This window comes from Pseudomonas aylmerensis (genome assembly GCF_001702265.1).
Taxonomy (GTDB): domain Bacteria; phylum Pseudomonadota; class Gammaproteobacteria; order Pseudomonadales; family Pseudomonadaceae; genus Aquipseudomonas; species Aquipseudomonas aylmerensis.
In genome coordinates, this window is sequence record NZ_MAUE01000012.1 from 167807 (window position 1) to 223647 (window position 55841).

At 62.0% G+C, this 55841-nt stretch carries 54 protein-coding genes and 1 pseudogene (2 of these 55 running past the window's edge); 24 read left to right on the top strand and 31 right to left on the bottom strand.

Annotation, left to right across the window (positions count from 1 at the left end; all coding sequences use genetic code 11):
* Positions 1-695, top strand: partial view of an exopolyphosphatase gene (gene ppx / locus BBG20_RS09030; RefSeq protein WP_065902379.1) — the 3' end only. The gene continues 808 nt to the left of window position 1, outside the view; 695 of the gene's 1503 nt are visible here — the last part of the coding sequence; the start codon falls outside the window, past its left edge; the stop codon is at positions 693-695.
* Positions 696-1111: 416 nt separating this feature from the next.
* Here the strand turns inward: ppx and ppk1 are convergent, their stop codons facing one another.
* Positions 1112-3334, bottom strand: coding sequence for a polyphosphate kinase 1 (gene ppk1, locus BBG20_RS09035; RefSeq protein ID WP_065902381.1), 2223 nt, complete (start codon positions 3332-3334; stop codon positions 1112-1114).
* An 18-nt stretch (positions 3335-3352) separates the two neighbouring features.
* The gene (hemB, locus tag BBG20_RS09040) at positions 3353-4366 is read right to left on the bottom strand and encodes a porphobilinogen synthase (RefSeq protein WP_065902384.1); all 1014 of its coding nucleotides are present in this window, start codon (positions 4364-4366) and stop codon (positions 3353-3355) included.
* 207 nt (positions 4367-4573) lie between these two features.
* Between hemB and BBG20_RS09045 the strand changes: the two genes are divergently transcribed.
* Positions 4574-5209 carry a DedA family protein gene (locus BBG20_RS09045; RefSeq protein ID WP_065902385.1) on the top strand — a complete coding sequence of 212 codons (636 nt, stop codon included), beginning with the start codon at positions 4574-4576 and terminating at the stop codon, positions 5207-5209.
* Here BBG20_RS09045 and BBG20_RS09050 read toward each other — a convergent pair.
* The gene (locus BBG20_RS09050) at positions 5190-6425 is read right to left on the bottom strand and encodes a sterol desaturase family protein (RefSeq protein ID WP_065902386.1); all 1236 of its coding nucleotides are present in this window, start codon (positions 6423-6425) and stop codon (positions 5190-5192) included. The two genes, BBG20_RS09045 and BBG20_RS09050, sit on opposite strands and share 20 nt — an antisense overlap.
* A 116-nt stretch (positions 6426-6541) precedes the next feature.
* Here BBG20_RS09050 and elbB point away from each other — a divergent pair, with 116 nt between their 5' ends.
* Positions 6542-7207, top strand: a complete 666-nt coding sequence (gene elbB / locus BBG20_RS09055; RefSeq protein ID WP_065902388.1) for an isoprenoid biosynthesis glyoxalase ElbB — start codon at positions 6542-6544, stop codon at positions 7205-7207.
* 188 nt (positions 7208-7395) lie between these two features.
* On the opposite strand, the gene BBG20_RS09060 is transcribed toward elbB, so the two are convergent.
* A complete protein-coding gene (locus BBG20_RS09060) occupies positions 7396-7851 on the bottom strand; it encodes a YaiI/YqxD family protein (protein WP_065902390.1) in 456 nt (151 codons plus the stop codon).
* Between the two features lie 2 nt (positions 7852-7853).
* Positions 7854-9749: an FTR1 family protein gene (locus tag BBG20_RS09065; RefSeq protein ID WP_065902392.1), complete on the bottom strand. Its 1896-nt coding sequence runs from the start codon at positions 9747-9749 to the stop codon at positions 7854-7856.
* A gap of 268 nt (positions 9750-10017) precedes the next feature.
* Between BBG20_RS09065 and BBG20_RS09070 the strand changes: the two genes are divergently transcribed.
* From BBG20_RS09070 to BBG20_RS09085, 4 genes are read left to right on the top strand one after another with little or no spacing between them, the layout of a single operon-like run.
* Positions 10018-11415: a COG3014 family protein gene (locus tag BBG20_RS09070; RefSeq protein WP_065902394.1), complete on the top strand. Its 1398-nt coding sequence runs from the start codon at positions 10018-10020 to the stop codon at positions 11413-11415.
* A 10-nt stretch (positions 11416-11425) separates the two neighbouring features.
* Complete coding sequence (locus BBG20_RS09075; protein WP_008439304.1) at positions 11426-11797, top strand: YcfL family protein; 372 nt, start codon at positions 11426-11428, stop codon at positions 11795-11797.
* A 29-nt stretch (positions 11798-11826) separates the two neighbouring features.
* The gene (gene lpoB, locus BBG20_RS09080) at positions 11827-12414 is read left to right on the top strand and encodes a penicillin-binding protein activator LpoB (protein ID WP_015886479.1); all 588 of its coding nucleotides are present in this window, start codon (positions 11827-11829) and stop codon (positions 12412-12414) included.
* A gap of 3 nt (positions 12415-12417) precedes the next feature.
* Positions 12418-13161 (top strand): penicillin-binding protein activator LpoB, encoded by a 744-nt coding sequence (locus BBG20_RS09085; protein ID WP_065902396.1) that lies wholly within the window; start codon positions 12418-12420, stop codon positions 13159-13161.
* A 141-nt stretch (positions 13162-13302) separates the two neighbouring features.
* On the opposite strand, the gene BBG20_RS09090 is transcribed toward BBG20_RS09085, so the two are convergent.
* The 3 genes from BBG20_RS09090 to BBG20_RS09100 form a co-directional block, all read right to left on the bottom strand.
* Positions 13303-13935 carry a LysE family transporter gene (locus BBG20_RS09090; RefSeq protein WP_065902398.1) on the bottom strand — a complete coding sequence of 211 codons (633 nt, stop codon included), beginning with the start codon at positions 13933-13935 and terminating at the stop codon, positions 13303-13305.
* Between the two features lie 89 nt (positions 13936-14024).
* Positions 14025-14597, bottom strand: coding sequence for a mechanosensitive ion channel family protein (locus BBG20_RS09095; protein WP_065902400.1), 573 nt, complete (start codon positions 14595-14597; stop codon positions 14025-14027).
* Complete coding sequence (locus tag BBG20_RS09100) at positions 14597-16507, bottom strand: ATP-binding cassette domain-containing protein (RefSeq protein ID WP_065902402.1); 1911 nt, start codon at positions 16505-16507, stop codon at positions 14597-14599. Before BBG20_RS09100 ends, BBG20_RS09095 begins: the two co-directional genes overlap by 1 nt.
* Before the next feature lie 50 nt (positions 16508-16557).
* On the opposite strand from BBG20_RS09100, the gene BBG20_RS09105 reads away from it, so the two are divergent.
* Positions 16558-17025: a TIGR02444 family protein gene (locus tag BBG20_RS09105; protein ID WP_065902404.1), complete on the top strand. Its 468-nt coding sequence runs from the start codon at positions 16558-16560 to the stop codon at positions 17023-17025.
* On the opposite strand, the gene BBG20_RS31670 is transcribed toward BBG20_RS09105, so the two are convergent.
* Entirely contained in the window at positions 17022-18263 is a 1242-nt protein-coding gene (locus BBG20_RS31670) for an AlgP family protein (RefSeq protein ID WP_083221351.1), read from the bottom strand. The two genes, BBG20_RS09105 and BBG20_RS31670, sit on opposite strands and share 4 nt — an antisense overlap.
* A 193-nt stretch (positions 18264-18456) precedes the next feature.
* Here BBG20_RS31670 and BBG20_RS09120 point away from each other — a divergent pair, with 193 nt between their 5' ends.
* Positions 18457-19134, top strand: coding sequence for an FKBP-type peptidyl-prolyl cis-trans isomerase (locus BBG20_RS09120; RefSeq protein ID WP_065902408.1), 678 nt, complete (start codon positions 18457-18459; stop codon positions 19132-19134).
* A 54-nt stretch (positions 19135-19188) separates the two neighbouring features.
* On the opposite strand, the gene BBG20_RS09125 is transcribed toward BBG20_RS09120, so the two are convergent.
* The 8 genes and pseudogenes from BBG20_RS09125 to BBG20_RS33485 form a co-directional block, all read right to left on the bottom strand.
* Complete coding sequence (locus BBG20_RS09125; protein ID WP_065902409.1) at positions 19189-19647, bottom strand: Rsd/AlgQ family anti-sigma factor; 459 nt, start codon at positions 19645-19647, stop codon at positions 19189-19191.
* A 210-nt stretch (positions 19648-19857) separates the two neighbouring features.
* The gene (locus BBG20_RS09130; protein WP_065902411.1) at positions 19858-20379 is read right to left on the bottom strand and encodes a disulfide bond formation protein B; all 522 of its coding nucleotides are present in this window, start codon (positions 20377-20379) and stop codon (positions 19858-19860) included.
* Between the two features lie 237 nt (positions 20380-20616).
* Entirely contained in the window at positions 20617-21858 is a 1242-nt protein-coding gene (locus BBG20_RS09135; protein WP_065902414.1) for a heme biosynthesis protein HemY, read from the bottom strand.
* 5 nt (positions 21859-21863) lie between these two features.
* Positions 21864-22979, bottom strand: a complete 1116-nt coding sequence (locus BBG20_RS09140) for a uroporphyrinogen-III C-methyltransferase (RefSeq protein ID WP_065902417.1) — start codon at positions 22977-22979, stop codon at positions 21864-21866.
* Positions 22980-23017: 38 nt separating this feature from the next.
* Positions 23018-23767, bottom strand: coding sequence for a uroporphyrinogen-III synthase (locus BBG20_RS09145; protein ID WP_065902419.1), 750 nt, complete (start codon positions 23765-23767; stop codon positions 23018-23020).
* Complete coding sequence (gene hemC, locus BBG20_RS09150) at positions 23764-24705, bottom strand: hydroxymethylbilane synthase (protein ID WP_065902421.1); 942 nt, start codon at positions 24703-24705, stop codon at positions 23764-23766. The genes BBG20_RS09145 and hemC overlap by 4 nt, the downstream gene beginning before the upstream one ends.
* A gap of 138 nt (positions 24706-24843) precedes the next feature.
* Positions 24844-25590 carry a LytR/AlgR family response regulator transcription factor gene (locus BBG20_RS09155; protein ID WP_065902423.1) on the bottom strand — a complete coding sequence of 249 codons (747 nt, stop codon included), beginning with the start codon at positions 25588-25590 and terminating at the stop codon, positions 24844-24846.
* A pseudogene (locus BBG20_RS33485) lies at positions 25587-25703 on the bottom strand (sensor histidine kinase); the annotation flags it as partial. The gene BBG20_RS09155 and the pseudogene BBG20_RS33485, both read right to left, overlap by 4 nt.
* Positions 25704-26092: 389 nt before the next feature.
* Here BBG20_RS33485 and argH point away from each other — a divergent pair.
* Entirely contained in the window at positions 26093-27487 is a 1395-nt protein-coding gene (gene argH / locus BBG20_RS09160) for an argininosuccinate lyase (RefSeq protein ID WP_065902425.1), read from the top strand.
* A 92-nt stretch (positions 27488-27579) separates the two neighbouring features.
* Here argH and BBG20_RS09165 read toward each other — a convergent pair whose 3' ends face one another.
* A complete protein-coding gene (locus BBG20_RS09165) occupies positions 27580-28239 on the bottom strand; it encodes a glutathione S-transferase family protein (RefSeq protein WP_065902427.1) in 660 nt (219 codons plus the stop codon).
* A 126-nt stretch (positions 28240-28365) separates the two neighbouring features.
* Here BBG20_RS09165 and BBG20_RS09170 point away from each other — a divergent pair, with 126 nt between their 5' ends.
* From BBG20_RS09170 to BBG20_RS09180, 3 genes are all read left to right on the top strand, one after another.
* Positions 28366-28650 carry a hypothetical protein gene (locus tag BBG20_RS09170; protein WP_065902429.1) on the top strand — a complete coding sequence of 95 codons (285 nt, stop codon included), beginning with the start codon at positions 28366-28368 and terminating at the stop codon, positions 28648-28650.
* Positions 28651-28835: 185 nt separating this feature from the next.
* Positions 28836-29090 (top strand): TIGR02647 family protein, encoded by a 255-nt coding sequence (locus BBG20_RS09175; RefSeq protein ID WP_010207442.1) that lies wholly within the window; start codon positions 28836-28838, stop codon positions 29088-29090.
* 168 nt (positions 29091-29258) lie between these two features.
* Positions 29259-32099, top strand: a complete 2841-nt coding sequence (locus tag BBG20_RS09180; protein ID WP_065902431.1) for a class I adenylate cyclase — start codon at positions 29259-29261, stop codon at positions 32097-32099.
* On the opposite strand, the gene rnk is transcribed toward BBG20_RS09180, so the two are convergent.
* The 3 genes from rnk to cyaY form a co-directional block, all read right to left on the bottom strand.
* Positions 32096-32509 carry a nucleoside diphosphate kinase regulator gene (gene rnk / locus BBG20_RS09185; RefSeq protein WP_010207444.1) on the bottom strand — a complete coding sequence of 138 codons (414 nt, stop codon included), beginning with the start codon at positions 32507-32509 and terminating at the stop codon, positions 32096-32098. The genes BBG20_RS09180 and rnk overlap by 4 nt on opposite strands.
* A 131-nt stretch (positions 32510-32640) precedes the next feature.
* Positions 32641-32859: a DUF1289 domain-containing protein gene (locus tag BBG20_RS31675; RefSeq protein WP_083221352.1), complete on the bottom strand. Its 219-nt coding sequence runs from the start codon at positions 32857-32859 to the stop codon at positions 32641-32643.
* Positions 32860-32861: 2 nt separating this feature from the next.
* Entirely contained in the window at positions 32862-33194 is a 333-nt protein-coding gene (gene cyaY / locus BBG20_RS09190) for an iron donor protein CyaY (protein WP_065902433.1), read from the bottom strand.
* 238 nt (positions 33195-33432) lie between these two features.
* Here cyaY and lptM point away from each other — a divergent pair, with 238 nt between their 5' ends.
* The 6 genes from lptM to BBG20_RS09215 are packed head-to-tail and all read left to right on the top strand — an operon-like array spanning position 33433 to position 38021.
* On the top strand, positions 33433-33600 hold the full coding sequence (gene lptM, locus BBG20_RS31685; RefSeq protein WP_017845169.1) for an LPS translocon maturation chaperone LptM: 168 nt from the start codon (positions 33433-33435) through the stop codon (positions 33598-33600).
* A gap of 9 nt (positions 33601-33609) precedes the next feature.
* Positions 33610-34857, top strand: a complete 1248-nt coding sequence (lysA, locus tag BBG20_RS09195; RefSeq protein WP_065902434.1) for a diaminopimelate decarboxylase — start codon at positions 33610-33612, stop codon at positions 34855-34857.
* A gap of 3 nt (positions 34858-34860) precedes the next feature.
* Positions 34861-35691, top strand: coding sequence for a diaminopimelate epimerase (gene dapF, locus BBG20_RS09200; RefSeq protein WP_065902435.1), 831 nt, complete (start codon positions 34861-34863; stop codon positions 35689-35691).
* 13 nt (positions 35692-35704) lie between these two features.
* Positions 35705-36421, top strand: a complete 717-nt coding sequence (locus tag BBG20_RS09205) for a DUF484 family protein (RefSeq protein WP_065902436.1) — start codon at positions 35705-35707, stop codon at positions 36419-36421.
* A 2-nt stretch (positions 36422-36423) separates the two neighbouring features.
* Positions 36424-37323 (top strand): tyrosine recombinase XerC, encoded by a 900-nt coding sequence (xerC, locus tag BBG20_RS09210; RefSeq protein WP_065902437.1) that lies wholly within the window; start codon positions 36424-36426, stop codon positions 37321-37323.
* Positions 37320-38021 carry an HAD family hydrolase gene (locus BBG20_RS09215; RefSeq protein ID WP_065902439.1) on the top strand — a complete coding sequence of 234 codons (702 nt, stop codon included), beginning with the start codon at positions 37320-37322 and terminating at the stop codon, positions 38019-38021. Before xerC ends, BBG20_RS09215 begins: the two co-directional genes overlap by 4 nt.
* A gap of 101 nt (positions 38022-38122) precedes the next feature.
* On the opposite strand, the gene sutA is transcribed toward BBG20_RS09215, so the two are convergent.
* From sutA to glnK, 4 genes are all read right to left on the bottom strand, one after another.
* Entirely contained in the window at positions 38123-38449 is a 327-nt protein-coding gene (sutA, locus tag BBG20_RS09220; protein ID WP_015886504.1) for a transcriptional regulator SutA, read from the bottom strand.
* A 102-nt stretch (positions 38450-38551) separates the two neighbouring features.
* A complete protein-coding gene (locus BBG20_RS09225; protein WP_065902441.1) occupies positions 38552-38977 on the bottom strand; it encodes a secondary thiamine-phosphate synthase enzyme YjbQ in 426 nt (141 codons plus the stop codon).
* Between the two features lie 211 nt (positions 38978-39188).
* A complete protein-coding gene (locus BBG20_RS09230) occupies positions 39189-40529 on the bottom strand; it encodes an ammonium transporter (RefSeq protein ID WP_065902443.1) in 1341 nt (446 codons plus the stop codon).
* A gap of 34 nt (positions 40530-40563) precedes the next feature.
* Positions 40564-40902 carry a P-II family nitrogen regulator gene (gene glnK, locus BBG20_RS09235; protein ID WP_002555808.1) on the bottom strand — a complete coding sequence of 113 codons (339 nt, stop codon included), beginning with the start codon at positions 40900-40902 and terminating at the stop codon, positions 40564-40566.
* Between the two features lie 422 nt (positions 40903-41324).
* Here glnK and BBG20_RS09240 point away from each other — a divergent pair, with 422 nt between their 5' ends.
* Entirely contained in the window at positions 41325-41585 is a 261-nt protein-coding gene (locus BBG20_RS09240; RefSeq protein ID WP_065902445.1) for an accessory factor UbiK family protein, read from the top strand.
* Positions 41586-41809: 224 nt separating this feature from the next.
* A complete protein-coding gene (locus BBG20_RS09245) occupies positions 41810-43306 on the top strand; it encodes a YifB family Mg chelatase-like AAA ATPase (RefSeq protein ID WP_065902447.1) in 1497 nt (498 codons plus the stop codon).
* Positions 43307-43357: 51 nt separating this feature from the next.
* Here the strand turns inward: BBG20_RS09245 and BBG20_RS09250 are convergent, their stop codons facing one another.
* A complete protein-coding gene (locus BBG20_RS09250) occupies positions 43358-45334 on the bottom strand; it encodes a methyl-accepting chemotaxis protein (protein ID WP_065902449.1) in 1977 nt (658 codons plus the stop codon).
* 178 nt (positions 45335-45512) lie between these two features.
* Positions 45513-46433 (bottom strand): LysR substrate-binding domain-containing protein, encoded by a 921-nt coding sequence (locus BBG20_RS09255; protein WP_065902450.1) that lies wholly within the window; start codon positions 46431-46433, stop codon positions 45513-45515.
* A gap of 152 nt (positions 46434-46585) precedes the next feature.
* Between BBG20_RS09255 and BBG20_RS09260 the strand changes: the two genes are divergently transcribed.
* A complete protein-coding gene (locus tag BBG20_RS09260) occupies positions 46586-47989 on the top strand; it encodes a NorM family multidrug efflux MATE transporter (RefSeq protein ID WP_065902452.1) in 1404 nt (467 codons plus the stop codon).
* Positions 47990-48056: 67 nt separating this feature from the next.
* On the opposite strand, the gene BBG20_RS09265 is transcribed toward BBG20_RS09260, so the two are convergent.
* Positions 48057-49721: a putative bifunctional diguanylate cyclase/phosphodiesterase gene (locus BBG20_RS09265; RefSeq protein WP_065902454.1), complete on the bottom strand. Its 1665-nt coding sequence runs from the start codon at positions 49719-49721 to the stop codon at positions 48057-48059.
* Between the two features lie 267 nt (positions 49722-49988).
* Between BBG20_RS09265 and rep the strand changes: the two genes are divergently transcribed.
* Complete coding sequence (gene rep / locus BBG20_RS09270) at positions 49989-51998, top strand: DNA helicase Rep (protein WP_065902456.1); 2010 nt, start codon at positions 49989-49991, stop codon at positions 51996-51998.
* Positions 51999-52056: 58 nt separating this feature from the next.
* A complete protein-coding gene (locus BBG20_RS09275; RefSeq protein WP_003195447.1) occupies positions 52057-52629 on the top strand; it encodes a xanthine phosphoribosyltransferase in 573 nt (190 codons plus the stop codon).
* A gap of 57 nt (positions 52630-52686) precedes the next feature.
* Here BBG20_RS09275 and BBG20_RS09280 read toward each other — a convergent pair whose 3' ends face one another.
* From BBG20_RS09280 to BBG20_RS09290, 3 genes are all read right to left on the bottom strand, one after another.
* On the bottom strand, positions 52687-54609 hold the full coding sequence (locus tag BBG20_RS09280) for an acetyl-CoA hydrolase/transferase C-terminal domain-containing protein (RefSeq protein WP_065902458.1): 1923 nt from the start codon (positions 54607-54609) through the stop codon (positions 52687-52689).
* 136 nt (positions 54610-54745) lie between these two features.
* Entirely contained in the window at positions 54746-55156 is a 411-nt protein-coding gene (locus tag BBG20_RS09285) for a c-type cytochrome (protein WP_065902460.1), read from the bottom strand.
* 182 nt (positions 55157-55338) lie between these two features.
* On the bottom strand, positions 55339-55841 hold the 3' portion of the coding sequence (locus BBG20_RS09290; protein ID WP_003176893.1) for a cupin domain-containing protein. 46 nt of this gene lie beyond the right edge of the window; 503 of the gene's 549 nt are visible here — the last part of the coding sequence; its start codon lies beyond the right edge, outside the window — the gene reads right to left on this strand; it ends in the stop codon at positions 55339-55341.

The window sequence follows — 55841 nt, forward strand, 5'->3', positions numbered from 1 at the left end:
TCTTCCCGGCCGGCCTGGCGATCCTCGAAGCGATCTTCGACGCCCTCGAGCTGCAACGCATGGACCACTGCGACGGCGCCTTGCGCGAAGGCGTGCTCTACGACCTGCTGGGCCGTCACCACCATGAGGACGTGCGTGAGCGTACCCTCAGCTCGCTGATGGAGCGTTATCACGTCGACCTGGAGCAGGCCGCCCGTGTCGAGCGCAAAGCCTTGCACGCATTCGACCAGGTGGCCGAAGACTGGGACCTCGAAGACGGCGTATGGCGTGAGCTGCTGGGTTGGGCGGCCAAGGTGCATGAAGTGGGCCTGGATATCGCCCACTACCATTACCATAAGCATGGCGCCTACCTCATCGAGCACTCGGACCTCGCCGGGTTCTCCCGCGAGGACCAGCAAATGCTCGCGCTGCTGGTGCGCGGCCATCGCCGCAACATCCCCAAGGACAAGTTCGCCGAATTCGGCGACGAAGGCATCAAGCTGATCCGCCTGTGCGTGCTGCTGCGCTTTGCGATCCTGTTCCACCACATCCGCGGCACCCAGGAAATGCCCCAGGTGACCCTGCGCGCCAACGGCGAGAGCCTCGACGTGGTGTTCCCGAAAGGCTGGCTGGACGAGAACCAACTGACCCAGGCGGACTTCGCCCAGGAAGCGGAGTGGCTGACGCGGGTGGGGTTCAGCCTGAACCTGCGCTGACCTCGAAGCAGGCAGCTAGCGTGGCATGAGGGCTTGTTGTCTGTGCCAAGCGGGCCTTGTTGGAGTAGGCAAGCGTGTTGTCTGTGGCAAGTAGGCCTTGTGTGGGTGGCAAGCGAACTTCTTGTGGCGAGCGGGCTTGCCCCGCGTTGGGGCGCGAAGCGGCCCCATCAAGCCACCGAGGAGCGTCAGTCAGAGCGCGTTTGCAGGTTTTGGGGCGGCTGCGCCACCCAACGCGGGGCAAGCCCGCTCACCACAAACAGCCCACTCCCCACAAAAGGCCCGCTCACCACAAAGAGCCCGCTCCCCACAAAAGGCCCGGTCACCACAAAAAAGCCCGCTCGCCACAATAATTGGGCTACACCCAGCACAAAAAAACGGCCCTTAAAGGGCCGTTTTTCATGCTGCCAGGTAAAGCCTCAATTCACCGAGAGGATCGGGCTGCCCAACTTCTCCAGCAACGTCGCCTGCGCGCTGCGCGGGTTCTGGTTGCCGGTTGGCGTGTTGCGCACGTAGCGGCCGTCCGATTGCAGGCTCCAGCTGTGGGTGTTGTCGGTGAGGTAGCTTTCCAGCTCCTTCTTGACCCGCATGATCAGCTTCTTGCCTTCTACCGGGAAACACGTCTCCACACGCTTGTCGAGGTTGCGCTCCATCCAGTCGGCGCTGGAGAGGAACATCTGCTCCTCGCCGCCGTTGAGGAAGTAGAACACGCGGGTGTGCTCCAGGAAGCGGCCGATGATCGAGCGCACATGGATGTTGTGCGAGACGCCGGCGATGCCCGGGCGCAGGCAGCACATGCCACGCACCACCAGGTCAATGCGCACGCCGGACTGGCTGGCCTTGTACAGCGCGCGGATGATCTTCGGATCGGTCAGCGAGTTGAACTTGGCAATGATGTGCGCCGGCTTGCCGTCGAGGGCGAACTGGGTCTCGCGGGCAATCATGTCGAGCATGCCCTTCTTGAGGGTGAACGGCGCGTGCAGCAGCTTCTTCATGCGCAACGTCTTGCCCATGCCGATCAACTGGCTGAACAACTTGCCGACGTCTTCGCACAAGGCGTCGTCGGAGGTCAGCAGGCTGTAGTCGGTGTAGAGCTTGGCGTTGCCGGCGTGATAGTTGCCGGTACCCAAGTGGGCGTAGCGCACGATCTCACCGGCTTCACGGCGCAGGATCAGCATCATCTTGGCGTGGGTCTTGAAGCCCACCACGCCGTAGATCACCACCGCGCCGGCGGCCTGCAGGCGGCTGGCCAGTTGCAGGTTGGATTCTTCGTCGAACCGCGCACGCAGCTCGATCACCGCGGTGACTTCCTTGCCGTTACGCGCCGCGTCGACCAACGCATCGACAATCTCCGAGTTGGCGCCGGAGCGGTACAGGGTCTGGCGTACGGCCAATACATGCGGGTCCTTGGCGGCCTGGCGCAGCAGGTCGACCACCGGGGTGAAGGACTCGAAGGGGTGCAGCAGCAGGATGTCCTGTTTGCTGATCACGCTGAAAATGTTTTCGCTGTTTTGCAGCAGTTTCGGGATCTGCGGGGTGAACGGCGTGTATTGCAGCTCCGGATGGCTGTCCAGGCCGGTGATGCTGAACAGGCGCGTCAGGTTTACCGGACCGTTGACTTGATACAGCTCGGTCTCGCCCAGGTTGAACTGCTTGAGCAGGTAGTCCGACAGGTGCTTGGGGCAGGTATCGGCCACTTCCAGGCGCACCGCGTCGCCGTAGCGCCGCGAGAACAGCTCGCCACGCAGGGCACGCGCCAAGTCTTCGACGTCTTCGGAGTCCAGCGCCAGGTCGGCGTTACGGGTCAGGCGGAACTGGTAGCAGCCCTTGACCTTCATGCCCTGGAACAGGTCATCGGCGTGAGCGTGGATCATCGACGAAAGGAATACATAGTTATCGCCAGGCCCACCCACCTCTTCCGGTACCTTGATGATCCGTGGCAGCAAGCGCGGCGCCGGGATAATCGCCAGGCCCGAATCGCGACCGAAGGCGTCGATACCTTCGAGCTCGACGATGAAGTTCAGGCTCTTGTTCACCAGCAACGGGAACGGGTGCGTCGGGTCGAGGCCGATCGGGGTGATGATCGGCGCGATTTCGTCGCGGAAGTAACGGCGCACCCAGGTCTTGATCTTGGTGGTCCAGTGACGACGACGAATGAAGCGGACCTGATGTTTTTCCAGTTCCGGCAGCAGGATGTCGTTGAGGATCGCGTACTGGCGGTCCACATGGCCGTGCACCAGCTCGCTGATGCGCGCCAGCGCCTGGTGCGGCTGCAGGCCGTCGGCGCCGGCTTGTTCACGGGCGAAGGTGATCTGCTTCTTGAGGCCGGCGACGCGAATTTCGAAGAACTCGTCCAGGTTGCTGGAGAAGATCAGCAGGAATTTCAGCCGTTCCAGCAACGGGTAGGACTCATCCAGCGCCTGCTCCAGCACGCGGATATTGAATTGCAGTTGTGACAGCTCGCGGTGGATGTACAGGCTGCTGTCATCCAGGTTGGTCACCGCGACCACCGGCGCCGGCACAGGCGGCTCGGCCACCACGGCAGGCGCGGCCGGCTCCAGCTCCGGCGGGGTCTCGGTGACTTGTTCCACCACCGGGTGAGCGTCTTTTACGGCAACTTCGGAGAGTCCTTCGGTATTCATCGAGTGTTCCTGTGAGGGCTATTGTTGCTCTCTAAGCAATTGGGCAGCGCGGGCGGCGAAGTAGGTCAGGATGCCATCGGCGCCAGCACGTTTAAAGGCAGTCAGGGATTCAAGGATCACCCCTTCACTCAACCAGCCATTCTGGATCGCGGCCATGTGCATGGCGTATTCACCGCTGACCTGATAGACAAAGGTCGGCACTTTGAATTCCTCTTTGACCCGGTAAAGGATGTCCAGGTAAGGCATCCCGGGCTTGACCATCACCATATCGGCACCTTCGGCCAGGTCAGCGGCCACCTCGTGCAGGGCTTCGTGGCTGTTGGCCGGGTCCATCTGGTACGAGGCCTTGTCGGCCTTGCCCAGGTTCAGCGCCGAGCCCACCGCATCGCGGAACGGGCCGTAATAGGCACTGGCATACTTGGCCGAGTAGGCCATGATCCGCACATTGACGTGGCCCGCCAGTTCCAGGGCTTCGCGAATCGCCTGGATGCGGCCGTCCATCATGTCTGACGGCGCCACCACCTGGGCGCCCGCTGCGGCGTGGGACAAGGCCTGCTTGACCAGCGCGTCGACGGTAATGTCGTTTTGAACATAGCCGTCTTCGTCGAGAATGCCATCCTGGCCGTGGGTGGTGAACGGGTCCAACGCCACGTCGGTGATCACCCCCAACTCAGGGAAACGCTCGCGCAGGGCGCGGGTGGCGCGCTGGGCGATGCCTTGCGGGTTCCAGGCTTCGGCAGCATCCAGCGACTTGAGCCCAGGCGGCGTGACCGGAAACAGCGCCAGCGCCGGAATCCCCAGCTCAACCCAGTTCTGCGCCTCGATCAGCAACTGATCAATGGTCAAGCGCTCTACACCCGGCATCGACGCCACCGCTTCCCGACGATTGTCACCGTCCAGCACAAACACCGGCAGGATCAGATCGTTCGTGGTCAGTACGTTTTCACGAACCAGACGACGAGAAAAATCATCACGGCGATTGCGGCGCAGGCGGGTGGCAGGGAACAGGCGATTGGCAGGGGTAAAGCTCACGACAGACTCCTGAGCCCGTGTTTACGGGCGAGCGTTGCAGTTATAAGCGGCCATTATGACGAAGGAATGACAGTTGTGCTTATCGATGCGACCTGTAGTCGCATTCGTCGTTTATGTAGGAATTGTTCACTTCGTGACACATCTCGATACTTTCATGAATGTTCGCGAAGGCGTAGGCTGCGCGTTCATTTCGCCAGCACCCAGACCATGCTTCAACAATTTCTGCATGACTTCGGCTACTTTGCCCTCTTCCTAGGCACGTTCTTCGAAGGCGAGACCATCCTGGTTCTCGCAGGCTTCCTGGCGTTCCGTGGATACATGGATATCAACCTGGTGGTCGTGGTTGCCTTCTGCGGCAGCTACGCCGGCGACCAGTTGTGGTATTTCCTTGGGCGCAAGCACGGCCGCAAACTGTTGGCGCGCAAGCCGCGCTGGCAATTGATGGGCGACAAGGCCCTGGAGCATATCCGCAAGCATCCGGATATCTGGGTGCTGAGCTTCCGTTTTGTCTACGGGTTGCGCACGGTGATGCCGGTGGCGATCGGTCTTTCGGGCTATCCGCCGGCGCGCTACTTGATCCTCAACGGCATCGGCGCCGCGATCTGGGCTGCCGCCCTGGGGGCTGCGGCCTACCACTTCGGCGCAGTGCTGGAAGGCATGCTCGGCAGCGTCAAGAAGTACGAGCTGTGGGTGCTGGGCGCCTTGCTGCTGCTGGGCTTCGGCCTGTGGCTACGCCGCCGCTTCAAGAACGCACGGATTGCGCGCCAGGCGTGTGAGGATGCCAAGGCCCGGCTCGCCGCCGAGCCGGTCCCCGTCGAGACGCCTAAGACACCAGCCGAGTAAGCCGGCTTCTGCAGCAGTAGAGGCCGATCACGCTGAGCAGGCTGTAACTCGCCAGCCCCAGCCAGCCCAAGCTGCTGGCCGGCCATAGCCCGACCAGCGGCGCCAGCCACACCAGTGGCACATTCAGCGCCAGGCGCACCAGTTCAGCCTTCAGCGCCCACGGGCGATTCTCCAGGGCGACGCCCAGGGTAAACAGTCCCAACGCCATCGCGCCCCAGCCCAGCACCAGCGCCTGCGTGGGCAGCCCCTCGCCGAAATTCATCAGATAGCTGCCAAACCCCACATACGCCGCAAACTGCAGGGCGACGTACACCTGCTGGCGCGCGTCCAGCGGCACCTCGAATTTGCGGAACTGGGCGAGGTCCGGCTTGGCCAACGGATACTTCGCTTTCACATCCGCCGGCCGCCAGCCGGTGCGCATGAACCAGATACGCATCTTGTCCCACACACTCTCGGTGCGCCGCGCATCACTCCACAACTGTGCATAAAACTGCAGGTTGGCCCACAGCGGATTCCAGCTGGCCAGGGGTGTGGTGACGCCAAAGATCACCGGCTCGTTGTCGTCCTCTTCCTGAAAGCTGCCGAACAGCCGGTCCCAAATAATGAACACCCCGCCGTAGTTGCGATCCATGTAGAGAGCGTTCTGTGCATGGTGGGCCCGATGATTGGACGGCGTGACGAAGAACCATTCGAACCAGCCAAGCTTGGGCACATGGCGGGTGTGCACCCAGAATTGGTACAGCAGGTTGAGCGACGCCACGCTGATAAACACCACCAGCGGCACGCCGAGCACGGCCAGGGGGAGATAGAAGATCCAGCTCAGCAGAAAGCCGGTGCTGGTCTGGCGCAAGGCCGTGGTGAGGTTGTAGTCCTCGCTCTGGTGATGCACCGAATGCGCGGCCCAGAGGATGTTGCGCTCATGGCCGCAGCGGTGCAGCCAGTAATAGCAGAAGTCGTAGAAGACGAAGGCGAATACCCAGGTCCAGACGCTGTGGGCCGACAGCTCGATCACGGCCAGGTGCTTGAGTGCAAACGCGTAGGTCAACAGCCCTACGCCCTTGGTGAGCAGGCCCGTGGTGGTGGACAGCACGCCGGTGCTGAGGCTGTTGATGGCATCTGCCACACGGTAGTTGCGCTGCCCGCGCCAACGATCGGCGAGCAGCTCCACCACGATCAAGGCAATGAAAAACGGTACCGCGTAAGGCACGAAGTCCATGGTCTGGTCCGGTCTATTTTTGTTACATCAAGATTAGGTGCAGCGGCGCGAGATCCCATTGGCAACAGATGACAAATTAGTAGACATTTAACGCCAAGACCCTAGGAGAAATGCCCATGAGCAAAAAGATTGCAGTGATCCTTTCCGGCTGCGGCGTGTATGACGGCGCAGAGATCCACGAAAGCGTGATCACCCTGCTGCGCCTGGACCAGCGCGGCGCTCAGGTCCAATGTTTTGCCCCGGATATTGCGCAACTGCATGTGATCAACCACATCACCGGTGAAGAGATGCCCGAATCACGCAATGTACTGGTGGAATCTGCCCGTATCGCCCGGGGCGAGGTGAAGGACATTCGCGACGCCAACGCCGACGAGTTCGACGCGTTGATCGTGCCCGGCGGATTTGGCGCGGCGAAAAACCTGTCGAACTTTGCCGTCGAAGGCGCCGGTTGCAGCGTCAACCCACAGGTGTTGGAGCTGGCCGAAGCCTTTGCCGAAGCGGGCAAGCCGGTGGGGCTGATCTGCATCTCCCCTGCCCTGGCCGCGAAGATCTACGGCCCTGGCGTGACCTGCACCATCGGCAACGATGCCGACACCGCCGCCGCCCTCGACAAGATGGGCGCCACCCATCACGAATGCACGGTGGAAGACATCGTCGAGGACAAGGCGCGCAAGCTGGTGAGCACACCGGCGTACATGCTGGGCAAGAACATCAGCGAGGTGGCGTCAGGCATCAACAAACTGGTGGATCGCGTGCTGGAGCTGACGCACGAGAACGACTGACCCGTTAATTGTGGCAAGCAGCTCGTTGTCCGTGGCGAGTGGGCTTGCCCCACGTTGGGGTGCGCAGCAGCCCCAGTGGGGCACCGCGGTCATTCAGACACAACGGGGTGACTGGTTTCAGGGCGGCTGCGCCACCCAACGCGGGGCAAGCCCGCTCGCCACAATAAGCCCGTTTGCCACAAGGGGCGTCAGGCCTGGCGCATCAGCCGCGTCAGGAGGCGATCCAGCGCATTGGCAAACGCCTGCTTGTCCTTCTCCCCGTGGGGCGGTGGACCGCCGCCCATCTGGCCTTGCTCGCGCAGATCAGTGAACAGGTTCCGCACCGCCAAGCGTTCACTCATGTTCGCCGGGCTGAACTCCTTGCCGCGCGGGTCCAGAGCCGTGACGCCCTTTTTCACCAACCGGTCGGCCAGCGGCACATCGCTGCAGATCACCAGTTCACCGGGCACCGCGTGCTCCACCAGGTAGTCATCGGCCGCGTCCGGGCCGCTGGGCACCACGATCAATTTCACGCAAGCAAAGCTCGGCTTGATCTGGCTCTGCCCGGCCACCAGCACCACCTCGAACTGACGTTTTAAAGCGAACTTCACCACCTGGTCCTTGGCCGCCCGCGGGCAGGCATCTGCATCGATCCAGACGCGCATGCCTATGCCACCACTCGGCGCTTTTCGGCCAGGCGGCTGCGGCCGTACAGCACCGCAATCGCCAGGATTGCCACGGCCTGCGCACCCAGCGAGTACGCATCGGCGTGGATGCCCAGCCAGTCAAAGTCAAAGAACGCCACCGGCCGCGTGCCGAAGATGCCCGCTTCCTGCAACGCCTTCACGCCGTGCCCGGCAAACACCACCGACAGCGCGCACAGCAGCGCCGCGTTGATACCGAAGAACAGCGCCAGCGGCAACTTGGCCGAGCCGCGCAGGATCACCCAGGCCAGGCCCACCAACAGCACCAGCGCCGTGGCGCCACCCGCCAGCACGGCGTTGTGCCCAGCCGGGCCGGCCTGCAGCCACAGGGTTTCGTAGAACAGGATCACTTCGAACAGCTCGCGGTACACCGAGAAGAACGCCAGCATCGCGAAGCCGAAACGCCCGCCACCGCCGACCAGGCTGCTTTTGATGTAGTCCTGCCAGGCCGCTGCGTGGCGCCGGTCGTGCATCCACACGCCAAGCCACAGCACCATCACGCTGGCAAACAGCGCCGTGCAGCCTTCAAGCAATTCACGCTGGGCGCCGCTCACGTCAATCACATACGCGGCCAGCGCCCAGGTGGCCAAGCCAGCCAACAGCGCCAGGCCCCAACCGACGTTGACGCTGCGCACCGCCGATTGCTGGCCGGTGTTACGCAGGAACGCGAGGATCGCGGCCAGCACCAGAATCGCTTCCAGCCCTTCACGCAGCAGGATCAGCAAACCGGAGATGTAGCTCAACGACCAACTCAGGCCATCGCTGCCGAGCAGACCGGCAGACTCCGTGAGCTTGCCCTTGGCCACGTCCAGGCGCTGTTGCACCTGCTCGATCGGCAAACCGTCCTGCAGCGACTGCCGATAGGCCATCAGGGCCTTCTCGGTGTCCTTGCGCACGTTGGCGTCGACGTTATCCAGCGAACTCTCAACCAGCTCGAAGCCTTCCAGGTAAGCGGCTACCGACAGGTCGTAGGCCTGGTCATGGTCGCCGTTGCGGAAGGCAGCGAGGCTCTTGTCCAGGGTCGCGGCGGTGTAGTCGAGCAACTGCGCCGGGCCCCGCTTGACCTGCGGCGGCTGTGCACGCTGGGCGCGGAAGGTCGCGGCAGCAGATGGGCCGTTGGCGGCCAGCACTTCATTGGGGGTCTGGCGGGCCAGGTCGGCGAGGTTGAACGGTTGCTCGGTTTTCGCCGCAGCCGGGTCGGCAGTGAAGCCGGCGATGTAGGTGGCCAAGTCCCAGCGCTGGCGATCATCCAATTGGTCGGCGAAAGACGGCATATCCGTACCTTCGACGCCCAGGCCGAGGGTGTTGTAGATCGCGTAGAGGCTCAGGCGATCCAGGCGCGCGGCATCGCGCAGGTTGGCCGGCGGTGGCGTCATGCCCACGCTGGCCGGGCCATCACCGGCGCCGGCCGTGCCATGGCACACCGAGCAATGCTGCGCGTACAGCGGTGCGCCGCGCGTGGGGTCGGGCGTGATCGCCGGCGCCTGGCTGACTTCATACGCCACCGCCAACTGGGCACCGAGCTGGCGCGCCTGGCGTGCAACTGCGCCGCCATCCTGGCGGGCGGTTACCGCGGCCAGGAGTTCATCGACACCCTTTACCAGCGCCGCGCGTTCGGGGCGCTGCGGCAACTCGGCGACCAGGCCCTGCAACACGCCGAGAAATTCCAGCTGCTCACTGTATTCGGACTCATCGATGACCTTGCCCGCCTCCACCGTCGGTGGGTAGTCGGCGCCAATGTAGTCCAGCAAATGCAGGGCCTGGGGGGCGCCCTCGGCAGTCGCGGCCAACAGGTTGAAGCTGCACGACATCAACGCCGGCAACAGCAGCCAGGCGAGAAAACGGAAGGGGGCAGTCATGAATGAATCTCAAAGGGAAATACGAAGTAACACATTGTTAAGCCTTAAAGGATTTGACTCAAGGCGTTAGTGATTTGTCGTTTGCGAGGGCGGGAAATTTCAGCGGCGCAGTAGTGGCATCCGCGTCGACTCATTCAAAGCAAAAAGCCATTGTTTTGCCAGTAATGGCGCTTATAATGCCGCGCCCTGTTAGTGCGAAAGGGAATTTCGTTCCTCGTTTTTATGAGGAATCCTCACATCAGCTGAAGACTTTCAGGGAAGAAGTTGCATGGCATTTCGCGCCTTACCTCCGCTCGCGCTCGTGGCGGTTACCTTGCTGTCCGGTTGTTCGATGTTCCGCAGCTACGACACCGAGCTGCAAGCCACCAACCAGCAATTGGCCACTGGCAACGTCGACGGCGCCCTGACGCTGCTGGAAAAGAACAACAGCGGCGACGACAAGGACCTGCTGTATTTCTTCGAGAAAGGCGAGTTGCTGCGGGCCAAGGGCGACATCACCGGCAGCCAGACCGCCTGGCGCAGCGCCGACCTGCAAGTCTACAAGTGGGAAGAGTCGGTCAAGTTCGACAGCGAAAAGTACCTCTCCCAGTTCGGCAGCTTCCTGGTCAACGACAAGGTGCGTCGCTACGAAGGCTATGACTACGAAAAGGTCATGCTGACCACGCAGATGGCTCTGAACCTGCTGGCCCTGAACGACTTCGACGGCGCACGCACCGAAATCAAGAAGACCCACGAGCGCGAAGCCGTGATCGCCGACCTGCGCGACAAGGAATACCTCAAGCGTGAGGACGAAGCCCAGCGCGAAGGCGTGACCACCCAGATGAAAGACCTGCGCGGCTACCCGGTGGAGTCCCTCGACGCGCCGGAAGTGGTCGGCCTGAAAAACAGCTACCAGAGTGCGTTCAGCCATTACCTGGCCGGCTTCGTCTACGAAGCACTGGGTGAAAAAGACCTGGCCGCGCCCGGCTATCGCAAGGCCGCCGAGCTGCGCCCCAACACCAAGCTGCTGGAACAAGCCCTGCTGGACCTGGACAAATCCAAGGTCGGCGCCGACGAAACCGACGTGCTGATCGTGGTCCAGAGCGGCCTGGCCCCCGCGCGCGACTCGATTCGCCTGCCGCTGCCGATCCCGATCAATGGCAACCTGGTGATCACCCCGCTGTCGTTCCCGGTAATCAAGGCCGACACCTCCACGGCCACCTTCGCCCAGATCGGCATCGACGGCCAGCAGCAGAACCTCACCGCGCTCAACAGCACCACGGCCATGTCCCGCCGTGCGCTGCGCGATGACATGCCCGGCATTATCCTGCGCACTACCGTGCGGGCAGTCACCCGTGGCGTGGCGCAAAACAACCTGAACAAGACCAACCCGATGGCGGGCCTGGTGCTGGGTATTGCCTCGGCCGTGACCGAAGGCGCCGACACCCGCACCTGGCGCACCCTGCCGGACATGACCCAAGTCACTCGCCTGCGCCTCAAGCATGGCGAACACCAGGTCAGCCTGCCCAACGCCCTGGGCGGCACGCTAGTGACGGTCAAGGCCGACCAGCGTTACCAGGTAATCACACTGCGCGTGGTCGGCAACCAGGTGTTCGCCGGCGGGCTTGCGGCCCATGTGGTGCCGAGCACGCCGCCCCAGGCCATTGCCACCCTCAAACAACCTTAAGGAGCACGCTATGCGTCATTTCATCCTCGGCGCCCTGGCGCTGGTCCTCCTCGCCGGCTGCGCCACCCCGCCGCCGCCGGAGCCTGGCAGCGCCGCGAGCAAAATCGTGGTGATGGGCAAGTTCAAGGGCATCGCCGTCGGCGCCATTCGCGTCGCGCGCGAGAATGGCTTCCTCACCGCCAAGGTGCAGTTGAGCAACATCACCAGCAGCAACCAGATGATGTATTACCGCTTCGCCTGGCTGGGCGCCGACGGCTTCCCGGTGGGCGACGAAGAAACCTGGAAAGTGCTGAACCTGTACGCCAACCAGGCAACCTTCCTGCCGGCCATCGCCAATCTGCCGCAAGCGGCGGACTTCCGTCTCGAAGTCAAAACCCCTTGAGCCGTCCACCCTTTTTGAGAGATTTCCCCATGTTTGCACGCTTCTCGATCCTCGCCGTGGTGGCCGTCCTGGCCAGCGGTTGCGCCAACACCTCGCCGGTACTGGGCGGCAAGAACATCAGCTACGGCGACACCAAGGCCGTGGAACTGGTGACCAACGAGTTCGGCTCCACCGACCTGCAGATGATCGCCGAAAGCATGACTCGCTCCCTGGCCCAGTCCGGCATCCTGCAGGGCCGCCCGGTGGTGCAGGTGTATGACGTGAAGAACAAGACCAGCGAATACATCGACACCCGCGAGATCACCACGTCGATCAAGACCCAGCTGATGAAAACCGGCACCGCGCGCTTCGCGAGCGACAACACCGACATGCAAAGCCAGGTCGACCAGCTCAAGCTGCAGAACCAGAGCGGCCTGTACAAGAAGTCCACCGTGAGCAAGACCGGCAACATGGTCGCCGCCAAGTACCGCCTGGAAGGCTCGATCAGCTCCATCGTCAAGCGCAGCTCGGACTACAAGGACGTGTTCTACAAGTTCAGCCTGCAGCTGATCGACGTCGAGAGCGGCCTGGCCGAATGGATGGACGAAAAAGAAATCCGCAAGACTACGGAGCGCTAAGCAATGCGTGCATGGATCGGCATGATTGGCCTGCTGTGCGCCTTTGGCGCCTCGGCCGCCCCGAAGATCGCGGTGACCGACCTGGCCTATGAGGCGCGGGTCGAGGAATACATTCACCAGGTGTCGGCCAATAACAACTTCCAGGCCAGCGCTTACCACGCCAGCGGGTCCTCGAACTACAGCGAGTACGAAAGCCGTACCAGCTACATCGAGCAGACCGAGCTGCGCAAGTTCAGCGGTGATATCAAGGGCGAGATCCTCAAGTCCCGGCAGTTCCAGTTGGTGCAGGGCACGCCCTACACTGCCGACGCCAAGGGTGACGTCTACGACGTGATCAAGCGCATCAAGGCCGGTCACTTCAAGGGCGCGGACTATGTGCTGTTCGGCACGCTGTCGGACATCGACTTTACCCAGGACATCAACGCCCTGGACCACACCAACAGTTACTCGGCGGTGCTGGGCCTGACGCTGGTGGCGGATTTCAGCCTGATCAACACGCGCACCTACGAGATCACCTCGGCGTTCACCGCCATGGGCGAAGGCCAGGACACCAAGCTGGTCAACAACCGTGACGTACGCGTCAGCCTGAACCGACCACGCGTGGTTAAAGAGGTGTCGAAAGCCTTGGGTGAGGATGTTGCGCGGCAGCTGGCCGAACAACTGGGTGGTGGTTATCAGGAACAACCTGGGCAGCCGGCATTGCGCAATAACCTGCCACGGGATGAAGCGCCGAAGATCCTGCGCTGAATGAAAATCCCGCTACCGACATAAAACCAATGTGGGAGCGGGCTTGCTCGCGAATGCGGTGGATCAGTCAATACATCTGGTGACTGACACTGCGCATTCGCGAGCAAGCCCGCTCCCACATTTTTTAACCGGTTTCGTCAGTTACGCCGTCGCGCGATGCAAGCTGGCGAGGAAACCCGCCGCTCCCACGAACAACCCGGCAAACGTGCGGTTCATGCGTTTCTGCTGCTTCGGTGTACGCAACAGACGCAACACTTTCGAGGCCAACCCGGTGTAGCCCGCCATCACGATCATGTCGACGCTGATCATCGTCGCGCCGAGGATCAGGTACTGGATCAGCAGCGGCGCCTGCGGGTTCACGAACTGCGGCAGCACCGCCAGCATGAACACCAAGGCCTTGGGGTTGCTGGCGTTGACCAGGAAACCACGGAACATCATCGCCATCGGCTTGCCGATCGGGCGTATCGTCGCGTCCTCGCTCATGTCCATGGGCAAGGCACGCCATTGCTTGATGGCCAGGTACACCAGGTAGGCCACGCCGAACCATTTGATCGCATAAAACGCGGTAGACGATGCCGCCAGAATCGCTCCCAGGCCACCCGCTACCACGGCAATCTGCATCGCCAGGCCCAGTTGCAGGCCGATGGCGTTCCAATAGCCGCGCAGGAAACCGTATTGCAGGCCGCTGGACATCGACGCGATGGCACCGGCGCCGGGGGAAAGGGAGATGATCCAACTGGCCACGAAAAAGGCCAGCCATGTGTCGAGTGCCATTACACACCTCAGGGAAGAGTTAGCGGTTATGCCTAAAGCTAACTCCGCCGACCAAAGGCTGGCTATAGATTTTTTACAAGATGTGAATACTAGCGATCGCCGGGGAACACGTGAGTCCCTGGCCAACGCCGCACCGAGCGCTGGAAGAACAGGCTGTTGGGGACCTGCACCATCGCGCTGTCAGTGCCGGCTTCTGCCACTTCGACCAGCGTGGTGTAGAGCAGGTTGATCGCCACCACCCGCCCCTTCACGCCGGGTTTGTCGACGGTATCCACCAGCTCGACGATATCACCGAGGCGAAACGGCCCGACGGTGAAGATCAGAATCGCGCACAGCAGGTTGGAGAGCACCGACCACATGGCGAAGAACGCCACCGCCGCCACCGCCACGAACCCCGACAGCGCGGTCCACAAAACCGTGGCCGACACTCCCAGGCGGCCCAGCACGAAGATCAGCGCACTGCCCATTATCAGCCAGCGCAAGCCGCCGCGCAGCGGCATCAGCAATTGCGGCGGCAGCGGGTAGCGTTCGCCCAGGCGCGTCAGCCCCTTGGCGACAAAGCGCTGGGCGAGGTAGCCGGCCAGCAGGATCAACAGGATTTGCACACCGATCCACACGGGCTCGACCCATTGCGTCGGTATCGGCAGCTGCAACGCTTCCATCAGGACAGCGCCTCCAGCTCCGCCTGCAGGGTTTCCAGCAACTCGAGGGCTTCCATCCAGGTTTCCTCCAGTTGCCCTTCACGCACCTTGAGCTTGGCCTGTTCGGCAAGCAGGTCGCGCAGCTCATCCTTGCGCGCAGCCTCGTACACGGCGCTGTCGCCCAGGCTGGTCTCGATCTTGGCCAGGCGCTCGTGCACCTTGCCCAACTCGGCTTCCAGCTTGTCGGCTTCACGCTTGTGCGGCGCCAACTGTTGGCGCAACGCAGCAGCGGCCTGGCGTTGGGCTTTCTTGTCGGTCTTGTCCGGGTTGACCGGGGTGTTGCTCACCGGCGCGTTGCGCAGGCGGTAATCCGTCAGCCAGCGCGCGTAGTCGTCCAGGTCGCCGTCGAACTCTTCGACTTTGCCATCCGCCACCAGCAGGAAGTTGTCGGTGGTGCTCTTGAGCAAGTGGCGATCGTGAGACACCACCAATACCGCACCGCTGAACTCCTGCAAGGCCATGGTCAGCGCCAGGCGCATTTCCAGGTCCAGGTGGTTGGTCGGTTCGTCGAGCAGCAGCAGGTTCGGGCGATCCCAGGCGATCAAGGCCAGGGCCAGGCGGGCTTTTTCGCCGCCGGAGAAATTCAGCACCGGCTCATCGATGCGCGCGCCACGGAAGTCGAAACCGCCGAGGAAGTCGCGCAGGGTCTGCTCGCGCTCGGTCGGCGCCAGGCGCTGCAGGTGCAGCAACGGGCTGGCCTTGGAGTCGAGGGAGTCCAACTGATGCTGGGCGAAATAGCCCACTACCAGGTTCTCGCCACGGGTCAGGCGGCCGGCCAGGGGCTGCAACTCGCCGGACAGGTTCTTGATCAGCGTCGACTTGCCCGCACCGTTAGGCCCGAGCAAACCGATGCGTGCACCCGGCGTGAGCTGCAGCTTGACCTTCTCCAGGATGGTTTTGTCGCCATAACCCAGGCGTGCATCCGAAAGGTCGAGCAGCGGGCTGGAGATTTTCACCGACTCACGGAACACGAAATCGAACGGCGAATCGACGTGGGCCGCCGACAGCTCTTCCATGCGCTCCAGGGCCTTGATCCGGCTCTGGGCCTGGCGGGCCTTGGTGGCCTGGGCCTTGAACCGGGCGATGTAGCTTTCCATGTGCGCACGTTGCGCCTGTTGCTTCTCGTAGGCCTGTTGCTGCTGGGCCAGGCGCTCGGCACGCGCGCGTTCAAACGCAGTGTAGCCGCCCCGGTAGAGAGTGATTTTCTTCTGTTCGACGTGGGCTATATTGTCGACCACGGCATCGAGGAAATCCCGGTCGTGGGAAATCAGCAGCAAGGTGCCTGGGTAGCTCTTGAGGAAGTCTTCCAGCCACAGGATCGCATCGAGGTCCAAGTGGTTGGTCGGTTCATCGAGCAGCAACAGGTCCGAGGGGCACATCAGCGCCTGGGCCAGGTTCAGGCGCATGCGCCAGCCGCCGGAGAAGTCGGCGACCGGGCGGTCCATCTGTTCGTTGGTGAAACCCAGCCCGGCGAGCATCTTGCGGGCGCGGGCGTCGGCCGTGTAGCCGTCGGCGCTGTCGAGTTCCGAGTGCAGGCGGGCCTGGGCCGCGCCGTCCTGGGCTTTCTCGGCCTCGGCCAGGTCGTGTTGCACCTGGCGCAGGCGCAGATCGCCATCGAGCACGTAGTCGATCGCGATGCGGTCCAGGGTGTCGATCTCCTGGCGCATGTGGGCGATGCGCCAGTCAGCCGGTAGCAGGCAGTCCCCGGAATCCGGGGTCAGCTCACCCAGCAACAAGGCGAACAACGTGGATTTGCCGGCGCCGTTGGCACCGATCAGGCCGGCTTTGTGACCGGCGTGCAGGGTCAGCTCGGCGTCTTCAAGAAGACGTTGCGGGCCACGCTGTAATGTTAGGCTTTGAAGTCGGATCATAATGGCGGCGGAGTCTACCAGCTTCGTTGGCCGCTGGCTTGGGTGTGAATATGTGCGCTGACCTGTGGAGCTTTGCCCTCTCGACTTACGCCCGCCCAGGGTGCGAAGCCGCTTGCCTGCGTATGCAGGCGCAAGGTGCAGATGTGTGCCTGTTGCTCTGCGGCGCGTGGCTGGAACGGCGCGCTGTAGCGCCGACACCCGAACGTATCCAGGCGCTGAAACAGATTGCCGGGCCCTGGCAGGCACAGGTGGTCGGACCGTTACGGCACGTGCGCACACAATGGCGGGCCATGGCGCAGCAGGATGAGGCAGTGGCGGCGTTACGCGAACGGGTCAAGGCCCTGGAACTGGATGCCGAACGCACACTGCTCAAGCGCCTGGAAGCGCTGGCGCAAGCATGGCCGGGGGATGACGTGGCGGGGCAACCGCGATGGCTTGAAGGACTGGCGGCTGAGGATGCCGCCAACCTTGACCACAACGCGCTGCAGCAGCTGCGCGTCGCGGCCACCGGCGCTTAGGAAGCGCTGGTTGGGGTGGTGCTTGGCGCTACCGGTGCAGGAGTGCTGCTGGTCGGTGCGGTTGGAGCGCTGGACGCTGCGGTAGTCGCAGGTGCTGCCGGGGTCGCTGGCTTTGCCGGAGCTGGCTTGGCTGCAGCGGGTTTCGCAGCTGGCTTAGCGGCTGGCTTTGCAGCAGCAGGTTTCGCAGCTGGCTTAGCGGCTGGTTTTGCAGCAGCAGGTTTAGCGGCTGGCTTGGCGGCTGGTTTTGCAGCAGCAGGTTTAGCGGCTGGCTTGGCGGCCGGTTTTGCAACAGCAGGTTTAGCAGTTGGCTTGGCGGCCGGTTTTGCAACAGCAGGTTTGGCAGCTGGCTTGGCGGCTGGTTTTGCAGCAGCGGTTTTAGCAGCTGGCTTAGCGGCTGGCTTTGCAGCAGGTTTAGCGGCTGGCTTGGCCGCTGGTTTCGCAGCAGCAGTTTTAGCAGCTGGCTTGGCGGCTGGTTTCGCAGCAGCGGTTTTAGCAGCTGGCTTGGCGGCTGGTTTTGCAGCAGCAGGTTTGGCAGCTGGCTTGGCGACTGGTTTTGCAGCAGCGGTTTTAGCAGCTGGTTTGGCGGCTGGTTTTGCAGCAGCGGTTTTAGCAGCTGGCTTGGCGGCTGGTTTTGCAGCAGCGGTTTTAGCAGCTGGCTTGGCGGCTGGTTTCGCAGCAGCGGTTTTAGCAGCTGGTTTTGCAGCAGCAGTTTTGGCAGCTGGCTTGGCGGCTGATTTTGCAGCAGCGGTTTTAGCAGTTGGCTTGGCGGCTGGTTTCGCAGCAACGGCCTTGCTTGCCGGCTTTTTCGCCGAGCTGGCGGCAACGGCTTTTGCAGGGGTACGAGCGCCCAGCACTTTAGCCACGGCTTCCTTCACACGACCAACGCCCTGGGCCAGTTTCAGGCTTTCCTGAGCATCTTTTTTGAGTTGGGAAATGTAAGTGCGGGTTTCAGCTTGGCGATCCTTGAGGGCGTCCAGCAAGTCCTCAAGTTCTTTGACAGCGTCTTTGGCTTTGGCTTGTGCCTTGGCCTTGCCGGCAGTCGCGGCGTCTTGCAGTTTGGTGCGGGATTTGTGCAGCTTTTCTTGCGCTTTACCGCGTTGTTTTTCCAGCTTGGCGAGCAGCTTTTCTGCATCGGCCAACGCTTGGGAACAGGCGCTTTCCAGGTGTTCGAGCAAGCTGCCCGAAAGTTGTTGGAGTAAATGCAACGGGGTATTAACAGGCTTCTGTTTGGCCGACATGGTTTACCTCCTGGCTGACGTGGGTGCGGCTCATACTAGCCCTCTGCTCTTACCGCCGCTAGGGCATGTTGACAGTATCGTTTGCCTTGCGTTGCAACGTACGAAAATTCTTATCGATATAACGAAAATGCGCGGCACTTTTTACGCTCCCACACTGGCATAATCCGTCGCACTTTCGGCGGGAGAAATGCTCATGTCGCGTTACCTTTTTCTTGTGCTTGGCCTGGCAATCTCGATGGCCAATGCGGGCGAGCAATCACCGGCGAAAACCACCGCGCAGGATCAACACGACCTCGCCTACAGCCTGGGTGCCAGCCTCGGCGAACGCCTGCGCCAGGAGGTTCCGGACTTGCAGATCCAGGCCTTGATCGACGGCCTCAAGCAGGCCTATCAAGGCAAACCGCTGGCGCTGGATAACGCGCGTATCGAGCAGCTTCTGGCCCAGCACGAAGCGCAAACCGAAGCCGACGCGCAGGCACCCCAAAGTGAAAAAGCACTGGCCGCCGAACAGCAATTTCTAGCCAAGGAAAAATCCGCAAAAGGTGTGCGCGAACTGGCGGATGGCATCCTGCTCACCGAACTCACTGCCGGCACGGGCAACAAGCCGTTGGCCAGTGATCAGGTCCAAGTGAAATACGTGGGACGCCTTCCCGATGGCACGGTGTTCGATCAGAGCACGCAGCCCCAATGGTTTCGCCTCGACAGCGTGATCAGTGGCTGGAGCAGCGCGCTGCAACAGATGCCAGTGGGCGCGAAATGGCGCCTGGTGATTCCCTCAGCCCAGGCTTATGGCGCCGACGGCGCCGGCGAGTTGATCCCGCCGTATACGCCGCTGGTGTTCGAGATCGAATTGCTCGGTACTCGTCACTGACCCAATAAAAAACGGTGCGCAATGCGCACCGTTTTTTTATCCCGCCAGCAAAGGTCAGGCCTGGGTGGCCGCCTCTTCCTTGTGGGCGTTGTGCAGCACTTCGATCAGGCAATCTTCCAATTCGAAACGCTCATGGAGCAGGCCACCCAGCTCCTTGAATTTTTCGGCGACACAGTTACCGGCATCACACAGGTCGGTGAACGCGAGCAACTTTTCGGTGATCACATCGATACGTGGGTAAAGGGTCTCGGCCAATTCCAGACCACGCTGATCATCAAAAGCTTCCGCTTCTTTGGTCAGTTGCTCGTAGACACCAAAATGTCCAGCCGATACGTAGTCCACCAACACAGCGCAGAAATCCTGCAACGGTTCGCGGTTCTCAGCCAGTGCCTCGGGCTTGGCGCCGAGAGCATCAAAGGCCCGAACCAGTTCGTGACGTGCCTTCAACCAGCTGTCGATCAGCTTGTGCACCCCACCCCAGCGTTCCTGAGCATTCTGACAACTTTCCAGCATGATGATCTCTCTTCCCTATAGGGGCGCTGCTGCCTGGTGCCCGCGCAACACTTCAAGGATTAAAGCGGCAGCCGGACAAGGCCACATCTGACAAACGGTTTCATTAACGCGTGCGGGCCAGATTATGCCCGCATGACTGTGGCTTCAAGGTACGCAGGAGAGAAAGTTCATACAAGTGTTTAATCCCCTTCTGCAAAGTGTGACGGCCTTTCAGTGCCGAGCAGGACGCAAACGCTGGCTCGAAATCAGCCGCGAAAACTGCGTAGCGCCCAGGATCAGCATGCCCAGGAAGAACAGCAGGCTCCACTCGGGGAGGCTCAGGTCGAACAACGTCCAGTTGATATCAACGCAATCAACCGTGCCTTTGACGGCCGATTGCAATGCCTGCCACAGCGACAGGTTTTCGATCATGTATTGCAGGCTCGGCCAGCAGTCGCCAGCCTGGTCGGGTGCGGCATTTTGCAACAGTACCTGGCGCACGGCAGTGATGGCGCCGAGTAATGCGCAGCCCATGCTCGCCAAACCGTACAGGTAGATGGCAGAACGCTTGGGGCTGTAGAGCGCGGCGGCCAGGTTGATCAGCGTGAAGGCCGCCAGGAAGACCCTTTGCAACTGGCACAGGAAACAAGGCCGCAACGACGCGCCAAATTCCAGGTAGAAGGACGCACCCAACGTCAGCCCACCTGCCAGGAATGCAAGGAAAAACAAGGAACGTGAAGGGGCCAAAGACATGCTTTATCCGCACCGCGAAATATAGGTCAATACGGTAGAGGAAAGGCCCGACCCCTTTCAATACATGCTAGAGCAGACGATTCCGCAAGAGGATAAGGACAACCCGTCAGAGGATGGAAGACTTCAAACTATTGAACGTAGGAGCATGCCTATAAAGGCTCTAGCCAACGCGTTTGCGAGACATTGAAGGGTTGGCTATCAGATTTGTCTGAGCCAACCCTTGGATAACATCCTACTTCAAACTCGCGCAGGTACCGGCAGCGGTGACGCCAGCAAGCGGCTATCCAGCAGGCCCAGCCCCTCCTGGAACAGCTGGTTGCTGCGCTCGGTGTCGCCCAGTTGGGCCAGCAGCCGCGCCAGTTCGGCACAGGCTTCCGGATTGCGCTGTACCTGCAGGCTGCTCTCCAGGTAGTCACGCGCCTTGCCCCACAGGCTGTTTTGCAGGCACAAGCGGCCCAGTGTCAACAGCAGGCTGGCATCGCCGGGATGGTCCTTGAGCCAACCTTCGGCAAACTTCAACTGGCGGGCGGGATCACTGCCACGCAACAGGCCGTAGAGACGGATCAGGTGGCTGTCGTAGCCGCGCTTGATCGCGCCACGCAGCGCTTCTTCGGCCTTCTCGTCGGCACCCAACTGACGCAACTGCTCGGCATAGGCCAGGACCAATTGCGGCTCCTGCCGCTGCGCAGAGGTGAGTTGTTGCCAGGCCCGCTCAAGTGACTGCAAGCCCGCTTCACCCTGGTCTTCGCGCTGTGCAGCCAGGCTCAGGTTTTCACCCCAGGCGCGGCGCTCGAGTTCGGCCAACTCGCTGGCAGGCAGCACCTTGTCCTTGCGCAGTTCCGGCAGCAGGCGGATCACTGATGACCAGTCGCCCCGCTGCTGATGCAGGCGCTGCAATTGACGCAACACCTGCGCATTGTGCGGGTGACGTTCGTGCATCGCTTGCAAGGTGGTCAACGCGCCTTCCGTATCGCCTCGGTCCAGCTGCAGCTGCGCGTGGCTCAAGGCAATCGCCAGCTCGGCCTGGGGCTGACGCTCCAGGGCACGTTCGAGCAAGCCGTCAGCCTCTTCGTAGCGGCCTTGCTCATTGGCGGCACGAGCGGCGCCGAGGTAATACAGCAATGGCTGGCGCTCGGCTTCGGCGGCACGGTGCAAATGGCGCTCGGCGCTTGCCCAGCGGCCCTCGGCGAGGTCCATCTGGCCTTGCTCGATGGCAATCTGCACGCGGCGGCTGCGGTTACGCCGCGACCACGGGTTGACCACCCCACCGGAGGTGGTCACCAGGCTCAACAACACGCGGATCAGGTAGATCGCCAGGCCGATGGCAAACACGGCCACCAAGGTGGCCCACAGGCTCGACTCGTAATGCAGCACATGCGGGTAGGTAATCAGCACGTAGCCGGTGTGCTTGGAAATGCCCACGGCCAGTGCCAGGGCGATCGCAATCGCCAGCACCAGGATCACATAGAAACGCTTCATCGGCTCTACTCCTGGGTTGCCGGCGTGCCCGCGGCCGCCTTGGCTTCGTCGGCAGACAGATGACGACGGTCAAGGTACGCCTGCACGGCGGCCAGGCTCGCGGCCAGGTCCGGGGTCACCACCGAGACGGCCTTGGGCTCAAGCTCGGCGATACGTGCCAGCATCGCCTTGCTTTGCGGGTTGTCCTGGTTAAAGTTGTCCTGCAGCACGCTGCGCGCCTCGCCCAGCGAGCGGCTGTAGACCGCCGACTCGCCATTGAGCGCGGCCCACTGTGCTTGCTCCAGGGCCAGGCTCAGGGCCAGGCGTACCTGATTCAGGCCTTGGCCGGCCAGCAACGGACGGATGTTGTCGTCAGGGTTGAAGTCGATGCGGAAGTACCGCGAAATCTGCTCCCACCACTGGCTCCAACGACTCTCGGTATCGGTGGTCGGGCGCCCTTGGGAAGCGGGATCGGTCAGTTGATATTCAGGGGCGATGGCCGCCAATTGCACAACCTGGTCACGCAAGGCCGCCAATTGCAGGTACAGCCCGGTGCGGTCTGGCTGCTCAGTGCTGCGCAGCGCGGCCAGGCTCTTGGCCAATTGCTCGCGAGCGGCATAAGAGCCCGGATCGCTTTGCTCGCGAAGGATCTCGTCGGCGCCCTGCACCAGCGACTGCGCACTGTTGATGTCCTGCAAGGCCGACAGGCGCAGGCTCGCCAGGCGAATCAAATGCTCGGCCTCAGCCAAACGCCAATCCTGGCGGCTGGCGCCCAGCACGGTTTCCAGCCGCTGACTCAAGCGTTGCTGGTCACCCTGCAGTTGCGCGACCAGACGGCGACGCTCCTCCAGCTCATCGGCACCCGGCAACTGGGCCAGGCGCGCCGCCAGTTGCTGCTGGCTTTGCTTGAGGGTCTGGGACTGGTCGTCGAGGGTCTGCACCTGCCCCAGCTGTTGCTGGCTGCTGGCTTGCAAGGCGCGGACCTGCACGATCCCCCAACCGCCTGCGGCAACGCCGGCAGCACCCAGCAGCAGGGCGACGATTGCCAGGCCATTGCCACGGCGCGGCGCGGTGACCGGTGACTCAGCCGGCGCATCGAGTGCGGGCTGGGTTTCATCTTTAGGCAAGGCTGTTTCGCTCACGTATCCGTCCTTTGCGTATCAGAGAGTGGGGGCGGCCGTCACAAGACACAGCTGCCCAACGCCACTAACAAAGCCGCGGCACTCGCGCCGCGACAATCCACCACTTTTTCTGCGCCTGCGGCCCGCGCCATCTCCTGGACTCGCGGACTGGGCACGAACAACGGAAGCCGGGCCACTTGAGACCAATCGGCGCCAGCCAGGGCCTGCAAGTGCAAGAAACCCTGCCCACTGCTGACCACCAGGCCGTTCAGGCGTTCCAACTGGATGCGTTGCATCAGTACTCCCGCCTGATAGTCCGGCAAGAAACGACGATACAACTCCAGATAGTCGACACTAGCACCTTGCTCACGCAAACGCTCAGCCAGCAACTCCCGGCCCCCCTCGCCGCGCAGGATCAACACCCGTGCATCCGGGCGCGCGATAGCCTCGCGCAACGCAGGCAATTGAAGCAAGGCCTCGCTGTCATCACCAGACTGGGGGTAGTCAACGTTTAGGCCGTGCTCGGCCAACACCTGCGCGGTGGCGCCGCCGACGCTGAACCATGGCAGCTGCGGCCAGGCTTGGGTCAGCTGTTGCACGGCAAGGCGCGCGGCCGGTTTGCTTACCACGATCACTGCGCAGTAACGGTCGAGGTGGCGGAACACGGCCTGCTGCTCGGGGGTAACAGCAAAGGGCTCGATGTCCAGCAAGGGTAAGCTGCTGCTGAAGATTCCGGCGTCTGATAATGCCGAAGCCAGGGCTGCTGATTCCTCGGCAGGCCGCGTCAGCAGCAGTCGCCATCCGGTCACTGCGGGCCGGCCTCGCCATAGACTTTTTGCAGGATGGCGCCAGCGCCCTTGTCCAGCAGCTCCTCCGCCACCTGGATCCCCAGGGCCGTGGCATCACGCTGCGGACCACGCACCTCGGCAGTCAGCAGAGTGCCGCCGTCCGGATCGCCTACCAGGCCACGCAGCCACAGATTGTCGCCTTCGAGCACGGCGTAGCAGGCAATCGGCACCTGGCAGCCGCCGTTGAGGTGCTTGTTCAGGGCGCGTTCGGCCGTGACGCGCACTTCGGTGTCGCGGTGGTCCAGGGGTTTGAGCAAGGCGTGAATTTCAGCATCGGCGGTGCGGCATTCGATGCCCACTGCGCCTTGCCCACCGGCCGGCAGGCTGTCCTCGACACTGATGGCCGAGGTGATGCGGTCTTCGAAACCCAAGCGGATCAAGCCGGCCGCGGCAAGGATGATCGCGTCATATTCGCCGGCATCCAGCTTGGCCAGGCGGGTGTTGACGTTGCCGCGCAGGAAACGAATCTGCAGGTCCGGGCGGCGAGTGAGCAACTGTGCCTGGCGACGCAGGCTGGACGTGCCGACGATGCTGCCCAGCGGCAGCTCATCCAACGACGCGTAGGTGTTGGAAACAAAGGCGTCGCGCGGGTCTTCACGCTCGCAGATGCAAAACAGGCCCAGGCCTTCAGGGAAATCCATGGGCACGTCTTTCATAGAATGCACGGCGATGTCGGCTTCGTTTTCCAGCAGCGCGGTTTCCAGTTCCTTGACGAACAGGCCCTTGCCGCCGATCTTCGACAGCGGCGAGTCCAGCAGCTTGTCGCCGCGACTGACCATGGGCACCAGGGTCACCTTGAGGCCGGCATGGGCCTGCTCAAGGCGTGCTTTGACGTATTCGGCCTGCCACAAGGCCAAGGCGCTTTTACGGGTGGCGATGCGGATTTCGCGAGAGGACATGGATCAATCCGTACTGAATAGATACGGCAGATAATAACAGCTCAGGCAAATACGCTTTGATTTGAATCAGCAAGTGCGGGGCCTCCCTGGCCGCGTCGCACCGGGATAAGAGGTACAGGCATCGCCGCAGGCCCCAGGCTAAAGCTGTTGCATCATCTTGCGCACACCGGCGACATGGCGTCGGCTGACGATCAATGCATCGCCATTCAGCCCTTTGAGGAACAGCTGGAAATGCCCCAGGGGTGTGCGCTGCAAGCGTTCGATTCGCTCGCGGGCCACCAGCGCGTTGCGGTGGATCCGCACGAAGCGGTCGCCGAATTCATCCTCGAGCGCCTTGAGCGGCTCATCGAGCAGCACTTCGCCGCCCTGGTGGCGCAGGGTCACGTACTTGTGATCGGCAATAAAATAGACCACCTCGCCCAGCGGAATCAGCTCGATGCCTTTGCGTGTACGGGCGCTGATGTGGCTGCGTGGCCCGTTACCACTTTGGGCGGCGGGCTGGGTCAGTGCGGCGAGCTGGACGCGATTGGGCCGCTCGGCCTTTTTCAGCGCCTTGAGCAACGCCTCGCCAGCCACGGGTTTGGTGAGGAAGCTGACACCGCTGGCTTCGAGCGTGTCGGCGGAAAACTCTTCCTGGGCCGCGCACAGCACCACGGCAGGTGGCGATTCTCGCTCACTCAGGCGGGCGGCAACTTGCAGGCCATCAAGGCCCGGCAGGCGGATATCGAGCAGCACCACATCGGGCTTGAGGCTGTCGATCAACGCCAACGCCTCCTCCCCGTTGGTGGCGCTCGGCTCAAGGACTGTATAACCCTCGAGTTCACTGACCAAACGGCTCAGTCGCTCGCGGGCTTGGGGTTCGTCATCAACGATCAGGACATTCATATTGCGCTGGATTCCTGCGTGAGTCTCGCACAAGGATAGCGTAGACAGGTGCGGTGACTTGCGTCACAGCGATCCACGCTAAGACTAGCGCGAGCGGCAAAAAGTGCCCCGACAGCGGCACCCATATTTACCCGGACCTGTTCAATAGCGCCCAAGACCTGCTGCCTGCGGGCACTGTCGTAGGGTTTGCTGATACACAATCCGAATACCCCCCTTTTTAATGGTTAGTCTGGGCTATGACCGCATCACCCGACTTTGGTGCATTCACACACTATCAGTCCAACTGTAGACGCTCACTGAGACGACATTGCTCAATCGTCAAATATCGTTTCAATAAACCCTTGTCCCAGTCTCTTCCCGGACGCGTTCGACGGCAAGGCACTTAGCCAGCTTTGCACAAATAAAAATGCCGACGACCCGCAGCACCGCCTCAACGGGCAACCCTGTTATTATCGCCGGCACACTTCCATGCCTCTTTATTAAGCAGATCACGAGCGAATCCATGAGCACCGACAAGACCAACCAGTCCTGGGGCGGCCGCTTCAGTGAACCCGTCGACGCCTTCGTCGCCCGCTTCACCGCCTCCGTCACCTTCGACCAGCGCCTGTACCGCCACGACATCATGGGCTCCATCGCCCACGCGACGATGCTGGCCAAGGTCGGCGTGCTGACCGACGCCGAGCGCGACAGCATCATCGACGGCCTGACCACGATTCGCGGCGAGATCGAAGCCGGTACGTTCGACTGGCGCGTCGACCTGGAAGACGTGCACATGAACATCGAGGCCCGCCTCACCGACCGCATCGGTGTGACCGGCAAGAAGCTGCACACCGGCCGCAGCCGCAACGATCAGGTGGCTACCGATATTCGCCTGTGGCTGCGTGACGAAATCGACCTGATCCTGTCCGAAATCACCCGCTTGCAAAAAGGTCTGCTGGAGCAGGCCGAGCGTGAATCGGACACCATCATGCCCGGCTTCACCCACCTGCAGACCGCACAGCCCGTGACCTTCGGCCATCACCTGCTGGCCTGGTTCGAGATGCTCAGCCGCGACTACGAGCGCCTGGTGGATTGCCGCAAGCGCGCCAACCGCATGCCGTTGGGCAGCGCCGCACTGGCCGGCACCACCTACCCGATCGACCGCGAATACACCGCGCAACTGCTGGGTTTTGACGCCGTGGGCGGCAACTCCCTGGACGGCGTGTCGGACCGTGACTTCGCCATCGAATTCTGCGCCGCCGCGAGCATCGCGATGATGCACCTGTCGCGCTTCTCCGAAGAGCTGGTGCTGTGGACCAGTGCGCAATTCCAGTTCATCGACCTGCCGGACCGCTTCTGCACCGGCAGCTCGATCATGCCGCAAAAGAAAAACCCCGACGTGCCCGAGCTGGTACGCGGCAAAAGCGGCCGCGTGTTCGGCGCGCTGATGGGCCTGCTGACCCTGATGAAAGGCCAGCCGCTGGCCTACAACAAGGACAACCAGGAAGACAAGGAACCGCTGTTCGACGCCGCCGATACACTGCGCGACTCGTTGCGCGCGTTTGCCGACATGATCCCGGCGATCAAGCCCAAGCACGCGATCATGCGTGAAGCGGCGTTGCGCGGGTTCTCCACCGCGACTGACCTCGCGGACTACCTGGTACGCCGTGGCCTGCCGTTCCGTGACTGCCACGAAATCGTCGGCCACGCCGTGAAATACGGCGTGGACACCGGCAAGGACCTGGCGGAAATGAGCCTGGAAGAGCTGCGTCAATTCAGCGACCAGATCGAGCAGGACGTGTTCGCGGTACTGACCCTGGAAGGGTCGGTGAATGCCCGTAACCACATGGGCGGCACTGCACCGGCGCAGGTGAAGGCTGCCGTCGCGCGCGGCCAGGCCCTGCTCGCCAGCCGCTAAGCACTCGCTTGCCGGCGATGAGGTCCTTGAGATCGCTGTTGATCTTGAGGCCGCCATCGCCGGCAAGCCGGCTCCTACAAGTGTGAGCGTCGCTATTTCTTCGCCGCCACCATGGCCATGAACGCCGGCATCGCCGCTTCCCTGTCCGCCGCCACTTTCTGCGCGTTGGGCATCCCGTGCAAACGTTCCAGCAACACTTTAGCCTTCGGCATCTCAGCCAGCAGATCCAGGCCAAACAGCTTCTCGCCCACCGCGCAGGCGAGGTTCACGCTGTACATGAAATACAGATCCGCAATCGTGAAGCTCTCCCCCGCCACAAACGGCGCGAATTTACCGTGCCGGCCTAATGAGCCAACCCCGAGCAACAACTCCGCCTTGGATTTTTCCTTGATCGCCTCCGGCACCGGCATGCCGAAAAAGGCTTCGGCGAAACAGGCGCGAGCCGGCAATTCGATATACAGCTCGATTTCTCGGCACAGCGCCAGCACTTGGGCGCGCTGGAACGGTTCGGCCGGGAGCAGCGAAGGCCCTTCCTGGGTTTGCTCGATGTATTCGAGGATCACGCTGGTTTCGTTGATAAAGCCCTGCTTGACGCCCAGCACCGGGACCTTGCCGCGCGGGCTGACCGCCAGGGCTTCGGGGGTTTGCCCAGCGTAAAAAGGCACCTCTTCGAAAGGCAGCCCCTTCTCCAGCAACGCCAGCTTGACCATGTTGTAGTAGTTGCTGACCGAGAATCCGTAGAGCTTGAGCATTGCGATTGCCTCCAGGCCGGGAATGGGGTTGGCTGCAAGCGTTATAGCTCCCCGGGCCTGGCCTTGCCAGCAGCATCAACCGCTTGAATGGGGGTAGACTGGCGCCCTTTCCTACAGGAGCCTGCCATGAGCGAGCCGACCGATATCGACAGCGACGAAGAAGAGTTCACCGAAAGTACGCTGACCCAGGCCATCGAAAACCAGATCGAAAGCGACAACCCGCCTGCCGCCAAAGCCACCTTCAACAAGCTGACGCTGGTGGGCTATGAGCGCGACGACGTTCTGAATCTCATGGCCCATGTACTGGCCGTGGAAATCGACAAGATGCTCGAAGAAGACCGCGCATTCGATACCGAATGGTACGAAACAGCGCTGCGGGCACTGCCAGAGCTGCCTCCGGAAAACAACTAAGTCACCAGACCTGGCAGGAGCCAGCCTGCGCGCGAAAACCGCCAACGCCAACATGAGCAGCCTGAATACACGCGGCGCTCTCAGGTTTTTCGCGAGCGCGCTTGCTCCTACTGGACAGCCCGGCAAAGTGCGTTCACCTTATGCCCTGCTAGCCTCTAATAAATTTTAGAAAGTCTGGAGTCCTTATGTCGTATACCCCTGAGTTGGTTGCCGAACTGGAAATCCTTGTACTCTTCCCCTTGGACAGCACCAAGGAAGGTCTGAAAGTCCACCAGACCGCCGCTCCCACTGCCATCGCCGCTGCCAAACGCCTTCATGCGAAAGGACTTATCGACCAGCCAGACGGGGGCTACCTGACCAGCCTTGGCCGGGACGCTGCAGAGCAGGCTCAAACGCTGCTGACCATCCTCACCACTGCCACCACCAAAGAAGCTGCCTGACCCCTGAGACCGCCCATGGAGTCCGCGCTCTGCGGATTCCGGGGGCGTCGCCGTGGACGCCACAAAATTCTGGCGCCAAAAACAATTTCCCTCTAAACCTCCTACGCTACTGGCTGTAAACTCCGACACGGCCGCCCACGTTGGGCCCTGCGAGCCAACGAATTCGACATGACCCGCACCCACGAAATCCGCCCCGACCTGGACGAAGGCATTGACCGCAAGGTACTGGCCCAACTGCGCGCGCGTTTCATGGCCCTCAATGAAGGCCGCATGGCTCGGGCCGTCGAGGGGCTGACGCCACGCCAGCAAAGCGTGCTGACCCTGTTGCCGCTGTTCTTTCACGTCAATCACCCGCTGCTGCCAGGCTATGTCTCGGGCAGCACGCCTGCGGGGCTCTCAAATTTCGAACCCGACGCCCAAGCCCTGACCGAAGCCCAGCGTCTGACTCGCTCGTTCTCCTACAAGCCACGCCATGGCAACCCGCCACGGCCGATTCATGGATTGTTCCTGATGGGCAGCCTCGGCACCCTGGCCCAGGCGGATCAGAGCGATATGGACGTGTGGGTGTGCCATGCGCCGGACCTCGGCGAAGCCGAGCTGGCCGAACTGCGCAAAAAATGCCAGCTGCTGGAGGCCTGGGCCCTGAGCATGGGCGCCGAAGCACACTTCTTCCTGATCGAGCCGACGCGCTTTGTGCTCGGCGAGCGCGACACGCAACTGAGCTCCGACGACTGCGGCACCACCCAGCATTACCTGTTGCTGGACGAGTTCTACCGCACCGCCATCTGGCTGGCCGGGCGCACGCCGATCTGGTGGCTGGTGCCGGTGTACGAAGAAACCCGCTATGCCGAGTTCACCCATACGCTGATATCCAAGCGCTTTATCCGCGCCGATGAAACCCTCGACCTCGGCCACCTGGCGCACATTCCCCCGGGCGAATTCATCGGCGCCGGGCTGTGGCAGCTGTTCAAGGGCATCGAGTCACCCTACAAGTCGGTGCTCAAGCTGCTGCTGACCGAGGTCTACGCCAGCGAGCACCCGAACGTGCAGTGCCTGAGCCTGCGCTTCAAGCGCGCGGTGTTCGCCAACCAGATGGACCTGGATGAGCTCGACCCGTACATCGTGGTCTACCGTCGCATCGAGGAATACCTCAAGGCCCGTCACGAGCCGGAACGCCTGGAACTGGTACGGCGGGCGCTGTACCTGAAGGTCAACCGCAAGCTGACCGTCGGCCAGCGCGCGACCAGTTGGCAGCGGCTGTTGCTGGAGCGCCTGGCGCATGAGTGGGGCTGGGACCACCGCCAGCTGGCGCTGCTGGACAGCCGCAGCCAGTGGAAAGTACGTCAGGTGGCGTCCGAGCGCCGCGCCCTGGTCAACGAGCTGAACTACAGCTATCGCTTCCTGACCCAATTCGCCCGCACCGAACAGACCGTCAGCCTGATCAACAAGCGCGACCTCAATGTGCTGGGCCGGCGCCTGTATGCCGCCTTCGAACGCAAGGCCGGCAAGGTCGAATTCATCAACCCCGGCATCGCCCCGGACCTGGCCGAAGATACCCTCACCCTGGTGCAATCGCCCAATCGCAAGGAGCCGGGCCAGCACCATTGGGGCTTGTACAACGGCAACCTCACGGCCTTGGAATGGGAACACTTCGCGCCGATCAAGCGCAGCCGTGACCTGCTGGAAATGCTCACCTGGTGCCACCGCAACGGCGTGATCGACAGCAGCACCCGGCTGGCGCTGCATCCAGGCGTCAGCGACATGACCGAGTTCGAGCTGTTCAACCTGCTCGGCAGCCTGCAACAGACCATCGCCCTGCCGCTGGCCAGCGTCGATGAGGAGCGCCTGCTGCGCTCGGCGGTGCCCGAGGAGGTGTTGTTGCTGATCAACGTCGGCGTCGACCCGCTCAAGCATCACCGCGACCTGAATATCCTGATGACCACCGAGCGTACCGACTCGCTGAGTTATGCCGGGGTGCGCGACAACCTGGTGCTGACCCTGGACCAGGTCACGCTCAATAGCTGGAACGAGGTGATGGTCAGTCGTTACGACGGCCCCCATGCGCTGCTCGACTGCCTGCGCGACTACCTCAACCAACTGCCGGCCGACCATCTGCCGCGGTTGCGGGTGCGCTGTTTCTGTCACAACCGTGCGCAGTTCATTGCCCAGCGCGTCGAAGAAATCTTCGACACCGCGCAGAACCTGCTGCTCGGCCAGGGCAATCACCGCTACCTGCTCCAGGTACAGCAGCACTATCACGTGATGGAGTTGACGCCGGGCCAGGCCACCCATGTGTCGCTGGCGACCCAGGATGCACTGATTGCCTACCTCAGCGAAGAATTGGCCAGCTACAGCCCGCTGCACCTGGACGCCATGGCCCTGGAAGACCACGACCTGGCCTTGTTGCTGCCGATGGGCATGGCCGATTGCGTGCAGGTGTTCTACCGGGTCAACGAGGGTTTCGCCGAGCTGTATGTGCTGGATGAGTTCAACGCGCTCTGGCAGCAACGCTTGCCGTTCCACGATGAGCAGAGCTTGTTGGCGCCGTTGCAGCGCTTCCTGCAATCGATCATTTATCGCCGGGATGCGCTGTCACCGCTGGACCCGCAACAACCGCTGGGCGAAGTGCAGATCTTTTATTACCAGCTGTTGCCGTCGGGCAGCAGTCGCGCACGCGGCATCGAGCCGCGGCCGGCTCCGCAAAACCCGACAAACAAACCGTTTTATGACGTGCAGGCGATTATTGGCAAGGCGGCGCCCGGCCAAGTGGGCATTACCCTGTACTGCAATCAGCGGGAGTTTTGCGAACTGGAGTTTGGCGACCAGCTGTTTGCAGTGGTCGCCCAGGAGATTGTCGGGCAACGTCGGGAAGCCGAACGTTACCGCTGCTACATCACCGACCTGGACCTGTCGGGCCTGCTCGGTGATGTACAGAGCCCGAGCAATTTGTACCTGCGCTACAAGGCCGAGCTGGAACTGTCGCTCAATACGGCGCTGAGCCAGATTTAGAGAGGAAAGGCGCCGCCATCCTTGGGCTGGCCTTCAACGCTGAGCAATTCGAGCTTGAGCGTCTTGCCGCCTGGTGCTGGCCAGTCGATATGCTGGCCCACCTGCAGGCCGAGCAACGCGCTGCCGACCGGCGCCAGGATCGAGATCTTGCCTTCGTCGGCGTTGGCGTCCTTGGGGTAGACCAGGGTCAGGTGGTAGTCCTTGCCGCTGCCTTGCTCACGGCAATGCACGCTGGAGTTCATGGTCACGACACCCGCAGGCACTTCATCGTGACCGACCACGTCTTCGGCGCGGTCGAGTTCGGCTTGCAACGCTTCGACGCCGGGAGACTCGTCGCCCAAGCGGTCGATCAGTTGCTCCAGACGCTGCACGTCAAGACGGGTAAGAATGATGGACGGTGCGGTGGTCATGATTCAGGCAGACTCCTTTTTTCTGCACAAAAAAGCAAAACCCCGCCAGGAAAAGGCGGGGTTCTCACGGGCCTCGATGAGTTGAGGCGTACCCGGACACTACCACAGCGTCACAAATAAACAAGACGACCTCAGGTGCGCGCCCTGCGCTGCTCGGCATCCAGGCAGATCACCCGGCGCCGGGCATCATCGGCGGAGCGCCATTCACGGATGTCTTCCACGTGGCGGAAGCAACCAAGGCAGACTTTATGCTCGTCCAGACGACACAAACTGATACAAGGTGACGGCACCGCCGGGCTGACATTACTGAACAGCGGCTTCGGCGGGCGGACAGGTACAGGCTGGGTCACGGTCAGATCTCGTCGAAATCCAGCTCGGCGCCGGTATATTCGTGGACCAGGCGCGCGACCATCTCGCCCAACAGCTCTTCACTCTTGTCACACTGCCACTTGCCGCTTTCTTCTTCGTAGTCGAAGTGCACGCCACCGGAGCGCGCCGCCAGCCACAGCTGACGCAGCGGCTCCTGGCGGCTGAAGATCAACTGCTGGCCGCTCTCGAACTTGACGGTCAGCACGCCGGCCGAGTTTTCCAGGTCCACGTCCAGGCCGCTGTCGTCGAAAATATCTTCCAGTGCCTGCTGGGTCGAATCCACCAGGTCGTGAAAACGGGCTTCGGTCAAACTCATTGTGGCAACCTCAAAAGTGTCTGGTTTTGCTCAAGCGCCGCACGATACGGGCGAGCCTCGCCGATTGCAAAGGATACCGATTTCATCACGATCGACGGAATGAAATATCCCCATCGAGCGTAGGACGTTTCCCGACTATCTCGGCAAACCCCCGCTGGACGGGTATTCCAGCGCATAGGCAAGCTGGCGGGTGGTCGGTATACTCGGGCGCAATTAATGCATATTCAAGGATTTCGCCATGAAGCGCCTGATCTCTTCCCTTGCTGCGCTCGTCGCGGTCGCCTGCCTCGTTAGTGCCTGTGGTCAAAAAGGCCCGCTGTACCTGCCCGATGACAGCAAAGATCCGAATGAACAGGCGCAATCGTCGCAAAAACCCGCTAAAGCGCATAAGCACGACACCTACTAAGGGAAGATCATGGACGCTTTTAACTACCGGGACGGCGAGCTGTTCGCGGAAGGCGTGGCGTTGTCCGCGATTGCCGAGCGCTTTGGTACCCCGACCTACGTGTACTCGCGCGCGCACATCGAAGCGCAGTACCGCTCGTTCACCGACCCGCTGAACGGCGTGCCGCACCTGGTGTGCTACGCGGTGAAAGCCAACTCCAACCTCGGCGTACTGAATGTCCTGGCGCGCCTGGGCGCTGGTTTCGACATCGTGTCGCGTGGCGAGCTGGAACGAGTACTGGCCGCTGGCGGCCAGGCTGACAAGATCGTGTTCTCCGGCGTCGGCAAGAGCCGCGAAGACATGCGCCGCGCCCTGGAAGTGGGCGTGCACTGCTTCAACGTCGAATCCACCGATGAGCTGGAGCGCCTGCAGACCGTGGCCGCCGAGATGGGCGTTCGCGCGCCGATTTCCCTGCGCGTCAACCCGGACGTCGACGCCGGCACCCACCCGTACATTTCCACCGGTCTCAAAGAGAACAAGTTCGGCATCGCCATTGCCGACGCCGAGGACGTGTACATCCGCGCCGCCCAGCTGCCGAACCTGGAAGTATTGGGTGTCGATTGCCACATCGGCTCGCAACTGACCACCCTGCCACCGTTCCTGGATGCCCTCGACCGCCTGCTGGCGTTGATCGATCGCCTGGGCGAGTGCGGCATCTACCTGCACCACATCGATCTGGGTGGTGGTGTCGGCGTACGTTATCGCGACGAAGAACCGCCGCTGATTGCCGACTACATCCAGGCCGTGCGCGAGCGCACCGAAGGCCGCGATCTGACGCTGATGTTCGAGCCGGGCCGCTACATCGTCGCCAACGCCAGCGTGCTGCTGACCCAGGTCGAGTACCTCAAGCACACCGAGCACAAGGATTTCGCCATCGTCGATGCGGCGATGAACGACCTGATCCGCCCGGCGCTGTACCAGGCCTGGATGGACGTCACTGCCGTGAAACCTCGCGACAGCGCACCGCGCACCTACGACATCGTCGGCCCGATCTGCGAGACCGGCGACTTCCTGGCCAAGGACCGCCATCTCGCACTGGAGGAAGGCGACTTGCTGGCCGTGCATTCGGCCGGTGCCTACGGGTTTGTCATGAGTTCCAACTACAACACCCGCGGCCGTGCCGCCGAGGTGCTGGTGGACGGTGATCAAGCGTTCGAAGTGCGTCGCCGCGAGACGGTAGCCGAGTTGTATGCTGGCGAAAGCCTGCTGCCGGAGTAAGCCATGCTGCTGCGTTTTACCAAGATGCACGGGCTGGGCAATGATTTCATGGTCCTCGACCTGGTCAGCCAGCACGCGCACATCCTGCCCAAGCACGCTAAACAGTGGGGCGACCGGCATACCGGGATTGGCTTCGACCAATTGCTGATCGTCGAGGCACCGAGCAACCCGGAGGTGGACTTCCGTTACCGGATCTTCAACTCCGACGGTTCCGAAGTGGAACAGTGCGGCAACGGTGCGCGCTGCTTCGCCCGCTTTGTGCTGGACAAGCGCCTGACCGCCAAGCGGCAGATTCGCGTCGAGACCAAGAGCGGCGTGATCGAGCTGGATATCCGCAGCGACGGCCAGATCAGCGTCAACATGGGCGCCCCTCGCCTGGTGCCCGCGGACATTCCGTTCCAGGCCACCGAGCAGGCCACCAGCTACGCGCTGGACGTGGACGGCAAGACTGTCGATATCGCCGCGGTGTCCATGGGCAACCCGCATGCCGTACTGCGGGTCAACGACATCAACAACGCGCCCGTGCATGAATTGGGGCCGAAGATCGAACACCACCCGCGCTTTCCGGCACGGGTCAACGTGGGCTTCCTGCAGGTGATCGACCGTACCCGCGCGCAATTGCGTGTGTGGGAACGCGGCGCCGGCGAAACCCAGGCCTGCGGTACCGGTGCTTGCGCCGCTGCCGTGGCCGCGATCAGCCAGGGGTGGATGGATTCGCCGCTGCTGATCGACCTGCCCGGTGGACGCCTGTCCATCGAATGGGCAGGCCCTGGCCACCCGGTGATGATGACCGGGCCGGCCTCGCGTGTATACGAAGGACAGGTCCGTCTATGAGTGAGCAAAGCTAATGACCGATAAGCCTCAAGTACCCGCACAAGCTACCCCGAGCGAAAGTCTGGAGGCCGCTGCCGTCGCGGCGTACCTTGAGGCGAATCCGCATTTCTTCGTCGAGCACGAAGAGCTGCTGCCGGCCCTGCGCATCCCTCACCAGCGCGGCGATACCGTGTCGCTGGTGGAGCGGCAGATGAAGATCCTGCGCGAGCGTAATATCGAAATGCGTCATCGGCTCTCGCAGTTGATGGACGTGGCCCGCGACAACGACCGCCTTTTCGACAAGACCCGCCGCCTGATTCTGACCCTGATGGACGCCACCAGCCTGGAAGAAGCGGTGATCGCCGTCGAAGACAGCCTGCGCCAGGACTTCCAGGTGCCCTTTGTCAGCCTGATCCTGTTCAGCGACAACCCGATGCCGGTGGGTCGCTGGGTCAGCGGTGGCGATGCACAAACCGCGATCGGCGGCCTGTTGTCCGAAGGCAAGACCATCAGCGGTACCTTACGCGAGCACGAACTGGACTTCCTGTTTGGCGCCGAACAGCGCAAGCAGATCGGCTCCACCGCCGTGGTCGCGCTCAGTCATCAAGGCCTGCACGGCGTACTGGCCATCGCCAGCCGTGACCCGCAACACTACAAAAGCTCGGTAGGCACGCTGTTCCTGACCTATATCGCCGAAGTGCTGGGCCGGGTATTACCGCGCTTTACCACCGCCCTGCGCGCGGTGCGCTAGCCATGGAACGGCAACTGGACGCTTATTGCGCTCACCTGCGCAACGAGCGCCAGGTGTCGCCCCATACCCTGGAAGCTTATCGACGGGACTTGAACAAGGTCCTGGCGTACTGCGAAAAACACCAGATCAGCAGCTGGAAAGCCCTGGATATCCAGGGCCTGCGCAGCCTGATCGCGCGCCTGCACCAGCAGGGCCAGTCCTCGCGCAGCCTGTCGCGCCTGCTGTCGGCGGTGCGCGGCCTCTATCACTACCTCAATCGCGAAGGCCTGTGCGACCACGACCCGGCCAACGGCCTGTCCCCGCCCAAGGGCGAGCGGCGCCTGCCCAAGACCCTCGACACCGATCGCGCCCTGCAACTGCTGGAGGGTGCGGTAGAGGATGACTTCCTCGCCCACCGCGACCAGGCGATCCTCGAGCTGTTTTATTCCTCTGGCCTGCGCCTGTCGGAGCTGACCGGCCTCAACCTGGATCAACTGGACCTGGCGGACGGCCTGGTGCAAGTGCTTGGCAAAGGCAGCAAGACCCGTGTGCTGCCGGTCGGCAGGAAGGCCCGCGAGGCGCTGCAACTCTGGTTGCCGCTACGCGCCCTGGCCAACCCGGTGGACGACGCCGTGTTTATCAGCCAGCAAGGCCGGCGCCTGGGGCCTCGGGCCATTCAGGTGCGGGTCAAGGCTGCCGGCGAGCGCGAGCTGGGCCAGAACCTGCATCCGCATATGCTGCGGCACTCCTTTGCCAGCCATCTGCTGGAATCGTCCCAGGACCTGCGCGCGGTACAAGAGCTGCTCGGCCACTCCGATATCAAGACTACGCAGATCTATACCCACCTCGACTTCCAGCACCTGGCAACGGTGTACGACAGCGCCCATCCACGGGCCAAACGCATCAAGGGCGGCGACTCATGAGTATCAAGCTGATCACCTTCGACCTGGACGACACACTCTGGGACAACGTACCCGTCATCATCAGCGCCGAAGCGTCGATGCGCGAATGGCTGGCGGTGAACGCCGCCAAGGTCGGCGACTTGCCCCTGGAGCATTTCGCCAAGCTGCGCCAACACGTGCTGGAGCGTCATCCCGAGCTGAAATACCGCATCAGCATCCTGCGCCACCGGGTGCTGATGCACGCCTTTGAAGAGGCCGGTTATCCACAGCCCGAGGCCACGGAAATGGCCGATGTGTGCTTCGAGGCATTCATCCACGCACGCCACCAGCTCAGCGTATTCCCGGAAGCCGAGCCGATGCTGCAAGCCTTGCGCCAGCACTTTTTGCTGGGGGTGATCACCAATGGCAATGCTGATGTGCAGCGCGTGGGCCTGGCGGACTACTTTCACTTTGCCCTGCGCGCCGAAGATGTCGGCATCGCCAAGCCGGATGCGCGATTGTTTCAGGAAGCGTTGCAACGCGGTGGCGTGGACGCCAGCAAGGCAGTGCACGTGGGCGACCACCCGGGTGATGACATCGCCGGGGCGCAGCAGGCGGGCCTGCGTGCGGTGTGGTTCAACCCGACAGGCAAGCCGTGGGAAGGTGAAAAGCGCCCGGATGCCGAGATTCGCAGCTTGACCGAACTGCCGCCACTGCTGCGCAGTTGGCATACACACTGAAGCCAGCGCCCACACAGGAATGCGGTGGGCCAGCCAGTTTGCTACAGGCATGAAAAAGCCCGCAGCGACGGCGGGCTCTTTCAGCAAGCAGGTGGCAGACCTCAGATAGGTCGGCTGCCGTACTTGTTATCTGGCTTCTTCGGTGGATCTGCCACCACGTTGGCCTCGACTTCCTGCACTTTGCCGCCTTTAGCGAGGAATTCTTCCATCGCACGGGCCAGCGCGTCGCGCTCTTTGTTCTTGGCCTCGACGCTCGGCAGTTCGTCTACCGAAACAGCAGCCTTGGCCTTGCCCTTGGCAGCCGGAACAGGCGCATCATCGCCACCGTCGTCGTCAGCAACGTCTTCAGCCGCCGCTTCAAGACCTTCTTCGGTGTCGTCTTCGTCACCTACTTCCAGTTCGTCGTTTTCCAGATCATCGTCGCTCATGTTCTACCTCATGACTTGCGAAAAGCAGATTAGTTATAGCCCAGCTTCACCCTCTGTCGAGTTCGCCGGAAAAAAATCAACATCCACTGGATAACCAGTGGCTTATGCCCCATCACCGTGCAGAGTGGCGAGGACTTTACGAGCACCGCCATGATCACGGTGCTCGCCCAGATAAACACCTTGCCAGGTCCCCATCGCCAAGCGGCCGTTCTTCACCGGCAAACTCAGCTGGCAGCCCAGGAGACTGGCCTTGAAGTGCGCCGGCAGATCGTCCGGGCCTTCGTCGTTGTGCTCGAATCCTGCCCGGCCTTGCGGCACCAGCGAATTGAAGAAACGCTCGAAGTCACGACGAACCGCCGGGTCGGCATTCTCGTTGACGGTCAACGAGGCCGAGGTGTGCTGCAGCCACAGATGCAACAGGCCCACGCGACATGCCTTCAATTCAGGCAGGCCGGCAAGTAACTCGTCGGTTACCAGGTGAAAGCCCCGGGGCTTTGCCCGCAGGGTGACCAGGGTCTGTTGCCACATACAGTTCTCCGCCCATCGGCGCGCATTCTAGCGCGCTCTGGGAAAAAACAAAGTGCCGAATACGCCTACATGCCTGTAAGACATTCGCACGCTGGAAAGTGCCGCGTGCGCCCCATCACAAACTGGGCGCAAAAACCGACACAGCTTGTTATGACTGACAAACGCCAGGCAAAAAAATGCCCGGCAAGCCGGGCATCTTTTTTTCGCGTACTTACAAGTTGTAGCCGCGCTCGTTGTGTTGCGCCAGGTCGAGGCCGACCGCCTCTTCTTCTTCGGTCACACGCAGGCCCATCACCACGTCCAGCACCTTGAGGATGATGAAGGTCACGATGGCTGTGTAGATCACAGTGAAGCCCACGCCTTTGCACTGGATCCAGACTTGCGCCGCGATGTCAGTGGTGGCCGCGTTGAAGCCGCCCAGCGAAGGGGCAGCGAACACGCCGGTCAGGATCGCGCCGAGGATACCGCCGATACCGTGTACGCCGAAGGCGTCCAGGGAGTCGTCGTAGCCCAGCTTGCGTTTCAGCGTCGTGGCGCAGAAGAAGCACACCACACCGGCAGCCAGACCGATCACCAGGGCGCCCATCGGGCCCACGGTGCCAGCGGCTGGCGTGATTGCCACCAGGCCAGCGACCACACCCGAGGCAATGCCCAGTGCGCTTGGCTTACCGTGGGTGACCCACTCGGCGAACATCCAGCCCAGCGCTGCAGCAGCGGTAGCGATCTGGGTGACCAGCATCGCCATGCCGGCAGTGCCGTTGGCTGCCGCTGCGGAGCCGGCGTTGAAGCCGAACCAGCCGACCCACAGCATCGCGGCACCCACCAGGGTGTAACCGAGGTTGTGCGGCGCCATTGGGGTGGTCGGGAAGCCTTTGCGCTTGCCGAGTACCAGGCACGCCACCAGGCCAGCCACACCGGCGTTGATGTGCACTACGGTGCCGCCTGCGAAGTCCAGCACGCCCCAGTCGCCCAGCAACGAACCCGGGCCGCCCCAGACCATGTGGGCAATCGGTGCGTAGACCAGGGTGAACCAAACGCCCATGAAGATCAGCATCGCGGAGAATTTCATACGCTCGGCGAAGGCACCGACGATCAGCGCCGGGGTGATGATCGCGAAGGTCATCTGGAAGGTGACGAACACCGCCTCAGGGAACAGCGCCGCAGGGCCGGTGATGCTCGCTGGGGTCACACCCGACAGGAACAACTTGGACAAGCCGCCGACGAACGAGTTGAAGTTGACGACGCCCGCTTCCATCCCGGTGGTGTCGAACGCCATGCTGTAGCCGTACACGAACCACAGGATGGTGATCAGGCCGGTGATGGCGAAGCACTGCATCATCACGGAAAGAATGTTTTTGGAACGCACCATGCCGCCGTAGAACAGCGCCAGGCCTGGAATGGTCATGAACAGCACCAGCGCAGTGGATGTGAGCATCCATGCAGTGTCGCCGGAATTGAGGACTGGAGCAGCCACTTCGTCTGCCGCCATGGCCAGGCTGGGCATTACGATGGACAACAGGGCTCCGAGCCCTGCGAATTTACGCAGAGTCATATTGTTTTCTCCTGGGGCGTTGGGGTTTGGCGGCTTAGATTGCGTCGGTATCGGTTTCGCCGGTACGGATGCGAATAGCCTGTTCCAGATTGACCACGAAGATCTTGCCGTCACCGATCTTGCCGGTGTTGGCGGCCTTGGTTATCGCCTCGATAACCCGGTCAAGATCCTTGTCGTCAATGGCGACATCAATCTTCACCTTCGGCAGGAAATCGACCACGTATTCCGCGCCGCGATACAGCTCGGTGTGACCCTTCTGCCGACCGAAGCCTTTGACCTCAGTAACGGTAATGCCCTGCACGCCGATCTCGGACAACGACTCGCGTACATCGTCCAACTTGAACGGCTTGATGATGGCAGTGACTAGCTTCATGAAAACTCTCTCCCGAATTGGTGGACTTGCCCCAGGAAAACAAACCCGTCTCAAGTCTAAGCGCAGTGCCTGGCTTTGTAACGCGTCGTCGCAAGGGCAATTGCCGTGGCGACGCCAGCGAACCACTGGTGACGAAACCTGTACCCCTGATCCGTCGGCGCACTGCATTCGTCACAGCGACTGCATCAGTGCATGGGTCATGATCGTCTAAGCAGAAACCTTGCCAGCTCCGTAAAAATCACTGAAATCAGTCCTTTGCTCACCTATGCCCACCTGCGGGGCTTTCTGGCGAACGCAATGCGCACAAAAACAGTGCGTCGCCCTACGGCCGGTTGCGCGAAAAGCGTGCGCGGCAGGCCGTGAAAATCACTATAGACGCTGCGTGATACACTGCCGGCCAACAGTTTTCCGGAATATTTCCCATGCTCGCGCCCAAAGATCTCCTCGATGCCCTGAGCGGCCACGCCTCTCGCCTGTTCAGCGGCGACACCCCGCTGCCCCGCAATGAAATCGAAAGCCAGTTCAAGGCGCTGCTGCAAAGCGGCTTCAGCAAACTCGACCTGGTGAGCCGCGAAGAGTTTGATAGCCAGATGGTCGTGCTGGCCCGCACACGTGCGCGGTTGGAGAGCCTGGAAGCCAAAGTGGCTGAGCTGGAAGCGCGGTTGACACCCCCGGTCGAGTAACTGACGCAACGGGGTCAAAATGTGGCAGCAGGCTTGCCCGCGAATGCAGTCTGTCAGACATGCAGATGCTGGCAAATCCAGCGCTTTCGCGAGCTAGCCCGCTCCCACGTTTGCTCTGCGTCGTTCCCTAGATACGTTCTGTAAAACCTCCACGCCCCGCTCTATTCCACCTCGTCTACCCTTGAAAAACCGCAGGAAGCGGCCCTCCCTTTCAAGGAACGAGCATGTCCCTCGCCATTGTCCACAGCCGCGCCCAAATTGGCGTCGAAGCCCCTGCCGTCACCGTCGAAGTGCATATGGCCAATGGGTTGCCGTCCCTGACTCTGGTGGGTTTACCGGAAACCGCAGTCAAGGAAAGCAAGGACCGTGTACGCAGTGCCATTCTCAATTCAGCACTGAAATACCCCGACCGCCGGATCACCCTCAACCTCGCGCCCGCCGACCTGCCCAAGGACGGCGGGCGTTTTGATCTGGCGATTGCCTTGGGGATCCTGGCGGCCAGCGTGCAGGTGCCGGCGCTGACCCTGGATAACGTGGAATGCCTGGGCGAACTGGCACTGTCCGGCGCGGTGCGAGCGGTGAAAGGCGTGCTGCCCGCGGCGCTGGCAGCACGCAAGGCCGGACGCACCGTGATAGTGCCTCGGGCGAATGCCGAGGAAGCGTGCCTGGCGTCCGGGCTGACGGTGATTGCAGTCGACCATTTGCTCCAAGTGGTGGCACACCTGAATGGGCATGCGCCGATTGAGCCCTACAAGTCCGATGGACTGCTGTACCTGAACAAGCCGTACCCGGACCTGAGCGAAGTGCAAGGCCAGTCAATGGCCAAGCGTGCTCTGCTGGTTGCCGCTGCAGGCGCGCACAACCTGTTGCTGAGCGGACCGCCCGGCACCGGCAAGACCTTGCTCGCGAGCCGCCTGCCTGGGTTATTGCCCCCATTGAGTGAACAGGAAGCCCTGGAAGTGGCAGCGATTCAGTCAGTGGTCAGCCTCGCGCCGCTGAGCCATTGGCCGCACCGGCCGTTTCGTCAGCCGCACCACTCTGCATCAGGCCCCGCATTAGTGGGCGGCGGCTCGAAGCCGCAGCCGGGGGAGATCACCTTGGCCCATCACGGGGTGTTGTTCCTGGATGAGTTGCCGGAGTTTGATCGCAAGGTCCTGGAGGTGCTGCGCGAGCCCCTTGAATCGGGGCATATCGTGATTTCCCGCGCCCGCGACCGGGTGAGTTTCCCGGCGCGCTTTCAACTGGTGGCGGCGATGAACCCCTGCCCCTGCGGCTACATGGGCGATCCCAGCGGGCGCTGTCGGTGCACGCCGGAGCAGATTCAGCGCTATCGCAACAAACTCTCCGGGCCGCTGCTGGACCGGATCGACTTGCACGTCACCGTCGCCCGGGAGACCACCGCGCTGAACCCGACCCTGCAGGATGGCGATAACACGGCGAAGGCATCGGCGCAGGTTGCCGAATCCCGGGAGCGTCAGCTGAAGCGCCAGGGCTGCGCCAATGCCTTCCTGGATCTACCGGGGCTGCGCAAGCATTGCACGCTGGCAAAGGTCGACGAAAGCTGGCTGGAGACCGCTTGCGAGCGACTGACATTGTCGCTGCGCGCGGCCCACCGGCTGCTCAAGGTAGCGCGCACGCTGGCGGACCTGGAACAAGCAGACACTATCGCTCGCCATCACCTGCAAGAGGCGCTGCAATATCGTCCGGCAGCGATCACCTGAGCCTGTTGAGCATCAGCAGGGCCTGGGCAGGAAGTGTGCGCAAATCCAGTTTCAGCGAAACCGATCCACCTCATGCCGCAAGCTCGCTGCCAGCGTCTCCAGCTCTTTGGCCGTAATCGCCAGGTTCGACACCACTTCACGCTGCTCGCTGTTGGCCAGCGCAATGCTCTGCAAGTTGCTGCTGAGCAAGGTCGCGGTGCTGCTCTGCTCCTGGGTGGCGGTGGTGATCGCGGCAAACTGCTGGCCGGCCGAGCGGCTCTGTTCGTCGATCCGTGCCAGGGCCGAGGCTACGTCGGCGTTGCGCGACAGGCCTTCCTGCATCAACACATTGCCGTGCTCCATGGTGCTGATGGCATTGCCGGTTTCCTGCTGGATACTCTGGATCATCCCGGAAATCTCATCAGTGGCCTGGCGGGTACGCGACGCCAGGTTGCGCACTTCATCGGCGACCACGGCAAACCCGCGGCCCTGTTCACCGGCCCGAGCGGCTTCGATGGCGGCGTTGAGTGCCAGCAGGTTGGTCTGTTCGGCGATCGAGGTGATCACGCCGACGATCCCGCCGATTTCCTGGGAGCGCTGGCCGAGGGTGTTGATCACCGTGGCGGTGCTGTTCAGCGCAGTGGCGATGTGCTCAAGCGACGACGACGCCTCTTGCATCGAGGTACGGCCAATCCGGGTCTGCTGCGCATTTTCCTGCGCCAGGCGTTCGGTATTGCCCATGTTGTCGGCGATGTTCAGCGAGGTGGCGCTGAACTCTTCCACCGCGCCGGCCATGCTGGTGATTTCGCCCGACTGTTGCTCCATGCCCTCATAGGCCCCGCCGGACAAACCGGACAAGGCCTGGGCACGGCTATTAACTTCTTCGGCTGCGCTGCGAATGTGCGAGACCATGGTCGACAGCGCCTCGCCCATCTGGTTGAAGCTGCGTGCCAACTGGCCGATTTCGTCATGGCTGGACACGTTCAAGCGGGCACTCAAATCACCGGCACCCAAGGCCTCGGCCTGACTCACCAGATCACTCAACGGCTGCAGTTTGCTGCGCAACAGCCACACCGCCGCGCCGACCGCGAACAGCATCGCCAGCACGCTGCCGATCACCAGGCGGATACCCACGGCCCAGGTGACTTCGCGGATCTCAGCCTTGGGCATGCTCGCGACCACCGACCACGGGCCGCCTTCGAAGGGTACCGAGACGCTGTAGAAGTCTTCGTTCTTGTCGCTCCAGAAACGGCCCTCGCCCGGCTTCTTCGCCAGGTCGAGCATCACCGGGATTGCCTGATCCAGTGCCTGCACACCAGCGGGCGGCACCAGCCAGCGCTTCTGTTCGTCCAACAACGCGAGGGAGCCGGTCTTGCCGATGCGGAAGCGCTTGAGGTTTTCGAATTGGGCATTCTGCGCGTCGGTGTAGTCGAAGCCGACAAACAGCACCGCGATCACCTTGCCGGCCGCGTCGCGCACCGGTGTGTACTGGGTCATGTAGGAACGTTCGAACAGCACCGCACGGCCCACATAATTCTGCCCGGCAAGCAGGCGCTGATACGCCGGGTGCTGATGGTCCAGCACCGTGCCGATGGCGCGACTGCCATCCTGCTTGGTCAAGGACGTGCTGACACGGATGAAGTCTTCGCCACTGCGCACAAACACCGTGGCCACGCCGCCGGAGGTGTCCTTGAATTCATCGACCTCATCGAAATCGTTGTTCAACACGTCATTGCCCAGGTACAGGCCTGGCGTCTGCATCCCGGCGACGGTAACCGGTTGATCCGCATGCACGCTCAACCCGGCGCCGAAGCGCTTTTCAAACAGCCCGCTCAAGCGCTGGGTACTTTCGCGCAAGGTGCTGTGGAAGGTGTTGAGTTGATCGGCGAGCAGCCGCGCCTCGCTGGCCAGGTGCTCTTCGCGGGTGTCGAGGTTGGCGGAGTCCAGTGAACGCAAGGCGAATACCGTACTACCGCTGATGACAACAGCCAGTATCACGGCTAATGCGAGGCCTAACTGTGAGGCAATCCGGGCGCGAGGTTGAGACATGACGGCTCCTGGCCGAGGCCAGGATCATCCTGATCTCATAGCGCTGCTCGGCAAATTATCTAATGGGAAGCGTTGGTGCACGATGGTTCCAACACACCTACTTCGGCGGACGCGGGAAATACTTGAGCGAATCACAGGGGTATCTCGCAAACGGTTGCGCGCCCGTGCCTCGGGCCACTCAATCGAGGCGCTCGACCGGTGGTAAAACCATCGCCCGCACTTCGCCCTGTAGGAAGTCTGCCAGCCGGCGCAAACGCTCGCCGCCGGGGCGGGTCTTCGGCCACACCAGGTAATAATTTTCACCACTGGCCACGGCGGTCGGCCACGGCAGGCTCAACCGCCCTTGGGCCACGTCCTCAGCCACCATCAGCAAGTCGCCCATCGACACACCGTAGCCTCGCGCGGCAGCGATCATGCCCAGCTCGAGGGTATCGAACACCTGCCCGCCCTTGAGCGACACCTGGGATGACAACCCCATACGCTCCAGCCAATTGCGCCAATCGCGCCGGTCCGGCGTGGGGTGCAGCAACTCGGCGGTGGCCAGCCGGGCGGCATCCCAGGGCCCATCCGCCAACAGGTTCGGGGCGCCGACGGGGATCAACAGTTCAGGAAACAGGTAGCTGGCCTCCCAGTCCGCCGGGAAATGCCCGTAGCTCAGCAACACCGCGCAGTCGAAGGGCTCCTGGTTGAAGTCCACCTCGTCCACGCTCATCCAGGCACTGGTCAATTGCACTTCGTTGCCCGGCTGCAACGCCCGAAAACGGCTGAGTCGTGCGAGCAGCCAACGCATGGTCAGGGTCGACGGCGCCTTCATGCGCAGGATGTCATCTTCGGCGTTCAGGGTATGGCAGGCGCGTTCCAGCGCGGCGAAGCCCTCGCGCACCCCAGGCAACAACAGGCGCGCGGCTTCGGTGAGCTGCAGGTTGCGGCCGCTGCGCTGGAACAACCGGCAGGCGAAGTGCTCTTCGAGGGTGCGGATATGTCGGCTCACCGCACTTTGGGTGATCGACAGCTCCTCGGCCGCACGGGTGAAGGAGTTGTGTCGGGAAGCGGCCTCAAAGGCACGCAACGCGTAAAGCGGAGGAAGACGACGAGACATAGGGAAAGCTCCGACAGCGCAATGCCAAAACCCTACCAGAATCAAACAGGCATGAGTTTTAATCATGCAAGCGATCGCATTTATCCCTTTGTGCAATGCGCTGAGAGCGCCGAGAATCAACCCTCCCCCAACCCTCTGACTTTTTGAGCGTGATGATCATGCAGCATCCGGCACGTACCGAACTCTGGGCCATTCTGCGGCTGTCAGGGCCGTTGATTGCCTCACAGTTGGCGCACATGCTGATGGTGCTGACCGACACCCTGATGATGGCGCGCCTGAGCCCCGAGGCCCTGGCCGGTGGCGGCCTGGGTGCGGCGAGCTATTCATTCGTGTCGATTTTCTGCATCGGCGTGATTGCCGCCGTGGGCACCCTGGTCGCCATCCGCCACGGCGCGGGCGATATCGAAGGCGCCACCCGCCTGACCCAGGCCGGGCTGTGGCTCGCGTGGCTGATGGCCCTGGCGGCCGGTTTGCTGCTGTGGAACCTCAAGCCGGTTTTGCTGATGTTTGGCCAGACCGAAACCAACGTGCACGCCGCAGGGCAGTTCCTGACGATCCTGCCGTTCGCGTTGCCGGGCTTCTTGAGCTTCATGGCCTTGCGCGGTTTCACCAGCGCGATTGGCAAGGCGAAACCAGTGATGGTCATCAGCCTCGGCGGCGCGGTGGCCAACTACCTGCTCAACCACGCATTGATCGAAGGCATGTTCGGCCTGCCGAAACTGGGCCTGATGGGCATCGGCCTGGTCACGGCCCTCGTCGCCAATGGCATGGCGTTGGCGTTGATGGTGTACATCCACCGCAATCGCACCTATGCCGCCTACCCGCTGAGCACCGGCCTGCTGCGCCTCAACACCCAGTACCTGCGGGAGTTGTGGCGCCTCGGCCTGCCGATTGGGGGCACCTACGCGGTGGAAGTCGGGCTGTTTGCCTTCGCCGCACTGTGCATGGGCACGATGGGCAGCACACAGCTGGCCGCGCACCAGGTGGCTTTGCAAATCGTCTCGGTGGCTTTCATGGTGCCGGCGGGGATGTCCTACGCGGTGACCATGCGCATCGGCCAACATTACGGCGCCGGGCAGTTGCTGCATGCACGCCTGGCCGGTCGCGTCGGCATCGGATTTGGCGCAGCGGTGATGTTGGGATTCGCCGCAGTGCTGTGGCTGTTTTCCGTTCCACTGATCGGACTGTTGATCGACCCCAACGACCCGGCGTTCCACGACGTGATCGTCCTGGCCGTCAGCCTGCTGGCCGTGGCCGCATGGTTTGAACTGTTCGACGGCGTGCAAACCATCGCCATGGGCTGCATTCGCGGGCTGAAAGACGCCAAGACCACCTTTCTGATCGGCGCGGGTTGCTATTGGTTGATCGGCGCTCCGTCGGCCTGGCTGATGGCCTTCACCCTGGGCTGGGGGCCGACCGGTGTGTGGTGGGGGCTGGCGCTGGGCCTCGCATGTGCGGCGCTCAGCCTGACCTGGGCGTTTGAGGCGAAGATGAAGCGTATGATTCGGCAGGAGCCGCAGACCTACAGCTCCCTGCAGGCTGTCCAGGCGGACTGAAGGCTGCATGGATCAATGTAGGAGCAGGCAAGCCAGCTCCTACAGTTTGTGGCGTTCGCAACTCGATTCAGCCCAGCAAGGCCTGCTGGCCTTTGCCGAAGGTCAGGTACTCCACAAGCTCCGGCAACGGCAGCGGTTTGCTGATCAGGTAACCCTGGGCCTGGTCGCAGCCGAACAAGCGCAGCAGCGCCAGCTGCTCAGGGGTTTCCACGCCTTCAGCCACCACTTCCAGGTTGAGGTTGTGCGCCAGGTTGATCATCGCGTGCACCAGCTTGCGGTTCTCTTCGCGCTCTTCCATGCCGCCGACAAAGCTTTTGTCGATCTTCAGCAAGGCGATCGGCAGGCTGTTGAGGTGCACGAAGGATGAGAAACCGGTGCCGAAATCATCCAGGGAAAACCGCACGCCCAAGCGGCCAAGGGCGTCCATGGTCTGCTTGACCAGGTCACTGCGGCGCATCACGGCGGTTTCGGTGAGTTCGAATTCCAGCCACTGCGCTTCCACTCCGCGCTCACTGATCAGCCGGCTGAGGGTCGAGAGCAACTGACTGTCCTGGAACTGGCGAAATGACAGATTGACCGCCATGTGCAACGGCGGCAGGCCGCGTTCACGCAGGTCCTGCATGTCACGCAGGGCCCGGGAAATCACCCAGTAACCCAGTGGCACAATCAACCCGCTCTGCTCGGCGAGCGGCACGAACTCGCTGGGCGGCAACAGGCCGCGCTCGCCGTGGCGCCAGCGCACCAAGGCTTCGAGGCCGACGATATGGCCGTCGTCCAGGTCCAGGCGTGGCTGGTAGTGCAGCTCCAACTCGTCGCGGCGCAAGGCGCGGCGCAGCTCGGTTTCCAGGTCGGCCAGGCTGCGCGCGTTGCGGTTGATGCGTTCGTTGAAGATATGAAAGGTGCAACCCTGGGTGCTCTTGGCTTGTTGCATGGCGATATGCGCGTGCCACATCAGCGGGTCTGCACCGGCGCGCGCGCGGGCATGCGCGACGCCCAGGCTGCAGCCGATCAGCAGGCTTTCACCATCCACCCAGTAAGGCTCGGCCATCACTTCGGTGATGCGCTCGGCCATCCACTCGGCACGCTGGGGTGCGCGGCGGGTGTCGATCAGCAGGGCGAATTCATCGCTGCCGAGGCGCGCGAGCTGGTCGCCCGCCTCGAGCTGGCTCTTGAGCCGCGAGACCACTTGCAGGATCAGGCGGTCACCGGCCTGGTGGCCGAGGGCGTCGTTGGCATGGCGAAAATTATCGAGGTCCAGGTGACCGAGGGCCAGGCCGCGACCTTCATTCTCGGCCAGCCGCGCAGCCAGCAGGGTCTGGAAGCCCTGGCGATTGGCGATACCGGTCAGCGGGTCCTGTTCGGCCAGGCGCTGCAGGGTATTTTCCAGCAGGCCGCGCTCGCGAACGTGGCGCAGGCAGCGGCGCAAGGTGTCAGCGTCCAATACCGCACGAACCAGCCAGTCACTGACGCCCAGGGGCGAAACCAGGGGCTCCTGCTCCAGCAACAACACGCACGGCAGGCTGCAACGGCCAGGGCCGGGTTGCAGGCTGGGCGTGGTCAATAGAACGGCGCTGTGATCGTCATCGAACAGACGACTCACGGACTCCCAGTTTGGTGCGCTGATCAGCACAGCCCCATCGCCCATCGGCGCCAGGCACTCGCGCAACAACGCTGCCCACGCTGGCTCATCGGCCAGTAGCAGCAAACGCAAGGGTTCGACAGGCGTAGACAAGCTAGCTCCCTAGACTCTGCAAAATTTCGTTGGCGGCGGGCATTATGACGTGCGGCCTGATAATCACCAATGATAGGGGTTATCAAATACGCCATCTGTAAAGGTTAGTGGCAGCTAATCACAAAAAGCCTCCGACATCCTGCGGCAAAGTATCAAAACCGGCAAATTTAGATCGAGTGGTACGTCACACTGTCGTTCTGACAGAGCAGAATCCTGCCAGCCTGTTAAAATGCCCGCCCTTTTGAACAACGACTCCCTGAATCCTGTATGTCCCGACTCAATCCCCGGCAGCAAGAAGCCGTGAACTACGTCGGCGGCCCTCTATTGGTGCTCGCCGGCGCAGGCTCCGGCAAGACCAGCGTGATCACCCGCAAGATCGCGCACCTGATCCAGCAGTGCGGCATCCGCGCCCAGTACATCGTCGCCATGACCTTTACCAACAAGGCGGCGCGGGAAATGAAAGAGCGTGTCGGCACCCTGCTCAAGGGTGGCGAAGGCCGTGGCCTCACCGTGTGTACCTTCCACAACCTGGGGCTGAACATCATCCGCAAGGAGCATGTGCGGCTGGGCTACAAGCCGGGCTTCTCGATCTTCGACGAGACCGACGTCAAGGCCTTGATGACCGACATCATGCAGAAGGAATACGCGGGCGACGACGGCGTCGACGAGATCAAGAACATGATCGGCGCCTGGAAAAACGACCTGATCCTGCCCGCCGAAGCCCTCGAAGCCGCACGCAACCCCAAGGAGCAGACCGCCGCCATTGTCTATACCCACTACCAGCGCACGCTCAAGGCGTTCAACGCGGTGGACTTCGACGACCTGATCCTGCTGCCGGTGAAGCTGTTCCAGGAGCACGCCGACATTCTCGAAAAGTGGCAGAACAAGGTGCGCTACCTGTTGGTGGACGAATACCAGGACACCAACGCCAGCCAATACCTGCTGGTGAAGCTGCTGATCGGCACGCGCAACCAGTTCACCGTGGTCGGCGACGATGACCAGTCGATCTACGCCTGGCGCGGCGCCCGCCCGGAAAACCTGATGCTGCTCAAGGACGACTACCCGTCCCTGAAAGTGGTGATGCTGGAGCAGAACTACCGCTCCACCAGCCGCATCCTGCGCTGCGCCAACGTGCTGATCTCGAACAACCCCCACGAGTTTGAAAAACAACTGTGGAGCGAGATGGGTCATGGCGACGAGATCCGCGTGATCCGCTGCCGCAACGAAGACGCCGAAGCCGAGCGCGTGGCCGTCGAGATCCTCAGCCTGCACCTGCGCACCGACCGGCCGTACAGCGACTTCGCGATCCTGTATCGCGGCAACTACCAGGCCAAGCTGATCGAGCTGAAGCTGCAGCACCACCAGGTGCCGTATCGCCTGTCAGGCGGTAACAGCTTCTTCGGACGCCAGGAAGTGAAAGACCTGATGGCCTACTTCCGGCTGATCGTGAACCCGGACGACGACAACGCCTTCCTGCGGGTGATCAACGTCCCACGCCGGGAAATCGGTTCGACTACCCTGGAAAAGCTCGGCAACTACGCCACCGAACGCAAGATTTCGATGTACGCCGCCACCGATGAAATCGGCCTGGGCGAACACCTGGACTCGCGCTTCACCGATCGCCTGTCGCGCTTCAAGCGCTTCATGGACAAGGTGCGCGAGCAGTGCGCCGGCGAAGACCCGATCAGCGCGCTGCGCAGCATGGTCATGGACATCGACTATGAGAACTGGCTGCGCACCAACAGCTCCAGCGACAAGGCCGCGGATTATCGCATGGGCAACGTCTGGTTCCTGATCGAAGCGCTGAAGAACACCCTGGAAAAAGACGAAGACGGCGAGATGACCGTCGAAGACGCCATCGGCAAACTGGTGCTACGCGACATGCTCGAGCGCCAGCAGGAAGAAGAAGACGGCGCCGAAGGTGTGCAGATGATGACCTTGCATGCGTCCAAGGGCCTGGAATTCCCCTACGTGTTCATCATGGGCATGGAAGAGGAAATCCTCCCGCACCGCTCCAGCATCGAAGCCGACACCATCGAGGAAGAACGGCGCCTGGCCTACGTGGGCATTACCCGCGCGCGTCAGACGCTGGCCTTCACCTTTGCCGCCAAGCGCAAGCAATACGGCGAAATCATCGATTGTGCCCCCAGCCGGTTCCTCGATGAGCTGCCACCGGACGACCTGGCCTGGGAAGGCAATGACGACACCCCGACCGAGGTCAAGGCCGTTCGCGGCAACACCGCCCTGGCGGATATACGCGCGATGTTAAAGCGCTAGAATCGACTACTTTTTAATCTACTTTCGGCGCACAACGCGCCATTAGAGGAAGCTTTCCGTGGAAGCACTGCACAAGAAAATTCGCGAAGAAGGCATCGTGCTTTCCGATCAGGTACTCAAGGTCGACGCCTTTCTGAACCACCAGATCGACCCGGCGCTGATGAAACTGATCGGCGACGAATTCGCCGCGCTGTTCAAGGACTCGGGCATCACCAAGATCGTCACCATCGAAGCCTCCGGCATCGCCCCGGCGATCATGACCGGGCTGAACCTCGGCGTACCGGTGATCTTCGCGCGCAAGCAGCAATCGCTGACCTTGACCGAAAACCTGCTGTCGGCGACGGTGTACTCCTTCACCAAGAAAACCGAAAGCACCGTCGCGATCTCGCCGCGTCACCTCACCAGCAGCGACCGCGTGCTGGTGATCGATGACTTCCTGGCCAACGGCAAGGCGTCCCAGGCGCTGATTTCGATCATCAAGCAGGCCGGCGCCACCGTGGCCGGCTTGGGGATTGTGATCGAGAAGTCGTTCCAGGGCGGCCGTGCGGAGCTGGATGCGCAGGGATACCGAGTGGAATCCCTGGCACGGGTCAAATCCCTCGCCGGTGGTGTGGTCACCTTCATCGAATAATCGCAAAACCTTGTAGGAGCCGGCTTGCCGGCTCCTACAGTAGGTTTGTGGCGGGTTTTAATGCGCGGTGGCTTGTAGGCCGGCGAGCAGCAAGCGCTGATACAAATCTTCTTTCAGCCCCTCCGGCTTATCCAGGCGCATCCGCTGCAGATGCTTGGGAAACGCCTCCGGCTCCGGCGCGTCCAACGCCGCCTTGCCCAGCTCCAGGATCTCCGTCAGCTTGAATTTGCTCTTGAGCCAATTCAATGCCCGCAGCAGGTCCCGCTCCTCGTCCGTGAAGTCACTGCCCAGCGGATATTCCGGAAACAGCCGACGATGCCGTGCCTGGATGGCCTTGAGGCGCTCCGGCGTGTTATCGCTGAAACGCGGGTCCAGCTCGAAATCCTTGGGCAACTTGCCGGCCTTTTGCGCCTGCTCGATCAAGTCAGCCTGGAAACGTGAGTCAGTGATGTTGAGCAAGGCCTCGATCACCTTGGCATCGGTCTGACCGCGCAGGTCGGCAATGCCGTACTCGGTAATGACGATATCGCGCAGGTGCCGCGGAATCGTGCAGTGGCCATACTCCCAGACGATATTCGAACTGACCTCCCCCGCCGACTCGCGCCAGCTGCGCAGGATCAGGATCGAACGCGCGCCTTCCAGCGCATGCCCCTGGGCCACGAAGTTGTACTGCCCGCCGACGCCGCTGAGCACGCGGCCATCTTCCAACTGGTCCGCCACCCCGGCGCCGAGCAACGTCACCATGATCGCGCTGTTGATAAACCGCGCGTCCTGGCGCTGCAGGCGCTTGAGGTCTTCCTGGCCATACAGCTCGTTGATGTAGCTGATGCGGGTCATGTTGAATTCCAGGCGCTTGGCGTGGGTCATTTCCTGCAGGCGCTGGTAAAAACTACGCGGCCCGAGGAAGAAACCGCCATGGATCGACACACCGTCGGGCTGCGCGGCATCATCGATCAGGCCGGCATTGGCCTGCTCCTGGGTCGCCACATCCGGGTACACCTTGCGCCGCACGATCCCGGCGTCAGCCAACACCAGCAAGCCGTTGACGAACATTTCGCTGCAGCCATAAAGGCCACGGGCGAACGGGTCGACGCCGCCTTCATGGCTGATCAGGGGCGCCCACTGGTACACATCCAGATCCGTCAGCAGCAAGCGGTAGGACTCGTTGTCGGCCTGACGCGCCAACAGCGCAGCCGTCAGCGCATCGCCCATCGAGCCGATGCCGATCTGCAAGGTGCCACCATCACGTACCAGGGTGCTGGCATGCAGGCCGATAAAGTGATCCTGGAACCCCACCGGCATGTTCGGCGTGGAGAACAGCGTGGTGTTGTCCTTTTCGTCGAGCAGGTAGTCAAATTCGTCCATGCCCAACTCGGCATCACCGGGCATGTAGGGCAAATCGCTGTGCACCTGACCGACCACCAGGATGGTTTCCCCGGCGGCGCGGCGCTTGGCGATCATCGGCAACAGGTCGAGGGTGATATCGGGGTTGCAACTCAGGCTCAGGCGATCAGGGTGTTCGGCGCTGCTCGCCACCAGCTGCGCCACCAGGTTCAGGCCGGCGGCGTTGATGTCGCGGGCCGCATGGCTGTAGTTGCTGCTGACGTAATCCTCCTGGGCCGAGGTGCTGTGAAGCAGGCTGCCGGGCTGCATGAAGAACTGCTGCACGTGGATGTTTTTTGGAAGGCTGTCCTTCTGCAGGTCGGCGAGAAAGTCCAACTCGGGGTAATCGCCGAACACGCGTTCGATGAAGGGTTCGAGAAAACGCTTCTGCAGGCCGTCGCCCAAGGTCGGGCGGCCCAGGCTCAGCGCGGTGTAGATCGTCAGCGCCCGGTCCGGCAACTTGGCGATGCGCCGGTACAAGGCATTGGCAAACAGGTTCGGCTTGCCCAGCCCAAGGGGCATGCCCATGTGGATATGCGCCGGCAAGCGCGCCAGTACGTCGTCAACTGCTTGCTCGATTGAACACAACTGCACCATCCGACCCTCCTGAACATTCCATGATTAGGGGTTGGACAGAGAGTGGCGGGTCTTTGCTGCAAAGACCAGACTCGAAACACAAATTGCAGGCACAAAAAAGCCGCTCGTAAGCGGCATTTTTGCCGAAGATCGGCGGTTACAGGCCGGACATCTTCTTGATCGCGCCCTTCAAATCATCATCCGTGCAATCCGCGCAGGTGCCTTTAGGCGGCATGGCGTTGATGCCGGTGATGGCCTTGGCCAGGATGCCATCAAGGCCGCCCTGGTGATCGGCACGTTCTTTCCAGGCCGCGGTGTCGCCAATCTTCGGCGCACCCAACAGGCCGGTGCCGTGGCAGGCGTTACAGTGCTTGGCAATGATGTCGTCCGGCGTCTTAGCAGCGCCTCCGCCAGCGGCTACCGCCACTTCCATCCCTTTGCATTCCTGGCCCTGGACGCAGACTTGGCCGACCGGCTCCAGGCGTTTGGCAATTTCATCATTGGTCGCAGCTTGAGCGCTGACAGCCCATAGGGCCAGTACGGTTGCTGGTGCAGCCAGCATTTTCATAATTAGGTTCACGCGTTCACCCTCAATGGTGGCTATTCACGCCTGCGGCCACGGTTTCGCAGGCGGCGAAAGTATAACGGTTAGCCCGTCTGGCCGAAACAACCCTATTAAATAAAGGGAGATTCAGCCTCACGGAATACTGCCACGGGAACCTCTGCAACGCTGGCAGGGCGCCTCTATTGTTAAAAGTTCGCGGGTGTGGCTGCGCTGATTAGTCGCGCCGGCACGTCGAACGGGTTGCGAAAACGATGCGGCTTGGTGCTTTCAAAGTAGTAGCTATCGCCGGCTTCGAGCACAAAAGTTTCAAGACCGACCACCAGTTCCAGACGACCTTCCACCAGAATCCCGGTTTCTTCGCCTTCGTGGGTGAGCATTTCTTCGCCCGTGTCGGCGCCCGGCGGGTAGATTTCGTTGAGAAAGGCAATGGCCCGGCTCGGGTGTGCGCGGCCGACCAGTTTCATGGTGACGGCGCCGTCAGAGATGTCGATCAGCTCATTGGCTTTATAGACGATCTGCGTCGGTATTTCCTGGAGGATCTCCTCGGAAAAGAACTCGACCATCGACATGGGGATGCCGCCCAGCACCTTGCGCAAGGAGCTGATCGAGGGGCTGACACTGTTTTTTTCGATCATCGAAATGGTGCTGTTGGTGACACCCGCGCGCTTGGCGAGCTCACGCTGGGAAA

Coding starts and splice junctions, on each gene's coding strand:
- BBG20_RS09260 (WP_065902452.1), top strand. CDS start 46,586: ATGATCATGCAGCATCCGGCACGTACCGAACTCTGGGCCATTCTGCGG.
- BBG20_RS09245 (WP_065902447.1), top strand. CDS start 41,810: ATGTCCCTCGCCATTGTCCACAGCCGCGCCCAAATTGGCGTCGAAGCC.
- elbB (WP_065902388.1), top strand. CDS start 6,542: ATGAGCAAAAAGATTGCAGTGATCCTTTCCGGCTGCGGCGTGTATGAC.
- BBG20_RS09045 (WP_065902385.1), top strand. CDS start 4,574: ATGCTTCAACAATTTCTGCATGACTTCGGCTACTTTGCCCTCTTCCTA.
- BBG20_RS09240 (WP_065902445.1), top strand. CDS start 41,325: ATGCTCGCGCCCAAAGATCTCCTCGATGCCCTGAGCGGCCACGCCTCT.
- BBG20_RS09065 (WP_065902392.1), bottom strand. CDS start 9,749: ATGACTGCCCCCTTCCGTTTTCTCGCCTGGCTGCTGTTGCCGGCGTTG.
- glnK (WP_002555808.1), bottom strand. CDS start 40,902: ATGAAGCTAGTCACTGCCATCATCAAGCCGTTCAAGTTGGACGATGTA.
- hemC (WP_065902421.1), bottom strand. CDS start 24,705: ATGTCCTCTCGCGAAATCCGCATCGCCACCCGTAAAAGCGCCTTGGCC.
- BBG20_RS09100 (WP_065902402.1), bottom strand. CDS start 16,507: ATGATCCGACTTCAAAGCCTAACATTACAGCGTGGCCCGCAACGTCTT.
- BBG20_RS09255 (WP_065902450.1), bottom strand. CDS start 46,433: ATGTCTCGTCGTCTTCCTCCGCTTTACGCGTTGCGTGCCTTTGAGGCC.
- BBG20_RS09130 (WP_065902411.1), bottom strand. CDS start 20,379: ATGTCTTTGGCCCCTTCACGTTCCTTGTTTTTCCTTGCATTCCTGGCA.
- BBG20_RS09135 (WP_065902414.1), bottom strand. CDS start 21,858: ATGAAGCGTTTCTATGTGATCCTGGTGCTGGCGATTGCGATCGCCCTG.
- rep (WP_065902456.1), top strand. CDS start 49,989: ATGTCCCGACTCAATCCCCGGCAGCAAGAAGCCGTGAACTACGTCGGC.
- BBG20_RS09205 (WP_065902436.1), top strand. CDS start 35,705: ATGACCGATAAGCCTCAAGTACCCGCACAAGCTACCCCGAGCGAAAGT.
- xerC (WP_065902437.1), top strand. CDS start 36,424: ATGGAACGGCAACTGGACGCTTATTGCGCTCACCTGCGCAACGAGCGC.
- BBG20_RS09105 (WP_065902404.1), top strand. CDS start 16,558: ATGTGCGCTGACCTGTGGAGCTTTGCCCTCTCGACTTACGCCCGCCCA.
- BBG20_RS09215 (WP_065902439.1), top strand. CDS start 37,320: ATGAGTATCAAGCTGATCACCTTCGACCTGGACGACACACTCTGGGAC.
- BBG20_RS09090 (WP_065902398.1), bottom strand. CDS start 13,935: ATGGCACTCGACACATGGCTGGCCTTTTTCGTGGCCAGTTGGATCATC.
- ppk1 (WP_065902381.1), bottom strand. CDS start 3,334: ATGAATACCGAAGGACTCTCCGAAGTTGCCGTAAAAGACGCTCACCCG.
- lpoB (WP_015886479.1), top strand. CDS start 11,827: ATGTTTGCACGCTTCTCGATCCTCGCCGTGGTGGCCGTCCTGGCCAGC.
- BBG20_RS09175 (WP_010207442.1), top strand. CDS start 28,836: ATGTCGTATACCCCTGAGTTGGTTGCCGAACTGGAAATCCTTGTACTC.
- BBG20_RS09155 (WP_065902423.1), bottom strand. CDS start 25,590: ATGAATGTCCTGATCGTTGATGACGAACCCCAAGCCCGCGAGCGACTG.
- BBG20_RS09280 (WP_065902458.1), bottom strand. CDS start 54,609: ATGGTGCAGTTGTGTTCAATCGAGCAAGCAGTTGACGACGTACTGGCG.
- BBG20_RS09230 (WP_065902443.1), bottom strand. CDS start 40,529: ATGACTCTGCGTAAATTCGCAGGGCTCGGAGCCCTGTTGTCCATCGTA.
- BBG20_RS09075 (WP_008439304.1), top strand. CDS start 11,426: ATGCGTCATTTCATCCTCGGCGCCCTGGCGCTGGTCCTCCTCGCCGGC.
- rnk (WP_010207444.1), bottom strand. CDS start 32,509: ATGACCACCGCACCGTCCATCATTCTTACCCGTCTTGACGTGCAGCGT.
- sutA (WP_015886504.1), bottom strand. CDS start 38,449: ATGAGCGACGATGATCTGGAAAACGACGAACTGGAAGTAGGTGACGAA.
- BBG20_RS09070 (WP_065902394.1), top strand. CDS start 10,018: ATGGCATTTCGCGCCTTACCTCCGCTCGCGCTCGTGGCGGTTACCTTG.
- BBG20_RS09165 (WP_065902427.1), bottom strand. CDS start 28,239: ATGCTCAAGCTCTACGGATTCTCGGTCAGCAACTACTACAACATGGTC.
- BBG20_RS09120 (WP_065902408.1), top strand. CDS start 18,457: ATGTCGCGTTACCTTTTTCTTGTGCTTGGCCTGGCAATCTCGATGGCC.
- BBG20_RS09170 (WP_065902429.1), top strand. CDS start 28,366: ATGAGCGAGCCGACCGATATCGACAGCGACGAAGAAGAGTTCACCGAA.
- lysA (WP_065902434.1), top strand. CDS start 33,610: ATGGACGCTTTTAACTACCGGGACGGCGAGCTGTTCGCGGAAGGCGTG.
- cyaY (WP_065902433.1), bottom strand. CDS start 33,194: ATGAGTTTGACCGAAGCCCGTTTTCACGACCTGGTGGATTCGACCCAG.
- BBG20_RS09060 (WP_065902390.1), bottom strand. CDS start 7,851: ATGCGCGTCTGGATCGATGCAGATGCCTGCCCGCGGGCGGCCAAGGAC.
- BBG20_RS09095 (WP_065902400.1), bottom strand. CDS start 14,597: ATGGAAGCGTTGCAGCTGCCGATACCGACGCAATGGGTCGAGCCCGTG.
- argH (WP_065902425.1), top strand. CDS start 26,093: ATGAGCACCGACAAGACCAACCAGTCCTGGGGCGGCCGCTTCAGTGAA.
- BBG20_RS09250 (WP_065902449.1), bottom strand. CDS start 45,334: ATGTCTCAACCTCGCGCCCGGATTGCCTCACAGTTAGGCCTCGCATTA.
- BBG20_RS09125 (WP_065902409.1), bottom strand. CDS start 19,647: ATGCTGGAAAGTTGTCAGAATGCTCAGGAACGCTGGGGTGGGGTGCAC.
- BBG20_RS09180 (WP_065902431.1), top strand. CDS start 29,259: ATGACCCGCACCCACGAAATCCGCCCCGACCTGGACGAAGGCATTGAC.
- dapF (WP_065902435.1), top strand. CDS start 34,861: ATGCTGCTGCGTTTTACCAAGATGCACGGGCTGGGCAATGATTTCATG.
- lptM (WP_017845169.1), top strand. CDS start 33,433: ATGAAGCGCCTGATCTCTTCCCTTGCTGCGCTCGTCGCGGTCGCCTGC.
- BBG20_RS09085 (WP_065902396.1), top strand. CDS start 12,418: ATGCGTGCATGGATCGGCATGATTGGCCTGCTGTGCGCCTTTGGCGCC.
- BBG20_RS09225 (WP_065902441.1), bottom strand. CDS start 38,977: ATGTGGCAACAGACCCTGGTCACCCTGCGGGCAAAGCCCCGGGGCTTT.
- BBG20_RS09285 (WP_065902460.1), bottom strand. CDS start 55,156: ATGAAAATGCTGGCTGCACCAGCAACCGTACTGGCCCTATGGGCTGTC.
- BBG20_RS31670 (WP_083221351.1), bottom strand. CDS start 18,263: ATGTCGGCCAAACAGAAGCCTGTTAATACCCCGTTGCATTTACTCCAA.
- BBG20_RS09050 (WP_065902386.1), bottom strand. CDS start 6,425: ATGGACTTCGTGCCTTACGCGGTACCGTTTTTCATTGCCTTGATCGTG.